This is a genomic window from Leucobacter sp. (assembly GCF_053528595.1).
On record NZ_JAIVPF010000025.1, the window covers coordinates 168,077 to 221,832 of the forward strand.

Annotated in this window: 61 protein-coding genes and 1 pseudogene (2 of these 62 running past the window's edge); 28 read left to right on the top strand and 34 right to left on the bottom strand. The window is 70.6% G+C overall.

Annotation, left to right across the window (positions count from 1 at the left end; translation table 11 throughout):
- From ACWKZU_RS05200 to ACWKZU_RS05220, 5 genes are all read right to left on the bottom strand, one after another.
- Window positions 1-311, bottom strand: partial view of a GTP pyrophosphokinase gene (locus tag ACWKZU_RS05200; RefSeq protein WP_449281426.1) — the start only. The gene continues 337 nt to the left of window position 1, outside the view; the window shows 311 of its 648 coding nt (coding positions 1-311); it begins with the start codon at window positions 309-311; the stop codon falls past the left edge of the window.
- Between the two features lie 318 nt (window positions 312-629).
- Complete coding sequence (locus ACWKZU_RS05205; RefSeq protein WP_449281330.1) at window positions 630-1,271, bottom strand: DUF1345 domain-containing protein; 642 nt, start codon at window positions 1,269-1,271, stop codon at window positions 630-632.
- An 81-nt stretch (window positions 1,272-1,352) separates the two neighbouring features.
- A complete protein-coding gene (locus tag ACWKZU_RS05210) occupies window positions 1,353-1,580 on the bottom strand; it encodes a hypothetical protein (protein ID WP_449281331.1) in 228 nt (75 codons plus the stop codon).
- An 80-nt stretch (window positions 1,581-1,660) separates the two neighbouring features.
- Window positions 1,661-2,164 (bottom strand): GNAT family N-acetyltransferase, encoded by a 504-nt coding sequence (locus tag ACWKZU_RS05215; protein ID WP_449281332.1) that lies wholly within the window; start codon window positions 2,162-2,164, stop codon window positions 1,661-1,663.
- A gap of 212 nt (window positions 2,165-2,376) precedes the next feature.
- A complete protein-coding gene (locus ACWKZU_RS05220; protein ID WP_449281333.1) occupies window positions 2,377-3,666 on the bottom strand; it encodes a condensation domain-containing protein in 1,290 nt (429 codons plus the stop codon).
- A gap of 49 nt (window positions 3,667-3,715) precedes the next feature.
- On the opposite strand from ACWKZU_RS05220, the gene ACWKZU_RS05225 reads away from it, so the two are divergent.
- Window positions 3,716-4,513 (top strand): alpha/beta fold hydrolase, encoded by a 798-nt coding sequence (locus tag ACWKZU_RS05225; protein ID WP_449281334.1) that lies wholly within the window; start codon window positions 3,716-3,718, stop codon window positions 4,511-4,513.
- A gap of 79 nt (window positions 4,514-4,592) precedes the next feature.
- Here the strand turns inward: ACWKZU_RS05225 and ACWKZU_RS05230 are convergent, their stop codons facing one another.
- The 3 genes from ACWKZU_RS05230 to ACWKZU_RS05240 all read right to left on the bottom strand — a co-directional run bounded on the left by ACWKZU_RS05230 (window position 4,593) and on the right by ACWKZU_RS05240 (window position 6,125).
- Entirely contained in the window at window positions 4,593-4,802 is a 210-nt protein-coding gene (locus ACWKZU_RS05230) for a DUF4287 domain-containing protein (protein ID WP_449281335.1), read from the bottom strand.
- An 81-nt stretch (window positions 4,803-4,883) separates the two neighbouring features.
- Complete coding sequence (locus tag ACWKZU_RS05235) at window positions 4,884-5,468, bottom strand: DinB family protein (RefSeq protein WP_449281336.1); 585 nt, start codon at window positions 5,466-5,468, stop codon at window positions 4,884-4,886.
- Window positions 5,469-5,522: 54 nt separating this feature from the next.
- Window positions 5,523-6,125, bottom strand: a complete 603-nt coding sequence (locus ACWKZU_RS05240) for a DinB family protein (RefSeq protein WP_449281337.1) — start codon at window positions 6,123-6,125, stop codon at window positions 5,523-5,525.
- 106 nt (window positions 6,126-6,231) lie between these two features.
- On the opposite strand from ACWKZU_RS05240, the pseudogene ACWKZU_RS05245 reads away from it, so the two are divergent.
- Window positions 6,232-6,705, top strand: a pseudogene (locus ACWKZU_RS05245) (GNAT family N-acetyltransferase); the annotation flags it as partial.
- Between the two features lie 26 nt (window positions 6,706-6,731).
- On the opposite strand, the gene ACWKZU_RS05250 reads toward ACWKZU_RS05245, so the two are convergent.
- From ACWKZU_RS05250 to ACWKZU_RS05295, 10 genes are all read right to left on the bottom strand, one after another.
- On the bottom strand, window positions 6,732-7,601 hold the full coding sequence (locus ACWKZU_RS05250; protein ID WP_449281338.1) for an alpha/beta fold hydrolase: 870 nt from the start codon (window positions 7,599-7,601) through the stop codon (window positions 6,732-6,734).
- A gap of 42 nt (window positions 7,602-7,643) precedes the next feature.
- The gene (locus ACWKZU_RS05255) at window positions 7,644-8,054 is read right to left on the bottom strand and encodes a zinc ribbon domain-containing protein YjdM (protein WP_449281339.1); all 411 of its coding nucleotides are present in this window, start codon (window positions 8,052-8,054) and stop codon (window positions 7,644-7,646) included.
- A 169-nt stretch (window positions 8,055-8,223) separates the two neighbouring features.
- On the bottom strand, window positions 8,224-8,490 hold the full coding sequence (locus tag ACWKZU_RS05260) for a GlsB/YeaQ/YmgE family stress response membrane protein (RefSeq protein ID WP_449281340.1): 267 nt from the start codon (window positions 8,488-8,490) through the stop codon (window positions 8,224-8,226).
- A gap of 51 nt (window positions 8,491-8,541) precedes the next feature.
- Entirely contained in the window at window positions 8,542-8,712 is a 171-nt protein-coding gene (locus tag ACWKZU_RS05265) for a CsbD family protein (RefSeq protein ID WP_449281341.1), read from the bottom strand.
- A 93-nt stretch (window positions 8,713-8,805) separates the two neighbouring features.
- Window positions 8,806-9,000, bottom strand: coding sequence for a hypothetical protein (locus ACWKZU_RS05270; RefSeq protein WP_449281342.1), 195 nt, complete (start codon window positions 8,998-9,000; stop codon window positions 8,806-8,808).
- A 44-nt stretch (window positions 9,001-9,044) separates the two neighbouring features.
- Entirely contained in the window at window positions 9,045-9,659 is a 615-nt protein-coding gene (locus ACWKZU_RS05275) for a hypothetical protein (RefSeq protein WP_449281343.1), read from the bottom strand.
- Window positions 9,656-10,234 (bottom strand): hypothetical protein, encoded by a 579-nt coding sequence (locus ACWKZU_RS05280; RefSeq protein ID WP_449281344.1) that lies wholly within the window; start codon window positions 10,232-10,234, stop codon window positions 9,656-9,658. The genes ACWKZU_RS05275 and ACWKZU_RS05280 overlap by 4 nt, the downstream gene beginning before the upstream one ends.
- Complete coding sequence (locus ACWKZU_RS05285; RefSeq protein ID WP_449281345.1) at window positions 10,231-10,638, bottom strand: hypothetical protein; 408 nt, start codon at window positions 10,636-10,638, stop codon at window positions 10,231-10,233. The genes ACWKZU_RS05280 and ACWKZU_RS05285 overlap by 4 nt, the downstream gene beginning before the upstream one ends.
- Window positions 10,635-10,823, bottom strand: a complete 189-nt coding sequence (locus tag ACWKZU_RS05290; RefSeq protein WP_449281346.1) for a DUF2273 domain-containing protein — start codon at window positions 10,821-10,823, stop codon at window positions 10,635-10,637. Before ACWKZU_RS05290 ends, ACWKZU_RS05285 begins: the two co-directional genes overlap by 4 nt.
- Window positions 10,820-11,293 (bottom strand): Asp23/Gls24 family envelope stress response protein, encoded by a 474-nt coding sequence (locus ACWKZU_RS05295; RefSeq protein WP_449281347.1) that lies wholly within the window; start codon window positions 11,291-11,293, stop codon window positions 10,820-10,822. The genes ACWKZU_RS05290 and ACWKZU_RS05295 overlap by 4 nt, the downstream gene beginning before the upstream one ends.
- A gap of 147 nt (window positions 11,294-11,440) precedes the next feature.
- On the opposite strand from ACWKZU_RS05295, the gene ACWKZU_RS05300 reads away from it, so the two are divergent.
- Genes ACWKZU_RS05300 through ACWKZU_RS05310 form a run of 3 tightly spaced genes read left to right on the top strand, consistent with a single transcriptional unit; the run spans window position 11,441 to window position 12,920 of the window.
- Window positions 11,441-11,995, top strand: a complete 555-nt coding sequence (locus ACWKZU_RS05300; RefSeq protein WP_449281348.1) for an RNA polymerase sigma factor — start codon at window positions 11,441-11,443, stop codon at window positions 11,993-11,995.
- A complete protein-coding gene (locus ACWKZU_RS05305) occupies window positions 11,992-12,609 on the top strand; it encodes a hypothetical protein (protein WP_449281349.1) in 618 nt (205 codons plus the stop codon). The genes ACWKZU_RS05300 and ACWKZU_RS05305 overlap by 4 nt, the downstream gene beginning before the upstream one ends.
- Window positions 12,609-12,920, top strand: coding sequence for a hypothetical protein (locus ACWKZU_RS05310; protein WP_449281350.1), 312 nt, complete (start codon window positions 12,609-12,611; stop codon window positions 12,918-12,920). The genes ACWKZU_RS05305 and ACWKZU_RS05310 overlap by 1 nt, the downstream gene beginning before the upstream one ends.
- Before the next feature lie 150 nt (window positions 12,921-13,070).
- On the opposite strand, the gene ACWKZU_RS05315 is transcribed toward ACWKZU_RS05310, so the two are convergent.
- From ACWKZU_RS05315 to ychF, 7 genes are all read right to left on the bottom strand, one after another.
- Window positions 13,071-13,535, bottom strand: coding sequence for a hypothetical protein (locus ACWKZU_RS05315; RefSeq protein WP_449281351.1), 465 nt, complete (start codon window positions 13,533-13,535; stop codon window positions 13,071-13,073).
- 129 nt (window positions 13,536-13,664) lie between these two features.
- Window positions 13,665-13,967, bottom strand: a complete 303-nt coding sequence (locus ACWKZU_RS05320; RefSeq protein ID WP_449281352.1) for a HigA family addiction module antitoxin — start codon at window positions 13,965-13,967, stop codon at window positions 13,665-13,667.
- The gene (locus ACWKZU_RS05325) at window positions 13,954-14,235 is read right to left on the bottom strand and encodes a type II toxin-antitoxin system RelE/ParE family toxin (RefSeq protein WP_449281353.1); all 282 of its coding nucleotides are present in this window, start codon (window positions 14,233-14,235) and stop codon (window positions 13,954-13,956) included. Before ACWKZU_RS05325 ends, ACWKZU_RS05320 begins: the two co-directional genes overlap by 14 nt.
- Window positions 14,236-14,286: 51 nt before the next feature.
- Complete coding sequence (locus ACWKZU_RS05330; RefSeq protein ID WP_449281354.1) at window positions 14,287-14,796, bottom strand: hypothetical protein; 510 nt, start codon at window positions 14,794-14,796, stop codon at window positions 14,287-14,289.
- A gap of 317 nt (window positions 14,797-15,113) precedes the next feature.
- Window positions 15,114-16,886, bottom strand: coding sequence for a hypothetical protein (locus ACWKZU_RS05335; RefSeq protein ID WP_449281355.1), 1,773 nt, complete (start codon window positions 16,884-16,886; stop codon window positions 15,114-15,116).
- Window positions 16,887-17,180: 294 nt separating this feature from the next.
- On the bottom strand, window positions 17,181-18,119 hold the full coding sequence (locus tag ACWKZU_RS05340) for an AbiTii domain-containing protein (protein WP_449281356.1): 939 nt from the start codon (window positions 18,117-18,119) through the stop codon (window positions 17,181-17,183).
- Between the two features lie 37 nt (window positions 18,120-18,156).
- Window positions 18,157-19,230: a redox-regulated ATPase YchF gene (gene ychF, locus ACWKZU_RS05345; protein ID WP_449281357.1), complete on the bottom strand. Its 1,074-nt coding sequence runs from the start codon at window positions 19,228-19,230 to the stop codon at window positions 18,157-18,159.
- 189 nt (window positions 19,231-19,419) lie between these two features.
- Between ychF and ACWKZU_RS05350 the strand changes: the two genes are divergently transcribed.
- Window positions 19,420-19,884, top strand: coding sequence for an SRPBCC family protein (locus tag ACWKZU_RS05350; RefSeq protein ID WP_449281358.1), 465 nt, complete (start codon window positions 19,420-19,422; stop codon window positions 19,882-19,884).
- Window positions 19,885-19,912: 28 nt separating this feature from the next.
- Here ACWKZU_RS05350 and ACWKZU_RS05355 read toward each other — a convergent pair whose 3' ends face one another.
- A complete protein-coding gene (locus tag ACWKZU_RS05355) occupies window positions 19,913-20,233 on the bottom strand; it encodes an antibiotic biosynthesis monooxygenase family protein (protein ID WP_449281359.1) in 321 nt (106 codons plus the stop codon).
- Between the two features lie 388 nt (window positions 20,234-20,621).
- Here ACWKZU_RS05355 and erm point away from each other — a divergent pair, with 388 nt between their 5' ends.
- From erm to rmuC, 4 genes are all read left to right on the top strand, one after another.
- Window positions 20,622-21,464 carry a 23S ribosomal RNA methyltransferase Erm gene (erm, locus tag ACWKZU_RS05360; RefSeq protein WP_449281360.1) on the top strand — a complete coding sequence of 281 codons (843 nt, stop codon included), beginning with the start codon at window positions 20,622-20,624 and terminating at the stop codon, window positions 21,462-21,464.
- 222 nt (window positions 21,465-21,686) lie between these two features.
- Window positions 21,687-22,271: a 3'-5' exonuclease gene (locus ACWKZU_RS05365; protein ID WP_449281361.1), complete on the top strand. Its 585-nt coding sequence runs from the start codon at window positions 21,687-21,689 to the stop codon at window positions 22,269-22,271.
- Window positions 22,272-22,300: 29 nt separating this feature from the next.
- Window positions 22,301-23,680, top strand: a complete 1,380-nt coding sequence (locus tag ACWKZU_RS05370; protein ID WP_449281362.1) for a hypothetical protein — start codon at window positions 22,301-22,303, stop codon at window positions 23,678-23,680.
- A 93-nt stretch (window positions 23,681-23,773) separates the two neighbouring features.
- A complete protein-coding gene (rmuC, locus tag ACWKZU_RS05375; protein WP_449281363.1) occupies window positions 23,774-25,105 on the top strand; it encodes a DNA recombination protein RmuC in 1,332 nt (443 codons plus the stop codon).
- Window positions 25,106-25,314: 209 nt separating this feature from the next.
- Here rmuC and glpX read toward each other — a convergent pair whose 3' ends face one another.
- The gene (gene glpX / locus ACWKZU_RS05380) at window positions 25,315-26,298 is read right to left on the bottom strand and encodes a class II fructose-bisphosphatase (protein ID WP_449281364.1); all 984 of its coding nucleotides are present in this window, start codon (window positions 26,296-26,298) and stop codon (window positions 25,315-25,317) included.
- 78 nt (window positions 26,299-26,376) lie between these two features.
- On the opposite strand from glpX, the gene fbaA reads away from it, so the two are divergent.
- The 4 genes from fbaA to ACWKZU_RS05400 are packed head-to-tail and all read left to right on the top strand — an operon-like array spanning window position 26,377 to window position 31,065.
- Window positions 26,377-27,405 (top strand): class II fructose-bisphosphate aldolase, encoded by a 1,029-nt coding sequence (gene fbaA / locus ACWKZU_RS05385; RefSeq protein WP_449281365.1) that lies wholly within the window; start codon window positions 26,377-26,379, stop codon window positions 27,403-27,405.
- Complete coding sequence (locus ACWKZU_RS05390) at window positions 27,405-28,118, top strand: DUF6264 family protein (RefSeq protein WP_449281366.1); 714 nt, start codon at window positions 27,405-27,407, stop codon at window positions 28,116-28,118. Before fbaA ends, ACWKZU_RS05390 begins: the two co-directional genes overlap by 1 nt.
- A gap of 2 nt (window positions 28,119-28,120) precedes the next feature.
- Window positions 28,121-29,584, top strand: coding sequence for an MFS transporter (locus ACWKZU_RS05395; RefSeq protein WP_449281367.1), 1,464 nt, complete (start codon window positions 28,121-28,123; stop codon window positions 29,582-29,584).
- Entirely contained in the window at window positions 29,581-31,065 is a 1,485-nt protein-coding gene (locus tag ACWKZU_RS05400) for a pyridoxal phosphate-dependent decarboxylase family protein (protein ID WP_449281368.1), read from the top strand. Before ACWKZU_RS05395 ends, ACWKZU_RS05400 begins: the two co-directional genes overlap by 4 nt.
- 60 nt (window positions 31,066-31,125) lie before the next feature.
- Here ACWKZU_RS05400 and ACWKZU_RS05405 read toward each other — a convergent pair whose 3' ends face one another.
- On the bottom strand, window positions 31,126-32,160 hold the full coding sequence (locus tag ACWKZU_RS05405; protein WP_449281427.1) for a 4-hydroxy-3-methylbut-2-enyl diphosphate reductase: 1,035 nt from the start codon (window positions 32,158-32,160) through the stop codon (window positions 31,126-31,128).
- A gap of 338 nt (window positions 32,161-32,498) precedes the next feature.
- On the opposite strand from ACWKZU_RS05405, the gene xseA reads away from it, so the two are divergent.
- The 5 genes from xseA to ACWKZU_RS05430 all read left to right on the top strand — a co-directional run bounded on the left by xseA (window position 32,499) and on the right by ACWKZU_RS05430 (window position 36,902).
- On the top strand, window positions 32,499-33,722 hold the full coding sequence (gene xseA / locus ACWKZU_RS05410; RefSeq protein ID WP_449281369.1) for an exodeoxyribonuclease VII large subunit: 1,224 nt from the start codon (window positions 32,499-32,501) through the stop codon (window positions 33,720-33,722).
- A 59-nt stretch (window positions 33,723-33,781) separates the two neighbouring features.
- On the top strand, window positions 33,782-34,027 hold the full coding sequence (locus tag ACWKZU_RS05415) for an exodeoxyribonuclease VII small subunit (RefSeq protein WP_449281370.1): 246 nt from the start codon (window positions 33,782-33,784) through the stop codon (window positions 34,025-34,027).
- A 3-nt stretch (window positions 34,028-34,030) separates the two neighbouring features.
- Window positions 34,031-34,711 (top strand): DUF4245 family protein, encoded by a 681-nt coding sequence (locus ACWKZU_RS05420; protein WP_449281371.1) that lies wholly within the window; start codon window positions 34,031-34,033, stop codon window positions 34,709-34,711.
- Entirely contained in the window at window positions 34,712-35,386 is a 675-nt protein-coding gene (locus tag ACWKZU_RS05425; RefSeq protein ID WP_449281372.1) for a carbonic anhydrase, read from the top strand.
- Between the two features lie 109 nt (window positions 35,387-35,495).
- Complete coding sequence (locus tag ACWKZU_RS05430) at window positions 35,496-36,902, top strand: class II fumarate hydratase (RefSeq protein ID WP_449281373.1); 1,407 nt, start codon at window positions 35,496-35,498, stop codon at window positions 36,900-36,902.
- Window positions 36,903-37,320: 418 nt separating this feature from the next.
- Here ACWKZU_RS05430 and ACWKZU_RS05435 read toward each other — a convergent pair whose 3' ends face one another.
- Window positions 37,321-40,089: a fibronectin type III domain-containing protein gene (locus ACWKZU_RS05435; protein WP_449281374.1), complete on the bottom strand. Its 2,769-nt coding sequence runs from the start codon at window positions 40,087-40,089 to the stop codon at window positions 37,321-37,323.
- Window positions 40,090-40,244: 155 nt separating this feature from the next.
- On the opposite strand from ACWKZU_RS05435, the gene ACWKZU_RS05440 reads away from it, so the two are divergent.
- Window positions 40,245-40,823, top strand: a complete 579-nt coding sequence (locus ACWKZU_RS05440) for a tetratricopeptide repeat protein (protein WP_449281375.1) — start codon at window positions 40,245-40,247, stop codon at window positions 40,821-40,823.
- A gap of 317 nt (window positions 40,824-41,140) precedes the next feature.
- Here ACWKZU_RS05440 and ACWKZU_RS05445 read toward each other — a convergent pair whose 3' ends face one another.
- Entirely contained in the window at window positions 41,141-41,341 is a 201-nt protein-coding gene (locus ACWKZU_RS05445) for a hypothetical protein (protein WP_449281376.1), read from the bottom strand.
- Here ACWKZU_RS05445 and ACWKZU_RS05450 point away from each other — a divergent pair.
- Complete coding sequence (locus ACWKZU_RS05450; protein ID WP_449281377.1) at window positions 41,330-42,100, top strand: hypothetical protein; 771 nt, start codon at window positions 41,330-41,332, stop codon at window positions 42,098-42,100. The genes ACWKZU_RS05445 and ACWKZU_RS05450 overlap by 12 nt on opposite strands.
- A 324-nt stretch (window positions 42,101-42,424) precedes the next feature.
- Here the strand turns inward: ACWKZU_RS05450 and ACWKZU_RS05455 are convergent, their stop codons facing one another.
- The gene (locus ACWKZU_RS05455) at window positions 42,425-43,756 is read right to left on the bottom strand and encodes a PhoH family protein (protein WP_449281428.1); all 1,332 of its coding nucleotides are present in this window, start codon (window positions 43,754-43,756) and stop codon (window positions 42,425-42,427) included.
- A 327-nt stretch (window positions 43,757-44,083) separates the two neighbouring features.
- Between ACWKZU_RS05455 and mtnA the strand changes: the two genes are divergently transcribed.
- The 7 genes from mtnA (at window position 44,084) to ACWKZU_RS05490 (ending at window position 51,335) form a co-directional block, all read left to right on the top strand.
- Complete coding sequence (mtnA, locus tag ACWKZU_RS05460; protein ID WP_449281378.1) at window positions 44,084-45,127, top strand: S-methyl-5-thioribose-1-phosphate isomerase; 1,044 nt, start codon at window positions 44,084-44,086, stop codon at window positions 45,125-45,127.
- Between the two features lie 40 nt (window positions 45,128-45,167).
- Window positions 45,168-46,235, top strand: coding sequence for a BMP family ABC transporter substrate-binding protein (locus ACWKZU_RS05465; RefSeq protein WP_449281379.1), 1,068 nt, complete (start codon window positions 45,168-45,170; stop codon window positions 46,233-46,235).
- A 249-nt stretch (window positions 46,236-46,484) separates the two neighbouring features.
- Entirely contained in the window at window positions 46,485-48,101 is a 1,617-nt protein-coding gene (locus tag ACWKZU_RS05470) for an ABC transporter ATP-binding protein (protein WP_449281380.1), read from the top strand.
- On the top strand, window positions 48,098-49,336 hold the full coding sequence (locus ACWKZU_RS05475) for an ABC transporter permease (protein ID WP_449281381.1): 1,239 nt from the start codon (window positions 48,098-48,100) through the stop codon (window positions 49,334-49,336). Before ACWKZU_RS05470 ends, ACWKZU_RS05475 begins: the two co-directional genes overlap by 4 nt.
- Window positions 49,333-50,247: an ABC transporter permease gene (locus tag ACWKZU_RS05480; RefSeq protein ID WP_449281382.1), complete on the top strand. Its 915-nt coding sequence runs from the start codon at window positions 49,333-49,335 to the stop codon at window positions 50,245-50,247. Before ACWKZU_RS05475 ends, ACWKZU_RS05480 begins: the two co-directional genes overlap by 4 nt.
- Window positions 50,244-50,744, top strand: coding sequence for a cupin domain-containing protein (locus tag ACWKZU_RS05485; RefSeq protein ID WP_449281383.1), 501 nt, complete (start codon window positions 50,244-50,246; stop codon window positions 50,742-50,744). The genes ACWKZU_RS05480 and ACWKZU_RS05485 overlap by 4 nt, the downstream gene beginning before the upstream one ends.
- 9 nt (window positions 50,745-50,753) lie before the next feature.
- A complete protein-coding gene (locus ACWKZU_RS05490; RefSeq protein WP_449281384.1) occupies window positions 50,754-51,335 on the top strand; it encodes a TetR/AcrR family transcriptional regulator in 582 nt (193 codons plus the stop codon).
- 54 nt (window positions 51,336-51,389) lie between these two features.
- Here the strand turns inward: ACWKZU_RS05490 and ACWKZU_RS05495 are convergent, their stop codons facing one another.
- The 3 genes in view from ACWKZU_RS05495 to ACWKZU_RS05505 are tightly spaced (each overlapping or abutting the next) and all read right to left on the bottom strand, a layout consistent with a single transcriptional unit that may run on beyond the window.
- Entirely contained in the window at window positions 51,390-52,481 is a 1,092-nt protein-coding gene (locus ACWKZU_RS05495) for a CPBP family intramembrane glutamic endopeptidase (protein ID WP_449281385.1), read from the bottom strand.
- Window positions 52,474-53,589 (bottom strand): DUF1648 domain-containing protein, encoded by a 1,116-nt coding sequence (locus ACWKZU_RS05500; RefSeq protein WP_449281386.1) that lies wholly within the window; start codon window positions 53,587-53,589, stop codon window positions 52,474-52,476. Before ACWKZU_RS05500 ends, ACWKZU_RS05495 begins: the two co-directional genes overlap by 8 nt.
- Window positions 53,586-53,756 carry the 3' portion of a GntR family transcriptional regulator gene (locus tag ACWKZU_RS05505; RefSeq protein ID WP_449281387.1) on the bottom strand. It continues 300 nt past the right edge of the window, so the window shows 171 of its 471 coding nt (coding positions 301-471); its start codon lies off the right edge, out of view; its stop codon occupies window positions 53,586-53,588. The genes ACWKZU_RS05500 and ACWKZU_RS05505 overlap by 4 nt, the downstream gene beginning before the upstream one ends.

The following is a 53,756-nucleotide window of genomic DNA, read 5'->3' on the forward strand; positions in this document are numbered from 1 at the left end:
TCCTCGACCTCGAGCACGGTGATGTCGTCCTGCTGCGTGAGCAGGTCGAAGAGCCGGTAGACGTCGCGGATGAAGGCGCAGGTGACCCGCACGCCGGCGATGTCCTGCACCTCGCGGCGGATCTCGTCGAAGTCGTTGCCGAGACCCAGGCGCTCCAGCTTAGCGACGAGGCTGTCGACCGACTTCACCCGGCTCGAGACGTGCTCGATGGGGTTGTACTCGTGCATGTGGAGGAACTCCTCGCGCAGGATCGAGAGCTTCGTCTCGATCTCCTCCATCGCGAAGCGGTACTCGAGCAGGAAGCGCTGCATCCGGTCGCCGAGCGAGCGGAGGGCGCTGGCCGAGATGGTGATCTCGTCGTCGGCGACGCCTCCCCCACCCTGGCCTCTGCTCGGACCTCCCCCCGTCGAGCCCGAATCGAATGTATCGAGTGCAGCAGTGCTCATGACGACCAGCCTAACCACGCTCCCGATGAACGCGCTGAGACTTTTCGGATTGCGTCGCGGCGGTGCGCGGACGGAGCCGACGGGAGGGATAGAGCGCGGCGCCGCAGGGCTGTCGCGGCCGGACCGGCAGCAGCGCGGGCGCGGATCCGCGAGTGCTGTGCGGATCCGGGAGCGCGGGCCCGGTCAGGTGAGACCGGCGATGAGGTTGATCACGGTCGCGATGATCCCCGCCCCGAAGAGATAGGCGAGCAGCGTCTGCGCGACCACGACGCGCCTGATCGCGTTGCGGGTGACGTCGGTGTCCGAGACCTGGTAGGTCATGCCGAGCCCCACGGAGAAGTAGGCGAAGTCGGTGTACTCGGGATCCTCGCGCTGGTTGAAGTCGATGCCCCGCGCGTCCCCCTCGTAGTACACCCGGGCGTAGTGCAGCAGGTAGTCGGTCTGGATGAGCACCCACGACGAGACGACGCTGAGCACCGCGACCGCGGCGAGTAGCGAGGCCTCGATCCCGCTCGTGTTCCGCGCCTGCACGATCACGACCCCCACCGCGGTGAGGCTCATCACGCTGCCGATGATCGCGATGATGCGGGCGATCCTGCGGCCGGGATCCTCGACCGTCGCGTGCTCGCGCGTCGCCGCCGCGTCCATCGGCCAGATCTGCAGCAGCGTCCAGGCGCTGCTCACGAGCGCCAGCGTCGCCCACCCGGCCAGCAGGCCCGCGGCGACCCCGAGCTGCGGTGCGGTCGCCGTTCCCGCGACCGCACCGCACGCGGCGGAGACCGCCCACCGCCACCGCACGCCGCTGCGCGTCGAAGCCTCGCTCATACCCCAGATGGTACGCGCCGGCCGAGCCGAGCGAGAGCGCGCCGCGGCGATGAGACGGGGATCCCGCGCGGCGATCTCGGGTCAGCGCTCGTTCCCCCGCCGGTAGTTGCCGGTGGCCCGGGCGAGGAGCTGCTGGTCCTGCACCGGATCCCGCCCGAGGCGGGCGGCGAGGCGAGCCGCGGAGGCGCCCCGCACGACCACGATCGCGCGCCCGCCGCGAGTGACGTGCACCTCGCCGGACTTCGTGATCCGATACGCGAACGGATCGTCCGCGAGCCCGGGCGGCAGCGGCGCGGCGCGGTTCTCCATGCGGTTCAGCCTAGCGAGCGGAGCGGCCGCTCCGGCCCGGCGTCAGGCACCAGGGGCCGCGCCGGCGTGGCCGGGGAGCGTCACCCGCCGGGGTTCGTCCAGAGCAGCACGCCGTAGGCCTCGCCCCCGGGCACCGGCACGAACCCCAGATCCATGTAGAGCATCTTCGCGCGCATGTTGCGCCAGTCGACCGAGAGGCTCACGCGGGGCACGCTGCGCGCCCTGGCCGCGGCGAGCAGCTGGCACGCGAGCAGCCGGCCGATGCCGCGTCCCCGCCACGGCTCGCCCACCCAGACGCAGAACTCCGGGGTGATCGGGTCGATCCAGCCGTATCCCGGGGCCTCGGCGGGCAGGTAGAGGGCCCAGGCCACGCCGATCGGGGCGCTGCGGCGCTCGGCGACCACGCCGAAATCGCCGCGATCCGGATCGAATCTCGTGTACCGGGCCAGATCGGGACGCTGCAGCACCTGATCCGCGGTGAACAGGTGCGTCTTCCAGTTGAAGTTGCCGAGCGCGGCTTCGAGCAGCAGCCCGTCCTCGCCCGCCCCGAGCGGGCGGCAGGTCACCGGAAGCGCTGCGCCCATGCGTTCATCATCTCTCCGAAACCGCGTCGCGTGCGCGCACACGCCGAGCACGATGCAGCGATCGGGCGCGGGGCATCCGCGGCCCGTGTGTTCGGAGCAGTGCCACCGGCGCGGGATCTCTCCGGCCGGGTGTCCCGCAGGATCTCCGGAGCAGTGCCAGCGGCGCGGGATCTCCGACGCCGAGGTCGACCGCGGAGGTCGACCTCGGCGGATCAGGCCAGGGCCGTGGACTGCAGCCGGCCCACCAGCAGGTCCAGCCAGGCGCCGACGTGCTCCCGCGCCTCGAGCGTGTCGGGGTAGCGGCAGCGCAGGTGCAGCCCGGACTCGTCGAGGATGAACCAGAGCATCACGCCGTCGGTGCGGATCGTCGCGCCGACGTACTGCGCCTCCAGGCCCACGGCGTCGATCCGCACCGGCAGCCGGCGCAGATCCAGCCACGAGATCGCGAACATGCCCGGCGCCTCGGGCATCCCGCCCCAGGGCTCCAGGATCCTCTCGAGCGGCCAGGACCCCAGCCGCACGGCCTCTTTGATCGCCGCGGCGCAGGCCGCGGGATCGGAGTCGGTCGCCTCGATCACCGAGTTCGTGATGAACCACCCCACGGAGTCGTGCCAGGTGTCGTCGTAGCGGCTGTGCACCGGGAACACCGCCCGCAGCGGCGCGTCGGCCAGCTCGCGGGTCACGGCGGTCATGGCCGACACGGCCAGCGAGAGCGTGGAGACCTCGCGCTCGCGCGCCCGCGCGGCGAAGGCGGCGCTGCGGCCGACGTCGAACACGTCGCGCACCTCGACCCGCTCGGGCTGCGGGCCTCCGGCGCCGAGCGGCAGCGGGAACACCGGCATCACGCCCCCGCTCGCCTCGAGCACCTCCGCCCAGCGGCGGTGGATCTCGGCGGGGGCCTCCGGGAGGGCCTGCAGCGCGCGGGTGTGCTCGGCGAAGGCGGGCGCCGGCGGCAGTTCCGCTTCGACGCCGCCGCGCGCCGCCTCGAGCGCTGCGAGGAAGTCGCGTGCGATCACGAGCATCGACCACATGTCCACGTGCGAGTGGTCGGCGCCGATCACGACGGTGGGGCCCGCGGCGGTCTCGAGCACGCACATGCGGTGCGACGGCCGGTCGAAGGGGGCGCAGTGGCGGTCGAGCACCTCGCGGATGGCGTCGTTCACCGCCTGCCCCGGGGCGATCGTGTGCTCCACCCAGGCCCCGGGGGACACCTCGATCTCGTGCAGCTGCGGCTCGCCGCCGGCGCCGGGCACGAAGACCGAGCGCAGGGTGCCGTGGCGCGAGACGACCCGCAGCCACGCGGCCTCGAGCAGTTCCCTCGGCACGGGCTCGTGCAGCCGGAACGACAGCGCCATCCACGAGCCGGCCCGGTCGCCGCCCGCGACGTGCCGCCGCTGATCGAACGAGATCGGGAGCCCGCGGCCGGGGCGCGACATCGTCACGTCGTATCCCAGCAGCCGCCCGAACGGGAGCCGCAGATGAGCCACGTTGGTCAACCGCATAGCGGTACCCTATCCCCTGCAGATCCGACCCGCGTTGTGAGGAGCCCCGATGCCGACGTTCTCCGTGCCCGGAGCCGAACTCGAGGTCGAGCTCAGCGACGAGGGCGGGCACCCGGTGGTGCAGCTCCACGGGCTCACCTCCAGCCGCTACCGCGACCGCGTGCTCGATCTCGACCTCGGTCGGGGCCTCAGCGGCACGCGGCTGCTGCGCTACGACGCGCGCGGGCACGGCCACTCGTCGGGCCGCGCGGAGCCCGCCGACTACACCTGGCCGAACCTGGCCGACGACCTGCTGCGGCTGCTCGACCGCTGGTTCCCCGGTGAGCGGGTGCACGGCGTCGGGCCGTCGATGGGCTGCGGCACGCTGCTGCACGCCGCAGTGCGGGATCCGGATCGCTTCAGCGGATTCACGCTGCTGCTGCCGCCCACCGCCTGGGACTCCCGGATCGCGAAGGCGCAGGAGTACCGCCGCGCCGCGGAGTTCGTCGAGGCGCGCGGTCTCGAGGCATTCATCGACGCGGATCGCGGATCCGCCCGCCCGCCGGCGACCGTCGGCACGCCGGAGACCCGGCCGGAGGTCGCCGAGCGCATCCTGCCGGCGCTCTTCCGCGGTGCGGCGCTCAGCGATCTGCCGCACCCGGAGCGGATCTCCCGGATCGACGTCCCCACGACGGTGCTGGCCTGGGTCGACGATCCCGCCCACCCCGTGACGACCGCCGAGGCGCTGACGGAACTGCTGCCGCGGGCCACGCTGTCCGTGGCCGCGACCCCCGCGGAGGTCTCGACCTGGCCGGGTGCGCTCCGTGAGGACGTCGCGAGGCACGGCGAGGCCCGCGCCGGATCCTGATTCCGATCCAGGATCAAGGGCGCGCGCCGACGCGGAGCTCGATCGGCCCTCGGGCGCCGAACCCGGGAACCTCGAGCTCTCAGGCCCCGTCGTGCTCGGCGCGGAACACGTGCACGAGCGCGTTCGCGTGGCCGTGCCCCATCCCCTGCTCCTTCAGGTAGGCGACCTGATCCATGTGCTTCTTCCCGGCGAGCGGGCGCAGCTGCGCGATCCACTCGTCGATGGACTTGCCGTACTTCGCCTCGATCGACGGGAAGTACGACTTCGGCCCCTGCACCGTTTCGCCCACGACGCCCTCCTTCTGCTCTCGCTCCGCACCTGCCCGGCACGGGTCTCTCGCTCCCGACGCTAGCAGGGCGGGCCCGCGCCGTCACGCACGATCGGCGTCGTGCACGAACAGGTCCCGCAGCAGGCAGATCTCCGAGAGGTGGTGGATCAGCTCGCGGTTGATGTGCAGCACGAGCGCCGCCATCGACCACTCGGCGTACGGCCCCTCGGCCTCACCGCACGCACGCGCGAGCCCGGCCTCGCCGAGCGATTCGACGCCGGCCAGCCAGCGGGCGAGCTCCTCGTCGAGCTGCGCCTGGGCGCCAGCCGCGGTCTCGGCGTACTCGAACGTGAAGTAGTCGACCGGTTCGCGGCCGAAGTGCGAGGCGTTGCGCATGGCCAGCACGCCGACGATCACGTGGCCGAGGCGCCACGCGATCGTGGTGAACGGCGCGGGGTGCGGCTCCGGGATCTCGAACTCGATCGTCATGGCGCCGGATCCGCCCTGCACGGGCGCCGTGCTCTCACCTCGCGGGCGCAGGCTCCAGCATCCGGGCACCGGCTCCCAGAGGTACTCCTCGTCGCTCAGCCCCTCCAGCCGCCGGCGCACCTGGTGCAGCCAGTGCCACTCGACCTGCTCCCTGAGCAGCGCGTTCCAGGTCTCCTGCTCATCGGCGCGAGCGTTCATGATCCCTCCTCCGGTCGGCCCTCCCATCATGACCCGGATCCAGCGCGAGGGCATTCAGCTTTCGTCGCGCCGCCCGGCCTCGCGCGCGGCGCGCTCGATCTCGGCGACGTGGCGGCGCCACCATCCGGCGTCTCCGCCGGGGAGGTTCGAGGCCTCCGCGCGCATGCCGGCCGCCCCGTCGACGAGCTCGCGCAGGATATCGGCGTGCCCCGCGTGCCGGTTCGTCTCGGCGGTGACGTGCACGAGCAGGCGCCGCACGGTGACCCGCTCATCGCCCCACCACGGCACGACTCCCGTGCCGTGCGGTCCGAGTTCGCGCACGGCCGCGTCGTCGGCGCGCCACGCGGTGCGGTAGAGGCCCACGATGAACTCGCGCGACTCCTCGGCGGTGGCCCACATGTCGGCGTTGTCGGGAGCCGAATCGGCGAGCCACGGCGTCTCGAACGCGGGCACGCGCCCCAGGCACTCGGTGAGGTATCCGTGCTCGACGCTCGCGATGTGCTTCACGAGCCCCAGCAGGTTCGTGCCCGTCGGCGTGAGCGGCCGTCGGATGTCGTACTCGCCGAGCCCGTCCAGCTTCCAGAGCAGCGCCTCGCGCGCGTGCTGCAGGTAGCGGAGCAGCAGTTCGATCTCATCCGATTCATCCGAGGAAGACATGCGCACAGCGTATCGAGCGCCTCCGACACCGGCCGGCTGAGCGCAGCGCTCCTCCCACGCTGTTCGAGCGAGCGGAGCGGGTCGAGATCGGGGCCTCCGACCCGCGCACCCGACCGCTCCGCTCGCGGCGATCCTGCAGGACGCCGAGACGATGGCGGCGTACGAGGGCCCGTTCGACGACGCGGAGGTCGACGCCTGGCTCGCGCGCATGCGGGAGCGCTACACCGAGGACGGCTTCGGGCTGTGGGCGGTCGTGCTGCGGGAGAGCGGTGAGATGATCGGACAGTGCGGCCTGACGTGGCAGTGGATCGACGGCGAGCGGGTGCTGGAGGTCGGCTACCTCTTCCAGCGCGCGCACTGGCACCTCGGATACGCGACCGAGGCGGCTGAGGCGTGCCGCGACCACGCGTTCGACGTGCTCGGCGCCGACCGGCTCTACGCGCAGGTGCGCGACACCAACCTGCCCTCGATGAACGTGGCGATCCGGCTCGGGATGACCGTGCGGTCCCGGTTCGTCAAGCGCTACCGCGGCGTCGACATGCCGCATCTGGCGTTCGCGGTCGACCGCCCGGCCGGCTGATCGAGCGCGGCGATCCCGCCGCCCTCCTACCGGGAACTCTCGGCCAGGAGGAAGGCGCGCAGCGCGGCGATCACCTCGTCGGGTTTCTCCGAGTGCACCCAGTGGCCGGCACCGCGCACCGTCATGCGCCGCGTGCGCGGGAAGAGCTCCCGCATGGCCGGTCCGTCCTCGTCCGAGACGTAGTCGGACCGCTCGCCCCGGATCCACAGCACCGGTCCGTCGAAGACGCTGCCGCGCAGATCCGGGAAGCCCATGACCGTGGTGATCTCGTCGTGCAGCAGACGCAGGTTCGGCTCCCAGACCAACTCCGTGCCGCCCCGCTCCGAGGGATCCCCCGCCTCCGCTCGCCGCAGGTTCTGCAGCAGGAAACCGCGTACGGTGTCGTTCGGGATCGACTCGCGCAGCCGCTCGTGGGCGTCGACGCGGCGCTCGAGCGTCCTGAGGTCCAGGCCGGCGAGCGCGCTCAGCAGGTGCTCGAAGTCGCTGCGCGACGACGCTGACGCCGCCGGTGAGATGTCGATGACGACGAGCCTGCGCACGAGGTCGGGATGGCGCAGGGCGAGCACCATGGCCACCTTGCCGCCCATGGAGTGGCCCACCACGTCGACCGGGCCGCCGCTCGCGAATCCCTCCCGCAGATGCGCCGCCACGAGATCGGCCATCTCGACGTAGTCGACGTGCGCGGTCCAACCAGATCGGCCGTGGTTCGGCAGGTCGACCAGCAGGCTCTGCGCGTCGGGCAGCAGGCCGGAGGCGATCCGGGTGAAGTTCTTGCCGCGCCCGAAGAGGCCGTGCAGGAAGACGACGCGGTGCGGTGCGGCGGCGGGCTGCCCGGCTTCGGGCTGCTCCGGGCCGACGGTCGCGGAGTGCAGCGGGCGCGAGAGCTGGTCGGTCACGCCCTCAATCTACCGCTTCGCGGCGGCCGGGGCGGGTGGGCCTCAGGAGACGCGCTTCACCACACTCGACTTGAGCTGCAGCTTGCCGAAGCCCGGCACCCTCGCGTCGATGTCGTGATCCCCCACGCCGTCGGCGATCAGGCGGATCCCGGTCACCTTCGTGCCCGCCTTGATGGCGCCGCCACCGCCTCCGGAGACCTTGACGCTCTTCACGAGGGTCACGGTGTCTCCGTCGCTGAGCACGTTCCCGACGGCGTCGCGCACCACTCCCGCGGTATCGGCGTCATCCGCGGCGTTCTCGGCCTCGTCGGGTGCCCACTCGTGCCCGCACATCGGGCACATGAGCAGCGCCCCCTGCTCGTACGCGTACTCGCTCGCACACTCGGGGCACGGCGGCAGCTGAGGCTCAGCAGCACCGTCCGGTGCCGCGCCGTTCGCGGAATCCGCATCCATCTCTTCAGCACCGCCCTCTTCTCGACGCAGCCGTGGGGCGCTGCGCGGTCGCCTCACTATACCGCCACCAGGGCGACGGTCCGCTCGGCGCGGACCGGAACAGCGCCGAACGACCTCGAGACCCGGCGCGCACAGGCGACGCTGAACTCGAGGCCGTTCGCGCCGAGCGTCAGCTGCTCTTCCGGCGTCCCGTGATGAGGCCCCAGATCAGGAGGACCAGAATCGATCCCCCGATCGCGAGCGCCCAGGTCTGCAGCGAGAAGAACTCCTCGAGACTCGCGTCGAAGAGCAGGCTCCCGAGCCAGCCGCCGAGCATCGCGCCGACCACTCCGAGCAGGAGGGTCGCGAACCAGCCGCCGCCCTGCTTCCCCGGGAGGATGAGCTTCGCGATGGCGCCCGCGATCAGACCGAGGAGGAGAAAACCGAAGAATCCCATGGTGTTCCTTTGCTTCAGATGTTCATGTCGTGACGGCTTCCGGCCGGCCTGCTACTTGAGGGCGTCCTTGACGTTCTCCCCGGCCTGCTTCAGGTCCGCCTTCGTCTGATCGGCGCGGCCCTCGCGCTGGAGCTCGTCGTCGCCGGTCGCCTTGCCGGCCGTCTCCTTGACCTTTCCGACGATGTCCTGCACGGCGTTCTTGATCTTGTCCTCTGCACTCATGTGCTGCGTTTCCTTTCTGGTGTGCGCGTACCCCGGATGGGGCGTACGCGGGTGATGCGACGCGGCTCCCCGGATCGGGACGCCGCACGCGACCTAGCCGGCGAGCTTCCGGGAAGCCCGCTTGAGCTGCTTCTCGGTGCGCTTCCGCGCCTTCTTGAGAGCGGGGCTGTTCCAGGTCTTCCTGGCCCGATCCCGGATCTCCCGGTATCGGCCTCGTCCGGCCTGCGCCCCGAGCACGTAGCCGAGTACGCCCGTGCCCGTCGCGAGTAGCACCGTGCTGAATTTCATCTGTTCTCCCTCTTTCCTCTGTTTCGCAGTGCGGTTCTTCGGAGCTATCGGGTCCCGCGCGTCACGCCGGCCCGGGTGCGGATACCGCCCGCGATGTCGATCACCACGGGAAGCTCCGCACCGAAGACCTCATCCCACCTGGCGACGATCTCCTGCACCTGGCGGGCGATCCTGGCCGGGGATGCTCCCCTCCTCGCCGCCAGCGAGATCCGCAGGGCCTCCGTGTTCCGCAGCGTGTGACCGGTGACCTGCACCGACAGCACATCCGGGTCCGATCGGATCGCCTCGGAGAGCGATTGCTCGGCCAGGCCCAAGTCGATGAGCACCGCTCCCTCCACCGCGCCGTCCGACCCTCCGCGCCGCATGATCCGAGAGGTCCGTCCGCCGCCCTGGCCCGCCATGACCACGACCGCGATGATGACGAACAGGAGCAGCGCTGCCAGCAGCACCAGCCAGATCCACGAGTGCCCGAGGAGTTCGAGCCGCGTGCTCGCCCCGAGCTCCCGGATCGCCTCGGGCGCCTGCGACACCGCCGTCCCCCATCTCCCGCTCTGCTCATCGCTCCGCCCGAGGAGCAGAGCGGCCGCTCCGGTGGCCGCAAAGAGCGCACCGAGGACCAGGAGGATGCTGCGGTTGAGCCATCTCGGTGTCGTGTTCATGCCCCCACCCGCCCTCTCTCGCCGACGCGGACCCGGCCCCTGAGCGGCGGCCTCAGGTCGTACTCCGCGATCTCGTCGTCCATCGCCGCGGCGGCCCGTGCGCGGTCGACGGGCACCCCCGACACCGGCGTGATCGCCGCCTCCACCGAGCCGCGACCCACGCTGACCCGCACCTGCTCGCGCGGCACCTCGACGGCGTTCGAGAGCCTGCTCGCGATTCCCGATGCGATCACGCGGTCATCGACCAGGATCGCGGTGCGGCCCGCCAGGCGGGAGTGCTTGCCCCGCCGTCCCGGCAGCACCGCGCAGAGCAGCAGCGCGGCGCCGATCAGCAGCAGCAACGCCCCCGCTGCCGCGAGGCCCCCGCCGGGGATCTCCATCGCGCGCAGGGCCCCGAACGCGAGTTCGACCGGCGAGAGCAGGATCGCTCCGGCCTGGAGCAGGTGCAGCACGATCTCGGTCCCGAGCCACACGGCGAGGACGACCAGCGCCGCGAGCACGGTCACGACCGCCACCGAGCGAGCCGAGTGGCTCTCCCGTCGGATGACCCGGCGGTACAGGCGGTTCCGCGTCATGAGACTCTTCCTCTCTCTCGGATCAGCGCCCCGGTCGCCTCGAGGGTGACCGCTCCGACCCGGTGACCGGAGAGCGCGGTCACCTGGTCGGCGATCCGCACCCGCGCACGCTCAGCGCGGAGCACCACCGGCTCCGCGCGCGGCAGGTCGCCGGGACGAAGGTCCGTCCGGGTGAGCGGCCGAACGATCATGGGCGACTGCACGCGGATCCCCAGCTCGCCCGACGCGTCCGAGACCGAGGCCCGCACCTGTCGCAACGGCACCTCCAGAACGGTCGCGGCGATCGCGGCGGTGAGCTGCGTGAGCGCCCTCCCCGTGATCCTCGTGCGGCCGGGCAGCCCGCCGGTAGGCGCGGCATCGGCCGAGGCCGAGGAGCGCGCCGGAGCGCCCGTCTCGCCGGTCATGATGACCGGCGGCCGCGGAGCGCGTCGGCCACTACGCGCACGTCGAGTCTGCCGTCGAGTATTCGCACGATCCCCGCCCCGACGGCCATCGCGACGGCCACGAAGAGGAAGGCCCAGAACCCGAGCACGATCCAGGTCAGCGCGAGGACCGCCCCGACGGCCATTCCGACAGCCGTGCGGCTCATCGGACTCGAACCTCGCCATCGCGTCCGGCCGTCTCATCCGCGTCGCGCCCGTCGTCGTCGGAGGGCACGTGCACGTCGCTGATCGTGACGTTCACCTCCGCGATCTCCATGCCCACCAGTTCCGTGACGGCCTTCGCGACCGCCTCGCGCACGCGATCCCCGAGCTCCTGCAGGGGCACCGGGTACTCGGCGACGAGGGAGATATCCGCCGCGACCTGCGTCTCGCCGACCTCGACGGACACGCCCTGGGAGAGATCCGTGTTGCCGACCGCATCCCGGACCGCACCCACCATCCTGGCGACTCCGCCCCCGAGCGCGTAGACACCGGGGATCTCGCGCACCGCGATTCCCGCGACCTTCGCGACCACGGAGTCGTCGATCACGGTCTTGCCCTGGACGACGGTACCGGGCGCTGCGGCCGGGCGCACTGCTGCGGGAACGGTGTTCTGTGCGTTCTGGTTGGTTGCCATGTTCCTACCTCTTTCGTGTGTTGGTCGCACCCCACAAGTCGTTGCCACTGCGCGAGGCCGTGGCCTAGGGTTGCCAATGAGACGGGGGAAGTCTCTCGAATGTCACAAACTCGTCTCACTTATTTTTGGCGATGGATGGGAGAGCCGGTGCCAGCAGGTGCGCTCGAAGACGCTTCGGACGCGTTCCTCGTCTCACGCTCGACGGACGGAGATGCCCGGGCCTTCGAGGTGCTGCTGCGCCGGTACGCAGGTCTCATGCGCGCCTACGCGATACGACTCACCCGCTCCCCCGCCGACGCGGACGACGCGGTGCAGGAGGCCTTCATCACGGCGTGGGACACTCTCGATGCGCTGGAGGATCCGGCCGCCGTGAAGCCGTGGCTGATGCGGGTGGTCAGCCGCAAGTCGATCGATCGCGTGCGCGCGCGCCGCGGCGATTCCGCGCTCGAGGATTGGGAGGCCCCCGCCCCGGCCGACGCGGGTCCCGAACAGCGGGTCCTCGTCCACTCGCAGCTCGAGGCCGTCGCCGAGATCCTCGACCGCCTCCCGGAGGTGCAGCGCCAATGCTGGGTCCTCCGGGAGACGGGCGGGTACTCTTACCAGGAGATCGCTGAGGAACTCGACGTTCCGTTGCCGACGGTCCGCGGTGCGCTCGCGCGCGCTCGCCGGGCCCTCGTACGAGGATTGGAGGATTGGGCATGAATGCGGAGCCCCCTCCCCACGGTCCTCGAGACGGATCGCCCGAGAATCGGCCCGAGCTGATCGGAGGGTTCACCTTCGACGAGCTCTCCGAGTACGTCGATGGCGGGCGCGATCCACGGCGCCCAGAGATCGAGCAGAACGCCGAGACCAGGCACGCGGTGGCGCAGCTGGAGCGGATCCGGGCGCTCGGGGGCGAACTGCTCGTCGCCGGCACGGAGCCGGAGCTCGACGAGTCCTGGTTCCAGGGTGTGCTCAGCAGGCTCTCGCGAGAGGTGCGCGCCGGCCGAGACGTGCCGATCTCATCCGCCGACGAGTCCACGAGGCTCACCGTGTCGGAGGGGGCGCTCCGGGCGCTGATCCGGGACACCACCGATGCACTGGGCGACGCCGTGGTCGGGCGCACACGATTCGACGGCGATCTGACCGCGCCGGGGGCGCCGATCGTCGTGCACGTCGAGGTCGCCGCCTACGCCGACACGCGCCTCCCCGACCTTGCCGACCGCGTTCGCGGAGCCGTCTGGGATGCGCTCCAGACGCACACCGAGCTGGAGGTCACCGACATCGACATCGCCATCACCGATGTCCTTCTGCGGCGAAGAGACGGAGGCTCGTGATGAGCGGGATCGATACCACCGGCGCAGCCCTCGCGCAGCTCATCGTCGACGATGCCGGGATCAAGGAGATATTCCCCGCACGCGGTCTCGCGGCGGCGTCGGCGCTCCTCTCGGGCGAGCCGGCTCCGCTCGTGCAGGTCGTCGAGGACGACGCGGGAACCGAGATCACGGTCACGCTCTGCACCCGCAGCTCCGTTCCGACCCCGCAGACGCTCCGCCGCATCGCCGACCGGATCGCCGAGCATCTCGCCACGGAGAAGGGCGGCGATCACGCCGTGCGCGTGCGACTGCACGTCAGCAGCATCGACTGAAACGCGCAATCGCGACCACCGTGCACGGCCGCCATCGCGCTCGCGCAGCTCCTCGTCGGCGATCGCAGTTCAGACGGGCCTTTCGGCCGGACACCTGCGCCTGAACCGCGATCCACGACCTGAGCGGCGGGGCGCTCCCTGCGACCGGCGCTAGTCCCGGCCGGCGCGACGCAGCTGCGATCCGGCGGCCGCGAGGAAGATGCCGAGCCCGGCGGCGAGTGCGCTCACGCCGTACGCGAGCACGGAGGTCATGAGCGAGGTGCGCAGCGCCGCGGCCGTCGAGAGCGCCGAGCTCTGGTTGCGCAGCTCGCGGGCCTCGTCGCTGCCCGAGTCGACGCCGCGCAGCGCGTCGCTGATGTCCGCGAAGGTGCGCCCGCCCGCTCCGCGCTCGGCGTTGCCCTTGATGACGAGCGCCTCGACGTACGCCGTGGCCGGCCCCTGCACCGGCTTGCCCGCCAGCACCGGCGCGTTGCCCGGCACCGTGATCTTCTCGTCGCGCAGCTGCTTGGTCACGGCGCACCAGGCGCCCGCCCCGGCGACGGCGAGCAGAGCCCCCGCGGCGACGGCGAGCCCTCCGGCCCGGCGGAGCGAGGAGGCGGAGCGGTCCAGAGTCATCATCGATCCTTTCGTCACCGACGCGCCGAAACGGGCGTCGTCACACGTTGAAGCGCCATTCGCAGAGGTACGTCTGCTGAGAAGCCTCGATCGCTCCCTCAGAAGACGCCTCTACCCGGAGGTATTCTCTCAGGCGGCACGCAGCGGAGCGATACCGGCGATCTCGTCGGCAACGCGATCCTCGGCCAAGTCAAGATCGTAGCGCACCTGCAGGTTCATCCAGAACTGCGCGGACACGCCGAAGTACTTGCTCAGGCGCAATGCCGTATCCGCGGTGATCGCGCGCTTGCCGTGCACGATCTCGTTGATGCGACGCGGCGGCACTCCGATCGACACCGCGAGCTTGTGCTGGGTGATACCGAGCCCCTCGATGAAGTCTTCCATCAGCACTTCTCCGGGGTGAATCGGAGAGAGCCTGTCAATGGTAGTCAACGATCTCCACCTCCTCTGGTCCAGCTTCGGTCCACACGAAGCAGATACGCCACTGGTCATTGATCCTGATGCTGTGCTGCCCGGCTCGGTCGCCCTTCAGAGGCTCGAGCCGGTTTCCCGGCGGAACGCGGAGATCGTCAAGCACCTCCGCGGCTCCCACCTGACGAAGCTTCCGCAGTGCAACCGAATGAATCCGAGGATCGATCGACCGCACGCGTTCGCGTCGCCACAATCGCTCGGTGTCCTTGTCGCCGAACGACCTGATCACGGAACCATGATATAACGTGAAGCGTTAATAACGCCAGGCGTTAAGAACCGACTACCCAATCATGTAGACCATGCCTCGACCGTCTGCAACGAGCCCAGCCACGAATTCGCGTGCCCGCCGCAAGTACTGCATCGCGTACGCTTCATCGCGCCTGTCCACCGCCGCCGAGCCCCGGAGGATCCGCATCGCCTCACCACCGATGAGGTCCGCCGGATCTCGCTCGATCTCAGGAAGGTCCCCAGGGAACAGGGGACCCACGTATGACTCCCATCCCATAGAGTGCATCGTCACTTCTCCCTCGAACATCGCACAGGCGGGTCTCGGAGGCCCGCCGAGCTCTCGCAGACCCGTCAGGAACTGCAGCTCGCGCCAAGCCTTGTCGAGATAGAGCATGTCCCGCTCGGGCACAGCCTGCTCGAAGTTGGTGCAGCTGATGGCTGCGTGCGGCTCGAGGCCCCACGCGTCGGCGAGAGGATCGCTCGAGATCAGGCTGCGTGGGTCTGTCCGAGCCTGGTCGCTCAGCCCGGGGTCGAATGCATATGCGTAGTGTCTGATGCCCATGGATCGAGTCTGCATCCGCGCACGCAGACGCCGAGAGCGAATCAGACCATCTGTGAAGAACTCACGACACCGACGGGCTGTGAGCGAACCTCGGCTCTGCAAACAGATAACAGTCCTGGTGGCAACCGCTCTGGCCCTAGACGTTGAAGCGCCACTCGCAGACGTTACATCACAGAACAGCCTCTACAGGATCTTCTCTACCTTCGTTACCGTTCTCTGAGGCCGACCAAAAGAACTGGCTGCCGAGCTCCAGGACACCATCGGAAGCCAGGTTGCTCGCGATACCGGCCGCAAGTGCCGCCCTTCCTGATCATGTTTCAGTTGGTCAGAGTGTTATCGAGGTGTGAGCCGAGATACCCGACCGTCAGGTATCCGACTGCCGAGTAGGTGTCGTCAAAGTACATGCGAGGTGCGACCCCAGTGAGGTTCGACAGTTTCACGTGCGCAACCATCTGCCGCCTACCAGAAGGATCAACTTCCTCATCGACCGGAAAGAACCTCTGAGCCCCGAGCTTGCCAGTCTTCGTGGTTTCTCCCTCTGACCACGCGACCTTACCTATGCGTACGAGGCCACCATGAGCACTCGACCGGATGTAGTTGCTGAGTGATCCGTCAAAACCACCGGTCCTGCGCATCTTTGAATACGCGTCAAACGTCAGCAAGGTGTCCCAGACCTTTACGACGGCTGCTTCACCGAGCATCGAATGCTCATCCAGACCGCACACTTCTTCTCGATCGCCGGTAAACCGGACACCTTCAAGCTGCCCAGCGTTCTGCAGGTCACCGATTCGATCGATGAGCTCACCGAAACTGCTGGGGTAGTCATCTTCGGATTCATCTCCGACGTCTGCCCAGGCAGCGGCCCCCGCACCTGCTGCCACGAGTTCGCTTTGTAGATACTCCACGCGTTTCGCGAGCTTCTCGATCTCTCGACTGCTGCGCGAGAACTTTAAGTAGGAGTCCTCGGCCTCCATGCGCTCAAGCTCTGCTTCCTCCTGCGCCATATCGCGCTCGGCACTGAAGCGAGCAATGTCGCGCAGAGCCTCGTGGGCCATCTCCTCAGCGTCCGAAAGCCGCATTCGCAGATCGGTGGCCTCGGCCTCGAGTTCGACGAGTCTCGCCTCGGTGGTGAGATCTCGCGACTCAAGTTCCGGACTCTCCTGGTGCAGCACGTCGAACGGCTGCATCCGCCGCTTGCGGAGAAACTCATAGTCGGCGACGCGAAGCGCCTCCGGTAGCTTGATTTCTCTGAGTCGCTTGATCTGCGCGTTCCGAAGAATCCGGCGAATCCTACGCTCATCTGAGCTTTGAAATGTGGCGGGAAGCATCAAGCGGTGGTTGATCGAATCATGCACATCGGAGAGATCAGCACCGGGAACGAATGTACGCATACCCCCAGCAGGCACCGAGTGGCCAGCCTGCGCATAGCGGTTGAATTCCGCCCGGGCCTCGGGCGAGAGAACGAAGCCGACCGCGAGACCCTGCATCGCATAGCTGCGGTCATCGGATATCGTGATCCATTCCTCGACGGTGACGCCTTCTGGCGGGGCCGTCACGAACACCGCTCCAAGTCTGGTGTCGTCCTCAAGAATGCGGATGAGCTGCTCAACATAGGAGGCCGCAGGAACGGCCTGGAAACCAGTCTTCGGCTCCGCGAGACCGTCCCGCATCTCCACTTCCTCAAGCAGAGTCGCAACGAATCCTGGTGTTCCTGAGTACTGCACGTCTTCCCGGGACTCACTGCCCCCATCGCGGACAGTGAGCGTAGGCGGCTCGATGTCCACCCAGAACCAGAGTCGTCCTTCAGCCACTACAAGCGTGATGTGCATCACCGCTGTTCTCGTCGTCGAAACGACGTTGGATCGCTTCGGCGGATCCCACTCTTCGACAAGCTCCCAGCGCAGGCCTGTGGAGGTCTCAGTCGAGAAACTACTCGCAGTGAGTGTCGCTCCTCGGCGATTCTCAACAGTGCCCTCGGTCGGCATCGATGGGAATCTCTTCCCCAAGACCCACTTTTGAAGCACCCCGACGATTCGGTCCAGATTGCCCGTGGTTCCCTCGGTCGTGAGAACCGTTCTGTATCCAAGCAATGCTGTTCCTCCTCAATTTCGGTGCCCTCGACGACGACATCCTGGTTATGCCAGGGTACCGATCGGGACCGACATTCGTTCCGTTCATGAGCCACTGCTCATACGCACGCTGTCCACGATCACGCCTTGCAACACATGCCCAACAGTGTCTAATACAAGCGAGCCCCGATGGCAGAGAACACCACACCCCAGATTAAGTCCGGCTCAGGGGTTATCGAGACCACCGAGGTAGTGGAGCCGAAACGCAACGGCTTCGACCGGCGAGGACCAACTCACTCAGTAGCGGCACCGGGCTTATTTGGCTTCCGTTTCCCCGTAGTCGGTCAACGTCAGAATCTCCCCGAGTGCAACGTAGGTCTGGAGGAAGACGAAGCGAGCTTCATCCACGGTTACGTCGGCGTGCGTCCCGGCCGAGCACCGCCCGTACAAGTCCGCGAGCGTCCGCCTGAACCGATCCCGACGTCCCTTCGCGATGCCCCGCTGGTGGGCGTACGCCTGCAACCTATTCAGCACGTTCTGCGCCCCGACCGCCAGCATCGCCTCTTCACCAATGGCGTACGGCTCCACCTGAGCCGGGAACACATGGTCGGCAACCGAGTCGATCAGTCTCCGACACGTCGTCAACGCTTGGCTAACTGACTCCGGATCGCCGTCACGAAGCCGATCCGACACTCGCTCAATCTTCTCTAGAGCGGAGCCGCTCGCCTCCGCCAACGAGCCGTCAACCTTGCTCTGAGTGTCGGCGAACAGGGTGGCCTGCAACTCGCTGAACAGCAGTTCATGGTAGATCTCGGCCACCATGTCGTAGATGACAGCGACCACTTGTCCGGCAATACCGGCCCACACGCTGGCATTGCGCGCTTGCTGACTGATGCGGGTGTCGTGATCGCGGGACGCCAGCGTAATGTAGTCCCCGGAGTAGTTACCCCCACCCTGCAGGGCCGTGATGGCCTGTTGCGCGGCTTCGAGTCCCGCCTCCACCTTAGCGATGGATTGCGGAAAGAATTTGCCGTCATCGTCCTCCGACGACCGTCCGGAACGCTTGATCCACTGGGCCTCTGACCCCGTGTAGCCGTTGCGCTCGGCGGCAAGAAACTCGCTCAACTCGTCGTGCCCGACTAGCCGAGCGATACGGCTCGCCTTCAGGACAATCTCCGACGCTTTCAGACGCTTCAACTCGATGTCTGCCAGCAACTCCTCGGCGACCCGGAGTGCCTCTTCCTGTCGTCCCATGGGCCAATTAGATCACACGCTGCCGACGGCAAAGACGTTAGAGCGCGAAACGCCACTCGCAGACGTCGCCGTCCTGCATCACGTAGTCCTTGCCCTCCATGCGGGCCTTGCCCTTGGCGCGGGCGTCGGCGACCGATCCCGCCTCAACCAGGTCGTCGAACGAGATGATCTCGCCCTTGATGAAGCCCTTCTCGAAGTCGGTGTGGATCGCGCCGGCGGCCTGCGGCGCGGTCGCCCCCTTCTTGATCGTCCACGCGCGGGCCTCCTTGGGGCCGGCGGTGAGGTAGGTCTGCAGGCCGAGGGTGTCGAAGCCGACACGGGCGAGCTGATCCAGCCCGCTCTCCTCCTGACCGATCGAGGCCAGCAGCTCCTTCGCGTCCTCGGCGTCGAGCTCGATGAGCTCGCTCTCGATCTTGGCGTCGAGGAAGATCGCCTTCGCGGGCGCCACGAGCGCCGCGAGCTCGTCGAGCCTGGCGCGATCCTGCAGCACCGCTTCGTCGACGTTGAAGACGTAGAGGAACGGCTTCGCGGTGAGCAGACCCAGTTCCTTGATCGGCTCGAGGTCGATGCCGGCGTGCGAGAGCACCTTGCCCTCGTCGAGCGCCGCCCGGGCGGCCTTCGCCGTCTCGACGACGGAGGCGTCGATCTTCTTGTTCTTCAGCTCCTTCTCGAAGCGCACGAGCGCCTTGTCGAGGGTCTGCATATCGGCGATGATCAGCTCGGTGTTGATCGTCTCCATGTCGCTCGCGGGGTTGACCGCGCCGTCGACGTGCACCACGTCGGGATCCTCGAAGCCGCGCACCACCTGCGCGATCGCATCGGCCTCGCGGATGTTCGCGAGGAACTGGTTGCCGAGGCCCTCCCCCTCGCTGGCGCCGCGCACGATGCCGGCGATGTCGACGAAGCTGACGGGCGCCGGCAGGATCCGCTCGGAGCCGAAGATCTCCGCGAGCTTGTCGAGCCGCGGGTCGGGCAGGTTCACCACGCCGATGTTCGGCTCGATCGTCGCGAACGGGTAGTTCGCCGCGAGCGCGTCGTTCTGGGTGAGTGCGTTGAAGAGGGTGGACTTGCCCACATTGGGGAGTCCTACGATGCCGATAGTCAGAGCCACGAGGGTCCAGTCTACCCGTCGCACCCGCACTCTGCGCGGCTCCGGGTGCCGCTTCCGCCACCCGCCCGAACCGCGCGAGCGAAATGCGGAGTCCCGATTCGCCGCCTCGCCGTGGACTCGCCTGCGGCGAAGCAGCCGCTCGGGCCTCCGCGTTTCGGAGAAGACGGGCGCGGGGACCAGAATGGATCCGTGGCCACGGTGATTCTGGAGACGCGGATAGCGGCGCCGATCGAGCGCTGCTTCGCTCTGAGCCTGTCGGTCGACGCCCACTCCGCGTCGATGAGCCGGCACGGCGAGCGTGCTGTGGCGGGGGTCACGAGCGGCGAGATCGGGCTCGGCGAGACCGTCACGTGGCGGGCGCGGCACTTCGGGCTGCCGTTCAGGCTCAGCTCGAGAATCACCGCCCACGAGCGGCCGACGCGCTTCGTGGACGAGCAGGTGCGGGGCCCGTTCCGGCGGTGGTGGCACGAGCACCGCTTCGTCGCCGAGCCCGGCGGCACGCTCATGATCGATCGCATCGAGTTCTCAGCGCCCGGCGGGCCGATCGGCCGCCTCGCGGAGCGACTGCTGCTCGAACGCTACCTGGAGCGGCTCATCGAGCGGCGCAACCTCTGGCTCACGGGGGAACTGGAGCGCGCCGCGCGGAGCGGCTGAGCCGGGCTCGGGCCGGGATCCGGCCGGATCAGCTCACGCCGTCGAGATCCACCACCTCGAACTCGAGCAGAGCGGCGCCGGTCGCGACGGGCTTGCGCGGCTGCTCACCCGCACCGTGCGCGTGGGCTTCGGCGTTCTCCCGCGAGTCCCGCCACGCCGCGAAGTGCTCCTCGGTCTCCCACTGGGTGACGACGAAGTACCGGTCCTCCCCCTGCACCGGGCGCAGCAGCTGGAAGCCCTGGAATCCGGGCGAGGAGTCGACCGCGTGCTTGCGGGCGGCGAAGCGGGCCTCGAGCTCCGGGCCCTTTCCCTCGGGAACGGTGATGGCGTTGATCTTCACGACGGGCATGGGGCACCGGCCTCTCGTTCTGCGGTCTTTCCAGGTCATGCGGTTCATTCATGTGATGAACCCCTCCACCGTACCGCGCATCCGGGGGACGCGGGAGTGACGCCGTCGCGGGAGTGACGCCGTCGCGGCAGTGACGCCGTCGCGGGAGGATGTTACGGTGGTCCGTATGGGAACTCTGTGCAGCGCGCTCGGTCAGCGCGCATTCCTCCGGGATCGTCGCGCCTGACGGCGCGATCCTGATCCCTCCGCTCGGAAGCCCCGCTGCGCCCTCGCGCGGCCGGGAGCTCGGGCGAACTCGACGCGCCGACCTCCGAGCCCATCGCGCCCGGAGCACGGTTCTTCCGCCCTGCCCCGGGCGCTCCAGCATCTTCTCGGATGGAGCGCTTCCATGCACCCCGTTTCCCATCACCGCGCTGCCCAGCCCCGATCCCGCTACGGCGGGCGTCACGAGCTCGGCCAGAACTTCCTGCATCACCGTCCCACGATCGACCGCATCGCCGACCTCGCGCGCGGCGGCACCCGTACCGGTAGCGCCGACAGCGTCCGCACCGCAGGCGGCACCGGCGCGATCCTCGAGATCGGCCCCGGTGACGGCGCGCTGACCGCAGCTCTCGCGCGGCTCGGCCGCCCGCTCACGCTCGTGGAGCTCGACGAGCACCGCGTCCGCGAGCTGCGCCGCCGCTTCCCGCGCGCCGAGGTCGTGCACGCCGACGCGCTGCTCGTGCCGTTCGACGCTCCGCTCATCGTCGGCAACCTCCCGTTCCACCTCACCACCCCGCTGCTGCGCAAGCTGCTCCGATCCCCCTGCTGGGAGCGGGCGATCCTCGTCACCCAGTGGGAGGTGGCCCGCAAGCGCGCCGGCGTCGGCGGCGGCACCCTGCTCACCGGCCAGTCGGCGCCCTGGTTCGAGTTCCGCCTGCGATGCCGCGTGCCCGCCCGGGCCTTCCGGCCGGTCCCGGGCGTCGACGGCGGGCTCCTCGACGTCTCGCGCCGCGAGTCGCCGCTGGTCCCGCCCGCCGAGCGGGCCGCCTACGAGCGGTTCGTGCGCCGCGTGTTCACCGCGCGCGGACACGGACTCGGCCGGATCCTGCAGCAGGGTCTCGGGCTCTCCCGGGCCGAGAGCGCGGCGGCGCTGCGGCGCGCGGCCCTCGAGCGCTCCGCGCTGCCCCGGGACATCGCCCCGCAGCAGTGGGCTGATCTCTGGCGGTCCTGCCGGCCGCGGGGTCGCTGATCGCGCCGGGGCCGGGTCGGTCGCGGCGCGGCGCCGGCTCCGTCCCGGCCAGGTCCCGGCCCGGTCCCCCTGGAGAGCCGCGATCTCATGGCCGCCGCTCCGGCGACACCGCTCGGCGCGGCCTGTCAGAGGCGTGTGCCAGGGTAGATGCGTGCCCGTTAGTGCCGAACCCGCAATCACGATCGTTGCTCGCTGGGGCGACGTCTCAGCAATGGATAGGTAATGCCCGTCGACTTCACCGCCATCGATTTCGAGACCGCCAACAGCCACCCCTCCTCGGCCTGCGCGGTCGGTCTGGTGCGGGTGCGTGCCGGCAGGGTGGTGGATCGCGCCGAGTGGCTCATCCGCCCGCCGACGGGCCACGCCGAGTTCCTCCCCTTCAACGTCAAGATCCACGGGATCACCGCCGAGATGGTCGCGTCCGCGCGCGCCTGGGAGGAACAGCTCGAGGAGCTGCGGCAGTTCATCGACGCAGACGTGACCGTGGCGCACAACGCCAGCTTCGACATGGGCGTGATCCGGGCGGCGTGCGCCGAGACCGTCACGCCGACGCCGCGGCTCCGCTACCTCTGCAGCGTGCAGGTCTCGCGCAAGACCTACGAGATCCCGTCTCACCGGCTCCCCCTCGCCGCCGAGGCCGCGGGGTTCGGCGAGTTCGCCCACCACGACGCGCTCGCCGATGCCGAGGCCTGCGCCGCGATCATCTCCGACGCGGCCCGAAGGCACGCGGTCGACGACCTCGTGCAGCTCGCCAAGAAGACGGGCCTGCGCATCCAGCAGCTCAAGGCGATCCCGCTCAAGCTGTAGACGACGGGCGAGTCGGTAGAGTGAGGCGCATGCGAGCAGAACGGTTTCGCAGGCTCTCCGCCGCGGCGGCTGCGACGACGACCGCAGCGCTGCTGCTCTCCGGCTGCTCGCTCCATCTGAGGGAGCGGGGCTGGGCGTCCGATCTTCGCGAGGTGCCCGGGATCGTCGCGTCCGACTGGTCGTACCGCAACAACTGGCCCAGCTCGGGGCCGCACTCCACGGGCGAGCTGATGCTCGAGCCCGGCATCACCGCCGATCAGGCGCGCGAGATCGCGGAGACCAGCTGCGAGTCGGCGTCGCGCCCCCTCGATCGCGTCGAGGCCGGCGCCGTCGCGACCGACGGGTCCTGGCGTCTGAGGGCGTACGATCTCGGGGACTCCTGCTTCCCGGCCGAGCGCCTCGTCGCCCTCTCCGGGATCGCCGCAGCCGCGGGCGGTGAGGAGCCGTTCGCCGGGTCGCTGGATCTCGCCTTCTTCGCAGCCGACGAGCCGTCCGCGCAGGGCGACGGGCCGAATCCCGAACTGCAGCTCACCGCCACGGCAACCGAGATCGGGATGCTGGCCCCGTTCCTGGACCGCCTGCGACCGGCGGTCTCCGGATTCGTCGCCGAGATCGAGCTGGGCGACGATCAGAAGACGGCCGGCGCGGGCTCGCTCGGGCCCACGATATCCCTGCGCCTCGCCCCGGGCGAGTTCCCATCGGCGCTGCCGGAGCTGCTCGGGCTCGCGCTCGGAGAGGACTTCGCCGCGCTGCGCTACGAGGGCGGCACCCTGCAGGTGGCCATCGCCTCGTCCTCCGAGCTTCCGGCGGCGAGGAGCCGGCTCCTCGCCGCTGCGGAGGGCCGCGACGTTGCCGTGGACGTGAGGCTGCCCCGCATGACCGGATCGGACGACCCGGCCCCGGAGGATCGGCTGGTCGAGGCGGTGCTGGCGCTTCCCGGAGTCGAGCGGATCGAGTTCGAGCCCTCGACGTCGTGGGGACCGGGTCCCGTGATCCGGGTCTCCGACACCCGGGGGCTCGACGGGCTCGTGGCCCTGCTCGTCGAGCAGAACCCCGGCGGAGTGCCGTTCCGCATCCTCGGTCCCGGCGACGACCGGCCGCTCGAACTCGACCTCTTCGGCGGCGCGCTCTCCTCAGACGAGGTACTGCACCTGTACCGGGTCGCCGACGAGCTCTCCGCTGAGGTCCCGGGCGTCGGCTTCGTCATGGTGCGGGTGCTCGACGCCGACCGCACGCTGCTGCGGGTCGACATCGCTGAGTCGGCCTCGGCGACCGAGGCGCAGACCGTGCGCGACCGGGTGCGGTCGCTCGTGCCCGATCCGGCGTTCGACCGCATCGTCGTCTCGGACCCCGACAGTGACGAATTCTCGGTCGAGATGAAGGACGGCGGCGAGGAGACGGAGCCGTAGACCGGCCCTCGGAAGGCTCGGATCTCCCGCTCGCCTCGCGCGGCCGCCGTGCCGCACACCGTGAATGTCGGTGGTTGCTGAGACGATGTCCCCATGACTCCCCTCACGACCCTCCTCATCGTCATCGCAGCGCTGGTCTTCGGCGGTGCGGGCCTCGCGGTCGGGCACCGTCTCGCCGCGTCTGCCGGGGACAGGCGCGTCCGCGAGGCGGCCGAGCGCTCCGAGCAGGAGCGCTCGCTGGCCGTGCAGCAGGCGCGGCTCGACGCCGAGGCCGGGGCGCGCCTGCTGCGCGAGGAGCTCGCCGCGGCGGAGACGCGGGCGCAGGGGCTCGAGGATCGGTTGCGCGACGCGCACGCGCACGCGCAGCAGCGCTCGGATCTGGATCGGGAGGAGCAGCGAGTGCTGCAGCAGCTCGCGCCGCTGCGCGACAGTCTCGGCAAACTGGAGCACACCGTCGCGAACATCGAGCAGCAGCGGGCGGCGCAGCACGGCGAGCTGGCCGAGCAGCTGCGGCAGGCCGCGCGCGCCGAGGAGAAGCTGCGGGGCACGGCGGAGAGCCTCGCCGCGGCCCTGCGATCGAACAACACCCGGGGGCTCTGGGGCGAGACGCAGCTGCGACGCATCATCGAGGCCGCCGGCATGCTCGAGCACGTCGACTTCGAGGTGCAGCGGCAGCTCGCCACCGAGAACGGCACCGCGCGCCCCGACCTCGTGGTGCACCTGCCCGGAGGCAAGTCGATCGCGATCGACGCCAAGGTGCCGTTCGACGCATATCTCGAGGCGCAGCAGCTCGGTACCGCCGCGACGGGAGCCGGGGACGCCGATCCCGTCGGCACGCGCGCGGCGGAGGCCCGTCGCGACGCGCTCCTCGCCAAGCACGCGAAGGCGCTGCGCGAGCACATCGTCGCGCTGAGCAACCGCGACTACTGGTCGGCCCTGCCGGACTCGCCCGAGCTCGTCGTGGCCTTCGTACCGAGCGAATCGCTGCTCTCGAGCGCACTCGACACCGACCCGCTGCTGCTCGAGTACGCCTTCGAGCGGCGCGTGGCGCTCGCCTCCCCCGTGAGCCTGTGGGCGATCCTCAAATCGATCGCACACAGCTGGCGGCAGGAGTCGCTCACCGCCGAAGCCCGAACCCTGTTCGACCTCAGCCGCGAGCTGCACACGCGCATGGGGCGCACGGCCACGCACCTCGACAAGCTGGGCCGCACGCTCTCCCGCGGCGTGCAGGACTACAACGCCTACGTGGGCTCGCTCGAGCGCCAGGTGCTGCCCACCGCGCGCAAGATCGGCGCGCTCAACGGCGACCGGATCGGCACCGAGCCGGTGCAGCTCGAAGACGCCGTGCGCCCGCTCGTCGCCCCCGAGCTGCGGCCGCACGCCGACGAGGGCGCGGCCGCGGCGAGCCCGGACGATCCGCGCTGAGCGGCTGAGAAGGAGGCCGGACCGAGGCATCCCCGGCGTTCTCCACCCCTCGCGAGGAGCCACCTCGCAGGGCGGCCTCTCGCGGCGCGCCACCTCGCGGGGCGCACTCGGAGCGAGAGGTCCCGGTCGCTCTCCGGCGCGAAACGGCTCGGAACAACGGTGAAGGGTCGAGCGCGGATCTCCGCACCCGACCCTTCACCCCTCGCGGATCAGGCCCAGCGGTTGGGATCCATGTCGCTGATGACGTGGCGGATGGTGCCCGAGTGGGAGCGCATCACGATGCTCTCCGCGCGCACGAACGGCCCGCGGCGCTGCACGCCCTCGACGAAGTCGGCCGAGGTGATGCCGGTCGCCACGAAGTAGCAGTTGTCGCTCGCCACCAGATCGTTGGCCTCGAGCACCCGGCCGAGGTCGTGCCCGGCGTCGATCGCCTTCTGGCGCTCGTCGTCGTCCTTCGGCCAGAGACGCCCCTGGATCACCCCGCCGAGCGCCTTCACCGCGCACGCGGTGATGATGCCCTCGGGGGTGCCGCCGATGCCGACGCACATGTCGATGCGCGAGTCCCAGCGGGCCGCGTTCACGCCGCCCGCGACGTCGCCGTCCATGAGCAGGCGCGTGCCGGCGCCGGCCTCCCTGATCTCGGCGATCAGCTGCTCGTGCCGCGGCCGGTCGAGCACCGCGACGCGGATGTCGGACACGTCGACCTTCTTCGCCTTCGCGAGGTCCCGGATGTTCGCTCCGATCGGCTTGCGGATGTCGACGACGCCCACCCCGTCGGGCCCGCACACGAGCTTGTCCATGTAGAACACCGCCGACGGATCGTACATGCTGCCGCGGTCGGCCACCGCGATCACCGAGAGCGCGCCCGGCCGCCCCTCGGCGGTGAGGCGGGTGCCGTCGATCGGATCCACCGCGACGTCGCAGTCGGCGCCGTGCCCGTTGCCGACCACCTCGCCGTTGTAGAGCCAGGGGGCGTCGTCCTTCTCGCCCTCGCCGATCACCACGGTGCCGTTCATGTTGACCGTGGCGAGGAAGCGGCGCATGGCGTCGACCGCGGCGCCGTCGGCCGCGTTCTTGTCGCCGCGTCCGATCCACGGCGTCGCGCGCATCGCGGCCGCCTCGGTCGCGCGCACCAACTCCATCGCGAGGTTGCGATCAGGCTGCCATTCACCAAGCGAAACAGGTTCCGTCATAACTCCAACCCTACCCCTAGACTGGACTCGGACAGCGGCCGACGCCGACCCGTTCAGACGCAAGGAGATCCGTAGCCCATGCCCGTCGCCACCCCTGAACAGTACGCAGCCATGCTCGACGCCGCCAAGACCGGAGGCTTCGCGTTCCCGGCCGTCAACGTCTCGAGCTCGCAGACCATCAACGCTGCGATTCAGGGCTTCGCCGAGGCGGGTTCCGACGGCATCATCCAGGTGAGCACCGGCGGCGCCGACTACTTCTCCGGGCACACCGTCAAGGATCGCGCCCGCGGCGCCATCGCCTTCGCCAAGTACGCGGAGGAGGTCGCGCAGTCCTACGACGTGACCGTCGCCCTGCACACCGACCACTGCCCGAAGGAGGCGCTGGAGAGCTTCGTGCTCCCCCTGCTCGCCGCGAGCGAGGAGCGCGTCGCGCAGGGCGGACTGCCCTACTTCCAGTCGCACATGTGGGACGGATCGGCGGTGCCGCTCGATGAGAACCTCGACATCGCGAAGCAACTGCTGCCCCGCCTCGCCGCCATCGGCGTGATCCTCGAGGTGGAGATCGGCGTGGTCGGCGGCGAGGAGGACGGCGTCAGCCACGAGATCAACGACCAGCTCTACACCACCCTCGAAGACGCGGTGGCCACGGTCGAGGCGCTCGGCCTCGGCGAGCAGGGCCGCTACCTCACCGCGCTCACCTTCGGCAACGTGCACGGCGTCTACAAGCCGGGCAACGTGAAGCTGCGTCCCGAGCTCCTGGCCGAGATCCAGGCCGGGCTGCAGGCGAAGTACGGCACCGGCGAGAAGCCCCTCGACCTCGTGTTCCACGGCGGTTCGGGATCCACCCCCGAGGAGATCGCCGAGGCCGTGCGCAACGGGGTCATCAAGATGAACATCGACACCGACACTCAGTACGCGTACACCCGGAGCGTCGCCGACTACCTCTTCAAGAACTACGACGGCGTGCTCAAGATCGACGGCGAGGTCGGCAACAAGAAGCAGTACGATCCCCGCGCCTGGGGCAAGATCGCCGAGAACGGCATGGCCGCGCGCGTGGCACTCGCCGCGGAGCAGCTCGGCTCGGCCGGGAAGTCGGTGAGCGCGTAGTGGCCGAGCACCAGCGTCCCGAGGACGAGCGGCCCGCGCGTCCCGCCCCCGCCTACGGCGAACTGGCCCCGGAGGGCTGGGAGTGGAAGCCCCCGGCCGATCCGGCCGCCGGAGCCTCCCCCGCTGCACCCGCCGGCGGCGGCGCGCAGGGATCGGCGCCCATCGCGGGAGTGCCGCACAATCTCGGCGCCGGCAGCGCCCCCGCCCCCGCCTCGCAGGTGCGCCAGGGCGAGGGCGACTCGTCGCCCTATCGCGCGACCGAGCCCCAGGCCGCCCCCGTTCCGCAGCCCGGCGCCCCCAAGCCCCGCGTGGCCGACCGGGTGATCACGATCATCCTGCTCGTGATCGGCGCGTTCGGCACGCTGAACTCCGCGGCCTCGTTCTTCGCACTGGAGTCGCAGCTGCGGCTCACGGCCAACATGATCGGCATCGACTCCCCGTCCATCGCGCCCTGGGTGGGCACGCTCGGCATGGTGAGCGGCTTCGCGGTGCTGCTGCTGTTCGCGGTCACCCTCATCTTCTCGATCCAGCGCATGCGCGCGCGCAAGCTCGCCTTCTGGGTGCCGCTCGCGGCCGGCGCGGTGGCCGTGCTGCTCGCACTGATCATCCCGATGATCGCGATGGGCGGGGCACCCGAGATCATGCAGCAGATCGAGAACGACCCCTCGGGCTCGCTCGACCGCATGATGCAGTACCTGCAGGGCCTGCAGTAGCCATGAACCGCCTGTCGCGGAGCGTCGTCTCCCGCTACGCGATCGGCTCCCTCGCGACGGGCGGCTTCGCGACCCTTCCGGGTCTCGTCCTGGTCTACTACCTCACCGACTCGCTGGGCGTCACCGCGCTTGCGGCGGGCGCCATCGTCACGCTCGCCAAGGTGTGGGACGTGCTCATCGATCCGGTGATCGGCGGCCTCAGCGACCGCGCGCTCGCCCGGACCGGCTCGCGCCGCGGGCCCATGCTCCTCGGGTCGATCGGGCTGCCCGTGGCGTTCGTGCTCACCTTCGCGGTGCCGGGAGGCCTCGCACCCGCGCCCGCAGCCGTCTGGGTGCTCGTCGCGTTCGTCGCGGCCGCGACCTTCTTCAGCCTCTTCCAGGTGCCCTACATCGCGCTTCCCGCAGAGCTGACCGACGGCTACCGCGAGCGCACCCGCCTCCTCACCTGGCGGGTGGTCGTGCTCACGCTCGCGATCCTGCTCTTCGGCGCCGGCGGGCCCGAGCTGCGCGGGCTGTTCCCCGAGGATCCACTGCTCGGATACCTCGTCATGGCTCTCGGCGCCGCCGTGGTGCTGGCCGCGGGACTCCTCGTGGCGACGACCGTGGTGCCCCGCGGCGCTCCCTCCGTGAGCACCGCCCATGCGGCGGCACCGCCGCCCGGCGCACTCGCCCACTACCGGGCGGGGATCGCGGTGCTGCGCGAGAGCCAGCCGTTCCGCGCACTGCTCGCGACGTTCATGCTGCAGGGGCTCGCGACGGGGCTGATGCTCGCCAGCGCGCAGTTCGTCGCCGCCCGGATCCTGCGCGACGAAGGCGCCGTTACCGTGCTCTTCGTCGCGCTGATCGCACCGGCGCTGCTCGTGGCGCCGCTGTGGCGGCGGGTGGCGGATCGGGTCGGCAAGGAGCGCGCCTTCCGCCTCGCGAGCCTCGTGTTCCTGCTCGCGACGGTGGCGCTCGCCGGCATGATCTGGGCGCCGGGCTGGTGGATCGTGGGCCCGGTCGCGCTCGCGGGGGCGGCCTACGCGGGCATGCAGACGCTGCCCATGGCGATGCTGCCCGACGTGATCGGCTACGACGCCAGGAACCGCGGAGCGAGCGGCGATCCCCGGAGCGAGGATCCGGCGTCCGGTGGTGAGGCGACCGGCGAGATAACCGGCGATCTCGGTGAGAGTCCCGCACCCGGCAGCGCTGCGAGCGACAGCCGGGCGGGCGTCTTCGGGGGCGTCTGGACGGCCGGCGAGACCGCGGGCATGGCGCTCGGCGCCACCGTGCTCACCGTGGTGCTCGCCCTCACCGGCTACGTGGAGACGACGGCCGGCGTCTCGGTGCAGCAGCCGGCGGCGGCCCTCGCAGGAATCGCGGTCTCGTTCAGTCTGCTGCCGGCCGCACTCATGCTGCTGAGCCTCTTCGCCCTGGGCCGCTACCACCTGCGCGAGCAGGATCTCCTGCCGGAGAGCTCGCGATGAGTCCCGATGCGCGCTCGGCCGAGATCCTCGGCCGACTGCGCGAGCTGCGCGCACTCGATGCCCCCACCCACGGCGGCCGCACCCTCGCCTACGTCTACGACGCGGGGCAGCCCGAGCTCGACGAGCTCGCCTCCCGGGCCGCCGAGATCGCGCGCCCGCTCAACGGCCTCGATCCCACCGCCTTCCCCTCGATCGCCGCCATGGAGCGCGACCTGATCGCGTTCGTTCGAAAGGCGCTGCACGGCGACACGCGCCGGGCGCGGGTGTTCGGCAGCGTGACGAGCGGCGGCACCGAGAGCTGCCTGCTCGCGGTGAAGACGGCACGGGACCTCTGGCGCTCGGCGGATCCGCGCCGGAGGCGCTCCCGCCCGCGCCTCGTCGCCCCGGCCACGGCGCACGCCGCCTTCCAGAAGGCCGCCCGCGCCTTCGACCTCGACTGGGACCCGGTGCCGTGCGAGGTCGACGGCTCGGTGCGCGCCGAGGAGCTGACCCGCCGGCTCGCGGCCGACGTGGCCCTCGTGGTGGTCTCGGCTCCCGCCTACCCCACCGGCGCGCTCGACCCCGTGGGACCGGTGGCCGCGGCGGCCGCGGACCGGGGCATCTCCTGCCACGTCGACGCATGTTTCGGCGGGCTCGCGCTGCCCTGGTGGCCGGACCTCCCCGCATGGGATTTCCGGGTGCCGGGGGTCACGAGCATCTCGGCCGACCTGCACAAGTTCGGCTACGCGCCGAAGGGCGTCTCGGTGCTGCTGCACCGCGGGCGCAGGCGCCATCGCGCGCAGTTCTTCGCCACGACCAGCTGGCCGGGCTACCCCGTGGTCAATCCGACGCTGCTCGGCTCCCGCTCGGCGTCGCCGACCGCCGCGGCCTGGGCGATCGCGCAGTACCTCGGCCCGCGGGGATACGCCGAGCTGACGGCGCGCTGCGTGCGCGCGACAGCGGCGATCGTCGCCGCGGCGGAGCGGATCGAGGGGCTCGTCGTGCAGGGCCGCCCGACGGGCCCGGCCGTCGCGCTCGTCGCCGACGAATCGGTCCCGGCCGCCTCGCGCGTGGATCCCCACCACCTCGCCGATGAGGTCGCCCGGCTCGGATTCCGCATTCAGCACCAACCGGGTTTCGCGCAGCCGAACGGCGCGCGCCTGCCCCACAGCGCGCACCTCACCGTCACCCCGGTCACCGAGCGCACGCTCCCCGACCTGCTCGCCGCGCTCTCCCGGGCGGCCGACGCGGTGCGGGGCCGGCCGCGCGCGAACCCGCGGACGGAGCTCGCCGCGCTGCGGATGCTGGGATACGGCTCCGGCGCGCGCGTGCCGGGCCCCCGCGCGGCCTGGCGCATCCTGCGGGCCGCGGGCGTGCGCGTCGATGCGAACGGCGGGCTCCCGGCGCGCCTGGCGCCGCTCATGGCGCTCGCCGAGCAGTTGCCGCCTCCCGTCGCCGAGGCGCTGCTCGTCGAGCTGCTGGCGCGTGTCTCGGAGCCCTGATCCCGCGTCTGTTCCGACCCCGCGCCTGCGCGGAGCTCGCCCGGACGACGACCCCGCGGGCTACCGCCGCACGCGCCCGCCGCGGGCGCGTGCGTCCGTGCGCCCCGCCGCGTCCCGCCGCAGCTCCTTCGGCAGCGAGAAGACCAGGTCCTCCTCGGCCGTGACGGTGGCCTCGACGTCAGAGTAGCCCGCGTCGGCGAGGTCGTCGAGCAGTTCCTGCACGAGCACCTCGGGCACCGACGCCCCGCTCGTCACGCCGATGGTGCGCACGCCGTCGAGCCACTCCTGCCGCACCTCGCTCGCGAAGTCGACGCGGTGCGCGGCCTTCGCGCCGTACTCGAGCGCGACCTCCTTGAGGCGCACCGAGTTCGACGAGTTCGCCGACCCCACCACGAGCACGAGGTCGGCCCGGGGCGCGATCTGCTTGATGGCGACCTGCCGGTTCTGCGTCGCGTAGCAGATGTCGTCGCTCGGAGGATCCTGCAGCCGCGGGAAGCGCTCGCGCAGCCGCCGCACGGTCTCCATCGTCTCGTCGACCGAGAGGGTGGTCTGCGAGAGCCACACCAGGTTCTCGGGGTCGCGCACCTCGAGGGCGTCGACGTCGTCGGGCGAGTTCACGACGGTGACGTGCTCCGGCGCCTCGCCGCTCGTGCCCTCGACCTCCTCGTGGCCGGTGTGCCCGATGAGCAGGATCTCCATGTCCTGCTTCGCGAAGCGCACGGCCTCGCGGTGCACCTTCGTGACGAGCGGGCAGGTGGCGTCGATGGCGTGCAGGCCGCGATCCTCGGCCGCGTGCACCACCGCGGGAGAGACGCCGTGTGCCGAGAACACCACGTTCGCCCCCTCGGGCACCTCGTCGACCTCCTCGACGAAGATCGCACCCAGCTTCTCGAGCGTGCGCACCACGTGCACGTTGTGCACGATCTGCTTGCGCACGTACACCGGGGCGCCATAGCGATCCAGCGCCCGCTCCACGGCGACGACCGCGCGGTCCACCCCGGCGCAGTAGCCGCGGGGCGCCGCCAGCAGCACGCGCTTGGGGCCGTCGACCGGCAGATCCTTGAGCCGGCCCGCCTCGCGTCGCATGCGCGGCATCGCGAGCGTCACGACCGGCGCGCCCACGGTGCGCTGATCCCGGATCCGCTCCGCGGTCGCCTGCGTGTCGCCCATGCCCCGAAGTTTACCCGCTCGGCCTCCCGCGCGCTCCCGCGCCAGGCACCCGCCACCCGCGCCAGGCACCCGCCACCCGCGCCCGCGCCCGCGCCAGCACCCGCCCCGGCCTCTACCCCGCTCGCCATTCTTCTTCGCGCGTCAGTAGTTGTCGGTAAAACCTCGGTTTGACAGCAACTACTGACGCGCGAGTGATTTGCAGCGGTCGGGGATAGCTACTGACGCGCGAGCGACATGCAACGGCCGGGGATAGGGTGGGACGCATGGCAGAGGCAGGATCCACCACCCCCGCGACGCGCGAGGCGCCCTGGCCCGTCGGCCTCATGAGCGAGAAGATCGCCGCGTGGATCGACCGCCTGGGGCAGGTCTGGATCGAGGGCGAGATCACGCAGTGGCAGCTGCGCGGCGGCCACGTCTACGGCAAGCTCAAGGATCTGGGCCAGGACGCGACGGTGAGCTTCACCGTGTGGCGCTCGGTGGCGCAGCGCCTCACGAGCGACTTCGCGCAGGGCGACCGCGTGATCGCGCTGGTCAAGCCGAACTTCTGGGTGAAGGGCGGCTCGCTCACCGTGCAGGTGTTCGAGCTCTCGCACGTCGGTCTCGGCGAGCTGCTGGAGCGGCTGGAGCGGCTGCGGCGCCAGCTGCAGTCGGAGGGGCTCTTCGACGCGAGCCGCAAGCGCGCGCTTCCGTTCCTGCCGGGACTCATCGGGCTCGTGACGGGCCGCGACTCCGACGCCGAGAAGGACGTCATCCGCAACGCGACGCTGCGCTGGCCCGGAGTGCGCTTCAAGATCCACTACGCAGCGGTGCAGGGCGATCGGGCTGCGGCCGAGGTGACGGCCGGCATCGAGGCGCTGGATCGCGACCCCGAGGTCGAGGTGATCGTCGTGGCGCGCGGCGGCGGCGACTTCCAGAACCTGCTGCCGTTCAGCGACGAGCGCGTGGTACGCGCGGCGGCGAGCGCGACGACCCCGCTGGTGAGCGCGATCGGGCACGAGGCGGATCGTCCGCTGCTCGACGAGGTGGCCGACCTGCGCGCCTCGACGCCCACCGACGCCGCCAAGCGCGTGGTGCCCGACGTGGGCGAGGAGCTGGCGGGCATCGATCAGGCCCGCGCACGCATGAGCGGGCGCCTGGGCCAGCTGCTCGCGCACGAGACCGACCGCGTCGCGCAGCTGCGCGGCCGCCCGGTGCTCGCGATCCCAGAGCGCATCGTCGACGAGCGGGCCGAGGAGCTGGTGCGCTGGATCGCGCGCGGCACCGAGCTCGCGGACCGGGCCATCGAGGATCGCGCCCGCGCGCTGGCCGAGACCCGCGCCCGCCTCGCCGCGCTCTCGCCGCGCGCGACGCTCGAGCGCGGGTACGCGATCGCGCAGCTGTCGGACGGCGCGGTGCTGCGCGATCCGTCGGATGCGCCCGAGGGCACCGCGATCCGCGTCGCCCTCGCGGGGGGCCGGATCGCCGCGACCTCGAACGGCCCCGCCTAGGCGAGGCGTTCCCCGCACCCACGGGGAAGTCCGCAGCGCCGCCGGGTAGACTGGGGCGCATGAGTGCCGAGACACCAGCAGACGTCACCGCGCTGAGCTATGAGGAGGCGCGCGACGAGCTCGTGCAGGTGGTGAGCCGGCTCGAGCAGGGCGGCACCACGCTCGAGGAGTCGCTGCAGCTCTGGGAGCGGGGCGAGGCGCTCGCGGCCCGCTGCGAGGAGTGGCTGATCGGCGCGAGGCAGCGCCTGGAGGCGGCGCGTCAGGGTGCGGCCGATCCGTCGGCCGAGGACGGGGCCGACGCGTAGACCATGGCGAAGAAGCAGAAGCCCCCCGTCGTCGTCGCGGAGCTGGGGCGGCCCGAGACCGCGGCGGAGACCGCCGCTCGCAAGGCGCACGACAGCCGGATGTACCGCCAGCGCAAGACCGTCAACAACCTCGTGTTCTCGCTGCTCGTCAGCCTCGGGCTCGTGCTCGTGATCTTCCTCATGGTGCCGCGGGGCACCGGCGGCTTCGCCGAGCACTCCGTCGACGTGCCGAAGCTCGCCGTCGAGGCGGCGCCGAGCGCGGGGCGCGATCTCGCCGCCCCGGCGGTGCCCGAGGACTGGAAGGCCAAGTGGGCCGGGCTGCGCCAGAACGACGGCGTCACCTGGTGGCAGGTCAACTACACGACCGTCGACGCCGCCACCGGTTACGAGGCCTATGCGGCAGTCGCCCAGGCGTTCACCGCCGACGGGTCGCCGGTCGACGAGCGTTGGATCTCGGAGCAGCTCGAGCAGCAGCAGCCCACGGGCGCGGAGCAGCTCGGCGGCATCGACTGGGTGGTCTACGACCACCCGGACCGCGACCCGGAGCGCAGCAACATGCTCTTCGGCCTGCAGGGCGAGTGGGAGGGCGACACGATCCTCGTCTACGGCACCGATACCCCGGCAACCCTCCGCGTGCTGGCGACCTCGGTCGCCGAATCGCTCACCGTATCGAAGGAGCACTGAATGACCGCACCCCGCGTCACTCCGCAGCAGGCATGGGACGCTTTCGCCGCCGGCAACGAGCGATTCGTCTCGGGCACCTCGGCCCACCCGAACCAGGACGTCGAGCGACGATCCGAGCTCGTCAACTCCCAGACCCCGGATGTCGCGCTGTTCGGATGCTCGGATTCGCGCCTCGCCGCCGAGATCATCTTCGACTGCGGACTCGGCGACCTGTTCATCGCCCGCAACATGGGGCACGTGGTCGCCGAGTCGATCACGGCTTCGATGGAGTACGCCGTCACGGCCCTCGGCTCGGCCCTCATCGTGGTGCTCGCGCACGACTCCTGCGGCGCGGTCGCCGCGGCCATCGATCAGTCGAGCCGCACGCCGTCGCAGACCACCGCGTCGGTGCGCCACACGCTGGCCCCGATCCAGCCGGCGGTGCAGCAGCTCTGGCTGCGCGACAACACCGACACCCCCTACGCCGACGCCGCCCGGATCGACGCCAACGCGGTGGGCCGCGTCCACCTCGCGTCCACCGTCAACGAGCTGCTGCGCACCTCGCGGGTGATCAGCGACGCCGTCGACGCCGGCACGCTCGCGGTGGTCGGCTGCCAGTACCGGCTCACGGAGGGGCGCGCCGTGCCCTACACGGTGGTCGGCCCCGTCGACCTCGAACTCGCTCCGCTCGACTGACGCACACCCCAGATCTCGGCCCCTGAGCCTGTCGAAGGGTCCGGCGCCGATCCCAGCCCCCTTCGACAGGCTCAGGGGGCGCCCCACCAGCAAAGGAAGCACAAGCACTGTGACCGAAGAAATCGAGTACCGCATCGAGCACGACACCATGGGCGAGGTGCGCGTTCCCAAGAACGCCCTCTACGCCGCCCAGACCCAGCGCGCCGTCGAGAACTTCCCCATCTCCGGTAAGGGTCTCGAGCCCGCCCAGATCGTCGCGCTCGCGCGCATCAAGCGCGCCGCCGCGATCGCCAACAAGGAGCTCGGCATCCTCGACGGCCCGATCGCCGACGCGATCGTCGCCGCGGCCGACGAGATCATCGCGGGCGGCCACCACGACCAGTTCCCGGTCGACACCTACCAGACCGGCTCCGGCACCTCGTCGAACATGAACATGAACGAGGTGCTCGCCACCCTGGCCACGAAGCACCTGGGCGCCCCCGTTCACCCGAACGACCACGTCAACGCCTCGCAGTCGTCGAACGACGTGTTCCCCACCTCGGTGCACATCGCCGTGACCGGCGCGCTCATCGAGCAGCTGAAGCCGGCGCTCGAGCACCTCGCCGAGGCCTTCGAGGCGAAGGCCGAGCTGTGGAAGACCGCCGTGAAGTCGGGCCGCACCCACCTCATGGACGCCACCCCCGTGACCCTCGGCCAGGAGTTCGGCGGCTTCGCCGCGCAGATCCGCTACGGCATCGAGCGCGTCGAGGCGGCGCTCCCCCGCGTCGCAGAGGTGCCCCAGGGCGGCACCGCCGTCGGCACGGGCATCAATACCCCGCTCGGCTTCCCCGAGAAGGTCATCGCCGAGATCGCGGCCTCGAGCGGCCTGCCCATCACCGAGGCCCGCAACCACTTCGAGGCGCAGGCCAACCGCGACGGCCTGGTCGAGGCGTCGGGCGCGCTCCGCACCATCGCGGTCTCGCTCACCAAGATCAACAACGACATCCGCTGGATGGGCTCGGGCCCCAACACGGGCCTCGCCGAGCTGCACATCCCCGATCTGCAGCCCGGATCCTCGATCATGCCCGGCAAGGTCAACCCCGTCGTGCCGGAGGCCGTGCTCATGGTCTGCGCCCGCGTGATCGGCAACGACGCGACCATCGCCTGGGCCGGCGCTTCCGGCTCCTTCGAGCTCAACGTGCAGATCCCCGTCATGGGCACCGCGCTGCTCGAGTCGATCCGCCTGCTCGCCAACGCGTCGGTCGTACTCGCCGACAAGACCGTCGCGGGCCTCGAGGCCAACCTCGAGCGCGCCGCGGCGCTGGCCGGCATGAGCCCGTCGACCGTCACCCCGCTCAACCGGCTCATCGGCTACGAGGCCGCGGCGAAGATCGCCAAGCACTCGGTGGCGAAGGGCATCACCGTGCGCGAGGCGGTCGTGGATCTCGGCTACGTCGAGCGCGGCGAGGTCTCGGAGGCCGACCTCGACAAGGCCCTCGACCTGCTGTCGATGACCCACCCCGGCGTCGCGAAGTAGCCCCGGCAGCGAAGCTGTCCGGGCTATCCTGCGTGCGTGAAAGGCTGAAAGAAACGCGCCGGCGTTTCGTGCCGGCGTTTCGCGCATTTCACGGCGGGGCCACCGCCCCGTCGGCGAGTCGCAGGATCTCAGGCGGCGTAGCCGCAGTTGTCATCCTGCGCGAGCGTCGGCGAGTCGCAGGATCTCAGGCGCCGCGCACGCGAAAGGGGGTTCGGGATCGCGCGATCCCGAACCCCCTTTCGCGTGCGCCGCGGACTCCGAGCCCGGCCGCCCGACCGGTCGAGCGGCCCCTGCCGGTTGAGGAGCCGCCCCTACCGGTTGAGCGGCCCCGCCGATTGTGCGAGCGGAGCGAGTCGAAACCCGAGCATCAGGTTCCGACTCGCCCCCGGCTCGCTCGACCGGCTGACCGCGCGGCGGTCTACTGCGTCGCCGCGCGGTAGAGGAACGCGGCCATCGCCTCACGGGTCACGCTGCCCTTGGGCGCGTACACCGGCTTGCCCGAAGGCTGCTTGATACCCGTCGACAACTTGCTCTGCGACATCCAGGCGATCTCCTCGTAGAACTTGTCGCCGGGCTTCACGTCCGCGAACGGGGACGCCTTCGGCGCAACCGGCTTCTTCGCGGTGTCGATGCGGTACATGAACGCGGCCATCGCCTCACGCGTGATGCCGGACTTCGGCTGGAACCGGTAGGTGCCGTCCGACTGCTTCACACCCGTCGAGTACTTCTCGGAGGCCATCCAGGCGATCTCCTTGTAGAACTTGTCCCCGGGCTTCACATCCGTGAACGGGGACTTCGCCGGAGCCTTGAAGTTCTTCTCCCCGTACTGGCGGTAGAGGAACGCCGCCATCGCCTCACGGGTGACGTTGTTCTTCGGCTGGTACTGGTAGGTGCCGTCCGACTGCTTCACACCGGTCGAGATGCCCTCGGCGGACATCCACGCGATCTCCTGGGAGAACTTGTCGCCCTTCTTCACATCCGTGAACACCGGGCCGGCCGGCTTCGGATCCACCGGCTTCGGATCCACGGGATCCACCGGGTCGACGGGCTCCTCCGGCCCCGCCGGAATCTCGACGCCGGGCTCGGTCACCCACTTCTTGCCGTCGGAGTACTTCGTGACGATGACCTCGTCGTAGAGATCGCCCACGTTCTTGGCGGGCTGCTCCACATAGGCGCCGTCGACGTAGGCGTAGGTCTTCGCGCCGCTCGCGTTCTCCGCCACGTACGAGCGGTAGACCAGCTGATCCGCGCTGACGTCGATCACCTGGTAGGTGGTGACCTTCTCTCCGCGCAGTACCTGGGTCGCGCCGTTGTTGGTCCAGACGTTCTTCGCGTCGGTCTCGAGAGCGTAGTGCTTGGCGCCCGAGTTCGAGACGGCGTACACCGGGCCCGTGGTCATGCCCTCGGTCTCGGTGCGGGTGCTGTTCTTGTACCCGCGGGCGTAGGTGTGGTCGTGCCCCATGAGCACCAGGTCGATGTCGTTCTCCTCGAACACGGGCACCCAGTACTCGCGCAGCACCGGCTCGTCGCGTCCCGAGGAGGTGGAGTAGACGGGCTGGTGGAAGGTGACGACGTTCCACTTCGAGGCGCTGTTCTTCAGCACGTAGTCGAGCCAGGCGGCCTGGTACTCGGTCCACAGCGCCGCCACCTTCCCCGAGGGGCACTCGGAGCCCGAGCAGGCCGGCAGCACGTCCGGCTTGAGGAAGGTGGTGTCGCGGGTCGCGTTCAGCGTGATGAAGCGCACCCCCTGGTAGTCGGTGTAGTACACGGTCTCGGCCGCGAACTCGGCCCAGTGCGCGAAGTACGCGGCGTACTGCTTCGCCGCGTCGCTGTCGCCCTGCGCGAGCGATGCGAGCTCGCCGATGCTCTCCGTGCTCGGCTGGTTGAGGGGGTACTCGAAGTGGGCCTTCCACGACGCGAGCAGCTTGTCGCCCGAGTACTCGTGGTTGCCCGGAGCCGCCATCACGTTGGTGCGGGTGGCCGACTTCTCCATACCCGTGAACCAGTTGCGCCACTGCGTGTCGTTGCTGCCCGTGTCGATCAGGTCGCCCGCGTGCACGGAGCCGACCGAGCGCGTGGCGCGCTCCTCGGCCTGGCGCACGACCTCGGGCCAGGTGGTGTCGAGGCCGATCTGCGCGTCGCCGTAGTAGACGAACTGGAAATCGGTGGCCGAGGGATCCGCCGTCGTGAACTCGACCCACTCGCTCCAGCTGCCGGGCAGGCCGACCCGGTAGCGGTACGCGGTCCCCGGGGTCAGCCCGTCGACGGTGGCCGAGAAGTGCGGCGTCTGGTTGCCGTTGACGCGGCCGGTCTCGTGCGCGTCGACGACGCGGCTCTCGCCGCCGGCCGCCGGAGCGATCTCGACCTGCCCGATCTCGTGGGACACGTCCCCGGCGAGCCAGGAGAACGACTGCGAGGTCGCGGGGGTCTCCGTGGGCGTGAGGATCACCCGCGTCGGGGCGGCCTCGACCACCTCGCCGGGCGTGGACGCCTCGACCAGGGTGAGCTCGGTCATGTCGAAGTAGGCGTCGGACGAGGTCGCACGGTCCTGGTAGAGCGCCACGGCGACCGTGTTCTCGCCGTCGTGCAGCAGCTCGCCGTCGATCGAGAAGGTGCCGCTGACCGGATTGCCCCCGTTCTCGCCCGCGTACTGCTGGTTCGAGGGGTTCGTGTCGTCGACCCGCCCGTCGCGGAAGTTCGCCACCCGCTCGCCGTTGACGTAGACGCGCACGGCGTCGTCGTAGACGATGGTGCTCGCGGCGGAGGCGAGCTGCTCGGAGACGCCCTCGGGGATCTCGAAGGTGGTGCGGAAGAAGTAGGTCGGGATCGTCGGGTTCGCGACGCCGTCGATGTAGTGCTCGAGCTTGGTCACCGGGGTGTAGGGACCGACCGGCGCCAGAGCGTTGTTCTTCACGCCGAACGCGCTGGGCGCCTGCTTCCAGCCGCTGTCGTCGAAGTCGGCGGCTGCCCACGCCTGGCGGTTCTCGGCATCGCCGGCGGGATCGGTGGCGGCGTCAAGGTACTTCCAGGTGGTGCCGGTCGCGACGAGCGGCGCCGTGGGCACCTCGACGGCTCCGGGATCGGCGAACGCTGCGGTCGGTACGGCGAGGCTGCCTCCGAGCAGTGCCGCGACGACGAGCGCCACGGCGCCCCGTCTCGCGCGCACCGCGGGGAATGACTGGGTCATGACTTTCCTTCGGTTGAAAGCGGTCCGCCCTGCCCGTGCGGCAGAGCCTCGACTACTCCACCAGTCGCGGGTGACCCCGCCACGACCCCGCGATGAGCGCGAGATGAACCCCGGGTGACCGGCGGGCGAACCGCGCGTCGGCGTAGGCTGAAGCGGTGGCCGATCCCGACATCATTCCCGCGCCCAGACTCGATTCAGCACCCGCACCCGTGCCTGCGCCGGCGTCTGCCGACTGGCAGACGCGCGTCGACCTCGTCTGGGCGGACGCCTCGGCATCGCCCGATGCGGTGATCGCCCGCCTCGCGGCGCTCGCAGCCGAGCTCGACGCCGACGATCCCCGCGGCCCGTTCGAGCTCGGCGGAGCCTACGACAGCGCCGGCCACGAGGCGGAGGCCGCCCAGCAGTACGCGCGCGCCGTCGAGCTCGGCCTGGCCGGCCCGGCACGCGCCGAGCTCGACGTCCAGTACGCCTCGACCCTGCGCAATCTCGGTCGCGCCGAGGAGGCGGTCGAGATGCTGCGGGCGAGCGACCGCGATCCCGAGCTGGGCGCGGCACCCGACGCGTTTCTCGCGCTCGCCCTGCACTCGGCAGGGCGGCCGGACGAGGCCCTCTCCGTTGCTCTGGAGGCCCTCATCCCCCACCTGCCGCGCTACCAACGGTCGCTCCTCGGCTACGCCGCCGAGCTCCGCACCCACCCGCCGCCACCCGCCCCGGGGCACGATCCCCGCTCCTGACCCGGCCTCCCACCGGCCCCGCTTCCCCGCGTACCGCCGCTGCGCATCGCATTACTGCGCGCATATCGTCGGAATCCCGGGCGCGAATCGACGATATGCGCACAGTGAGACGCGGACGGGCGGGCAGGGCGAGCGAGCAGGGCGGGCTACGGCCCCACGGCCGCCTCGGGCTCTTCGCCCACAGACCGCGAGAACCGTCCCTCGCTCGACTGTTCCGCGCCGAATCTGTGGATGCGTCGATTCTCGCCCCCTGCAGCGACGAACCTTGAAGGATGGCACGTCGTCCCCTCCCGCTCCCCGGCGCGTTCGCGCATCGTTCATTCACGGCAGCCGAGGCGCGTGAAGCCGAAGTCTCCCCGAGGCAGCTGCGCCGACCCTCGCTGCGCGCGCCCCACCACGGCGTCCGATCCCTCGTCGAAGTGCCCGCGAGCCCAGAAGATCTCAACGTCCGGGCAGCCAGAGCGGCTGCCGAGTACCTGCCGCTGCTCCGCCGAGACCGGGGTGAGGTGTTCAGCCACACCACGGCACTGCTGCTCTGGGGCGCACCGATCCGCTGCGCCGCGACGATGCATCTCGCGATCCCGCACCCGCACGCCCCAGCCCGGGGCAAGCAGGTGGTGGGGCACCGCAGCTGTCGCCCCGGAGCACCCCGCGATGTGACTCTGCAGAACGGGATCCGGCTGCCCTGTGCCGGCCCCGTGGAGGCTCTCCTGCAGTCCGCGTCGCAACTGGGCTTCCTCGAGCTCGTGGTCGCGGCCGATCACCTCATCCGGGTGCGCGGACCCGCGTTGGGTCGATACTCACTGACCACGCTCGACGAACTCGTCGCAGCCGCAGAGGCCACGGCCGCATCCGGGATGCTGCGCTTGCGCGCCGCACTGCAGGTGGCCCGCGTGGGCGCGGAGTCCCGGATGGAGTCGCTGCAGCACTTCGAACTCGCGCGCATGGGCCTCGACGCCCTGGAGTTGCAGGCGAACCTGCACGACGACGATGGGCGCTGGATCGGGCGCTTCGACGCGGTCGACCGGAAGAAGCGGCGCATCCTCGAGTACGACGGCGAGCAGCACCGCACCGATCGAGCGCAGTACCTGCGCGACGAAGAGCGCCTCGAGCGCGCTCGCAAGGCGGGCTACCGGGTGATGCGCACGCACAAGGAGGACTTCCAGCCGCGCAGCATCGCCCGTACGAGGCGCGAGATATGCGTCTTTCTCGATGAACGACCCCGCCCGGTCCCTCGCGTGCTCGCCCGCTACTTCGCCGAGAGCGACGGTCTCTGAGCGGTTTCGCGCCCGACGCTCCCGACCGGCCGCGTCTTACTGTGCGCATATCGTCGATTCGCGCCCGGGATTCCGACGATATGCGCACAGTAAGGCACCGCGAGGCGGCGGGCGGAAGCGGCAGCGGCAGCGGCGGGTGGAGGCCGTCGGTGGAGGCCGCAAGTGGGGTGGGGCGGGAGGAGCGGGAGGAGCGGGCACGGGGCACAGGAGCACGGGGCACAGGAGCACGGGGCACAGGAGCACGGGGCACAGGAGCACGGGGCGCAGGAGCGGCTCGGGGTGGGTGGGTGCTGCGGCACCCACCCACCCCGAGCCCCTCACCGCCTACGGCGTGTCGAGGAGCTCCGTGACGAGCGCCGCGATCTCGCTGCGCTCGGAGCGCGTGAGGGTCACGTGGCCGAACAGGCGGTGCCCCTTCAGCTTCTCGATCACGGCGGCGATGCCGTCGTAGCGCCCCACCCGGAGGTTGTCGCGCTGCGCCACGTCGTGCGTCAGCACCACGCGCGAGTTCTGCCCGATCCGGGACAGCATCGTCAGCAGCACGCCGCGCTCGAGCGACTGTGCCTCGTCCACGATCACGAAGGCGTCGTGCAGCGAGCGCCCGCGGATGTGGGTGAGCGGCAGCACCTCGATGAGATCCCGCGCGATCACCTCGTCGAGCACGTTCTCGGAGACGATCGAGCCGAGGGTGTCGAAGACCGCCTGCGCCCAGGGACCCATCTTCTCCTCGCGGTCGCCCGGCAGGTAGCCGAGCTCCTGCCCGCCCACCGCGTACAGCGGCCGGAACACCATGATCTTGCGGTGCTGGCGCCGCTCGAGCACCGCCTCGAGACCGGCGGCGAGCGCGAGCGCCGATTTGCCGGTGCCCGCGCTGCCGCCGAGGGACACGATCCCGACCTGCGTGTCGAGCAGCAGGTCGATGGCGAGCCGCTGCTCGGCGCTGCGGCCCGTCAGCCCGAAGATCTCCCGGTCGCCGCGCACGAGGTGCAGCGACGTGGGGCCGTCGACCCGCCCGAGCGCGGAGCCGCGCGGCGAGTGGAGCACCAGCCCGGTGCCGTAGGGCAGCTCCTCCAGGTTGTCGAGGCCGTCGAGCCGGTCGTCCTCCCAGAGCAGACGCATCTGCTCCTCGTCGAGGTCGACCGTCGCGGTGCCGGTGTAGGCGTCGTCGTGGGCCAGCTCGGCCCGGTACTCCTCGGACCCCAGGCCGATCGCGGCCGCCTTGAGGCGCATCGGCAGATCCTTCGAGACCACCGTGACGTCGAGGCCCTCCTCGGCCAGGTTCTGCGCGACCGCGAGGATGCGGGTGTCGTTGTCGCCGAGCCGCATGCCGCTGGGCAGCGTGTCGATGCTCGTGTGGTTGAGCTCGACCCGCACGGTGCCGCCGGCATCGCCGACGGGCACCGGGAAGTCGAGGCGCAGGTGCTTCTCCCGGAGTTCGTCGAGGATGCGCAGGGCGCGGCGGGCGAAGTAGCCGAGCTCGGGATCGTGCCGTTTCTTCTCGAGCTCGATGACCACCACGACCGGCAGCACGACGGAGTGCTCCGCGAAGCGGAAGAGCGCCGACGGATCGCTCAGCAGTACTGAGGTGTCGAGCACATAGGTGCGCTGGCGCTGATCGATGCCGTCGATCGACTCGACGGAATCGACGCGCTCGATGCGCGCGCCGGACTCGAGGACCTCGGAGGGTGCTGCGAGAGGGGCGGTTTCGGGGTGCTGGATCTCGGCCACGGCGGCTCCTTCTGGCCCGGGGCGGTCGCCCCGGCTCAGCGATGGAGGCCTGCGGCTGCGAGGCGGCTTCGGCCTCTATCGACCGGGCACCCTGCCCGGTGATTCACACGGTACGCCGCGTTCCCGCAGGATCCCTGATCGACACGCGCGCCGATGTGTGAACGCTTCGTAACGAGGCTGTGAACCGAGGTGTCGAGCGGGGGCCGTGCGCGAGCGGTATCCTTGAACGTCGGGGGAGAACCGGAAGGACGACACTTGCGCACGATCGACTGGGTTGACGGAGCCATCGAACTCATCGACCAGACCCTGCTTCCGCATCGGCTCGAAGTGCGACGCGTCACCGAACTGCCCCAGCTGATCGACGACATCCAGCGTCTCGCGGTGCGGGGCGCCCCCGCACTCGGCGTCGCCGGCGCCATGGGCGTCGCGCTCATCGCGGCCGGCGTCGAAGCGGCGAACGGCGACGAGGAGCTGGATCGCGACGCGGTGCGGGTCCAGGCCGCGCTGCTGCGCGAGGCCCGCCCCACCGCCGTCAACCTCTCGTGGGGCGTCGACCGGGCGCTCACGAAGCTCGATCAGGGCGCCTCGGCCGTCCTCGACGAGGCGCTCGCCATCCGCGACGAGGATATCGCGGCGTGTGTGTCGATGGGCCTGCGCGGCGCGGATCTCACGCGCGAGCTCACGGGCAAGGACCGCGTGCGCGTGATGACGATCTGCAACACCGGCAGCCTCGCTACCGTCGAGCGCGGCACGGCGCTCGGCGTGATCCAGACGCTGCTCGAGCAGGGATCCCTGGAGGAGGCCTTCCCCCTCGAGACCCGCCCCCTGCTGCAGGGAGCCCGCCTCACCGCGTGGGAGCTGCAGCGCATGGAGGCCCCCTTCCGCCTCATCATCGACTCGGCGGGACCGTTCCTGCTCTCGCGCGGAATCGCGGACGCGGTGTTCATCGGCGCCGACCGCATCGCGGCCAACGGCGATTCCGCCAACAAGATCGGCTCGTTCTCGCTGGCGCTCGCGGCCCGTCACGCCGGGGTCCCCTTCATCGTGGTCGCCCCCGAGTCCACCGTCGACATGTCGACGGCGAGCGGCGCGGACATCGAGATCGAGGATCGCGGCTCCGCCGAGGTCACCGGTTTCGGCGGTACCCGCACCGCACCCGAGGGCATCGGCACGGTGAATCCCGCCTTCGACGTGACCCCGCACGAGCTCATCACGGCGATCGTCACCGAGCGCCGGGTGATCCTGCCGGGCACGGGCGAGACGCCCGCGGATGTACCATTCGAGGCGCTTCGCTCCTAAGCTCATTCCCAGCCCCCTTTTCACACCTGAAAGGAACAACATGTTCTTCACCAAGCGTCGCGCTCGCGCGGCACTGATCGCCGGCGCGGCATCCGCCGCCCTCCTGCTGACCTCCTGTGCGGGCGGCAGCGGCAACGGCGGGAACGGCGACAACGGCGGCGCAGGTGCCGACGGCCCGCACTTCATCTACATCACGAGCGACCCGATCGGGCAGAACGAGTTCCTGAAGTCGGGCAAGACCGGCATCGAGAACGTCGCCGAGCAGTTCGAGGGCACGCAGGAGACCTACGAGTCGAAGGACGACGCGCAGCGCCGCCAGAACGTCGAGGCCGCGATCTCGAAGGCCCCCGAGGTCGTCGTGATGCTGGGCTTCCAGTTCGGCGACATGGCCGTGGAGCTCGCCGAGCAGAACCCGCAGCAGAAGTTCCTGCTCATCGACACCTTCGTCGAGGGCGCGCCCGAGAACCTCTACCAGGCCACCTTCCGCGAGCACGAGCCCTCCTACCTGCTCGGCGTCGAGGCCGGCCTGCTCACCGAGGCCGACAAGGTCGGATCGGTGATCTCGCTCGACATCCCGCTGCTGAAGAAGTACTCGGACGGCTTCGCCGAGGGCGCGAAGAGCGTCAACCCCGATGTCGACACCGTGAAGCCACAGGTCATCGGCGGCGACAACCCGTTCGCCGACACGGCCCGCGCCAAGGAGCAGGCGATCGCCTTCGCCGGCACCGGCGTCGACCAGGTGTTCGCCGTGGGCGCCGCAGCGAACGGCGGCATCATGGAGGCCGCGGCCGAGAAGGGCTTCTCCGCCTACGGCGTGGACGCCAACCAGTGCCCCATGGCCCCCGGATCCGTCGTCGACGGCACCATCAAGGCCGTCGACAAGGTGGTCGAGACCGTGGTCGGCGAGATCATGGACGGCAAGAGCTCGCAGGAGGCCACGACCTCCTTCGGCCTCAAGGAGGAGGGCATGACCATCGTCAGCCTCACCGAGGGCGCCGCCGATTCGCAGTGCACCGTCATGGAGCACCCCGAGGTGCTCGAGCAGGTCGAGCAGGCGCGCGACGACATCGTGAGCGGCAAGATCGAGGTCACCGACCCCACCGCGTAGCCGCCTCCTCCGCCGGTCGGGCGGGCGAGTCGAATCGAAACCCGCTGGATCAGGTTTCGACTCGGCCCTGCCCCGCTCGCCCGGCGGGTCGCACCGCCGGGCGAGCGAGGTGCGAAGCGCCGAGTCGAAACCGAACCCCGCAGCGCCGGGTTTCGACTCGTCGCAGGCCCCTCGCTCAGCCGGCGGCAGGCACCCCCTCGCTCGACCAGCGGGGCACCCCGACCACCGAATACCGAGCAAAGGAGCGAGATGGTCGCCGAAGTCTCGATGCGCGGGATCACCAAGCGCTTTCCCGGAGTCCTCGCCGACGACGACGTCGACTTCGAGGTGGAGAGCGGCGAGATCCACGCCCTCATGGGCGAGAACGGCGCGGGCAAGTCGATCCTCATGTCGATGCTCGCGGGCGTCTACCGCCCCGACGCGGGCGAGATCTTCATCCGCGGCGAGCAGCACGAGTTCGCCTCCCCGCTCGACGCGATCGATGCCGGCATCGGCATGGTCTTCCAGTCGTTCAAGCTCTTCCCCTCGCTCACGATCGCCGAGAACGTCGTGTTCCGCAGCGAGCCCACCAAGCGCGGCCTCATCGACCGTCAGGCGGCGAACCGCAGGGTCGCGGAGATCGCCGAGAAGTACGGCCTCGCGCTCGATCCCGCCGCCCGCGTCGACTCCGTGCCCGTCGGCGTGCTGCAGCGCGTCGAGATCGTCAAGGCCCTCTACCGCGAGGCGCGGGTGCTGATCCTCGACGAGCCCACGGCGGTGCTCACCCCGCAGGAGACCGAGCGCCTCTTCGATGTGCTGCGCGCCCTCAAGGCCGACGGCCGCACGATCATCCTCATCACCCACAAGCTGAACGAGGTCATGGCGATCTCGGACCGCGTCACCGTGCTGCGTGACGGCCGCAACGTCGCGAGCCTCGTCACCGCCGCGAGCTCCCCCGCGGAGATCACCCGCCATATGACGGGCCGCGACGTCGATCTCACCACTCCCCCGCCCGCACGCGAACCCGGCGACGTGGTGCTCGACGTGCGCGGCCTCAGCGTGCCCGGCTCGGGCGGCCGCGACGCCGTCTCCGAGGCGAGCCTCTTCGTGCGCACCGGCGAGGTCGTCGGGATCGCCGGCGTAGCCGGCAACGGCCAGGTGGAGCTCGCGGAGGCCGTGATCGGCATGCGGCGCGCGAGCGCGGGCGGCGTCTCGGTGCGCGGCGAGGATCTCAGCCGCGCCTCGATCGCTCAGCGCCGCGACGGCGGCATCGCCTACATCCCCGAGGATCGCCACGCCGTCGGCAGCGCCGGCACCGCCGACGCGATCGACAACCTCGCCCTCGGCCACCACCGCAGCGCACCGCTGCTGCGCCGCGGCCTGCTCTCGCGCGGCGCCATGCTCGACCACGCCAAACGCCTCATCCAGCGATTCGGCGTGAAGATCGCCGGCCCCGCGACGCCGGTCGGCACGCTCTCGGGCGGCAACCTGCAGAAGGTCGTCGTCGCGCGCGAGCTCGACTACCGCTCTCCGCTGCTCATCGCCGAGCAGCCCACGCGCGGTGTCGACATCGGCGCCATCGAGTCGATCCACCGAGAACTCTGCGAGTACCGGGACGGCGGCGGCGCGCTGCTGCTCATCTCCGCGGAGCTGAGCGAGATCATGTCGCTCTCCTCGCGCATCCTGGTGATGTTCGAGGGGCGGATCGTCGCCGAGGTGCCGAAGGCCGAGGCGAGCGACGCGCTGCTCGGCCTCTACATGGCCGGGCACGAACCCGAGGAGCGGCACCGCCCGGGAGCCTTCGCGGCCGCACTCGCCGGATCCAGCGGCTCCAGCAGCTCGACCGGTTCCAGCAGCTCCACCAGCGAGAAGGGGGTCGCGCAGTGAGCACCCTGCAGAGATTCGGCCGCTGGCTGGCCGGGCCGATCCCGGTCTCCATCGTGCTCGCGCTGCTCATCGGCGCGTGCTTCATGCTGATCGCGGGCGTGGACCCGCTGAGCGGCTACGTCGCCATGGTCAACGGCTCGTTCGGCAGCGGCCCCGGCCTCGCGAACACCCTGCAGCGGGCCATCCCGATCATCGGGATCGGGATCGCGATCGCGATCGCCTTCCGCGCGGGCGTGCTCAACCTCGGCACCGAGGGCCAGGCGGGGCTCGGCGCCCTCGCCGGCGGCATGGTGGCGATCTACGTGCCCGGCCCCGCGGCCCTGATCGTGCCGCTCGCCTTCGTCACCGCGGTCGTGGTGGGCGCCGCCTGGGGTCTCATCGCCGCTGTGCTGCAGAACCTGCTCGGGGTGCCGATCCTGCTCTCCACGCTGCTGCTCAACTATCCGGCGCGCTACTTCTCGTCGTGGGTCATCCGCTTCCGGCTCGACGAGCCCACCTCCGATCTCGTCGCCAGCGAGCAGCTGCGGCCCGAGGTGCAGCTCTCCATGCTCGTGCCGCGCGACTCGGCCTTCGCCGACACGCTGCGCAACACCTTCGGGCCGACCAGCCCGATCACCGCGGTGCTGACGGGCGTCAACTGGTCGATCATCGTGCTGATCCTCGTGGTGATCGCCGTGATCTTCATGAACCGGCGCACCCGCTACGGATTCGAATCGGGCCTCAGCGGCCAGAACGCGGAGTTCGTGCGCTACGGCGGGGTGAAGCCCGGTCCGCTGGTGCTGCGCACCATGGCCCTCTCCGGCGGCCTCGCGGGGCTCTTCGGTCTGATGCTGACGATCGGCGCGCCCAACACGCGCCTCATCGAGGGCTACTTCGTGCAGACCAACTACGCGTGGACCGCCCTGCTCGTCACCCTGCTGGCGCTCTACCGGCCCGTCGGCATCGTCATCGCGGGCCTCTTCTTCGCCGCGATCATGGTCGGCAGCGACGCGATGGGGCGCGAGCTCGGGCTGTCGCCCCAGATCGCCGCAGTGATCCAGGCGCTCGTCATCATCCTGCTCGCCTTCCGGGTGACGCTGCCGCGCTTCCGGCGCAGACGCGGAGGTCCGGTGAACGATGAGCCGCCCCTGGACGAGCCGCCGGTCGATCAGTCCCCGCTCACCGCGTCGCACGCCCCCGCCCCCGCGGCGGCCGCTCCGGTCGCGCCCGCCGAGCCGAAGGAGTCGGAGCGATGAACTTCCTCGACCTGTTCGATCAGGACCTCCTCTCCTCGGTGCTGCGCTCGCTGATCCCGATCCTGCTCGCGGCCCTGGGCGGCATGCTGGCGGAGCGCGTCGGCATCTTCAACATCGGCCTCGAGGGCATGATCCTCATCGGCGCCTTCTGCGGCGTCGCGGCGTCGTTCTTCACCCACAACTGGATCGTGGGCGTGCTCGTCGCCATGATCTCGGGGGCCCTGTTCTCGCTGATCCTCGGCTACGGATCCGTCTACCGCAAGGGCGACCCGATCGTGCTGGCCATCGCGATGAACATCCTCGCGGTCGGCATGACGAGCTTCCTGCTGGTGGCGATCTTCGACGTGCAGGGCGTGTTCCAGGATCCCGGGATCGACGGCATCCCGGTCTGGCGCATCCCGTTCCTCGCCGACATCCCGGTGCTGGGCGCGTTCTTCTCGCTCTCCCCGCTCGGCTACCTGGCGCTGCTGCTCGTGCCCGTGCTCTGGGTCGTGCTGTTCCGCACCCCGCTCGGCCTGCGGCTGCGGGGCGTGGGCGAGCGCCCGCTCGCGGCCGCCACCATGGGGGTCGATCCGCAGCGCTACCAGCTGGGCGCCGTGATCGCCTCGGGCGCTCTCGCGGGCCTCGGCGGCGCGCAGCTCGCGCTGGGCAACGTGGTGCAGTTCACCGAGAACATGTCGGCGGGCCGCGGCTGGATCGCGGTGGTCGCCGTGATGCTGGCGCGGGCGCACCCCATCGGAGTGCTCGGCGCGGCGCTGCTCTTCGGCTTCGCCGACGCGATCGGCTTCCGCCTGCAGTCGTTCGGCCTGCCGCAGCAGCTCACCGATGCGGGGCCCTATGTGGTGACCCTGCTCGTGCTCGTGCTCATGAGCAGGCGCTTCCGCAAGACCCGCGAAGCGGCCCTCGCGTGACCGGGATCGGGGGCTCCGCCTCCGCCCTGCCCGCCGAGGCGGCTCGATGGGTGGACCGCCTGGGCCTCGAGCCCCTCGAGCACGAGGGCGGGCTGTTCCGGCGCATGCACCTCGACGAGCACTCGAGCGCCATCTACTACCTCCTCGCGGCTCCCGACTTCTCGGCGCTGCACGCGCTCGACTCGGTCGAGGTCTACCACTGGTACGCCGGCGCGCCGCTGCGCCTGCTCCTGCTGCACCCGGACGGCCGGGCCGAGGAGCGCCTGCTGGGACCCGATCCCGATGCCGGGCAGCTGCCGCAGGTCGTGGTGGAGCCGGGTGTGATGCAGGGGTCCTCTCCGCTCGGCGAGTGGACGCTCATCGGCACCACCATGGCTCCCCCCTTCCGATGGGACGGATTCGAGCTCGGCGAGCGGGCCGCGCTGCAGCGGCGGTACCCGGCCGCGGCCGCGCGCATCGGCGAGCTCACGCGAGTGGCCGAGACCCCGGCAGACTAAGGTAGTCCTATGACCGACGCGCGTATCGTCCGCACCCGAGCCGCTCTGCACCGCGCGATCATCCAGCTGGCGACCGAGAAGCCGGTCCCCAGCATCACGGTGTCCGAGCTCGCCGAGCTCGCCGGCATCAACCGGGTGACCTTCTACAAGCACTTCGCCAGCCCGGCAGAGACCCTCGGCTCGGCGCTGAGCCTCGAACTCGATCCTGCGCGCGAGCACTTCATCGCCGGCTACACCGAGCTCACGGCCGATCCGGTCGAGATCTTCACGGCGAGCATCAACCAGATCCTCGATCACGTCGAGCGCCACCGGGGCCTCTACCTGCTGTCCATCAACACCCCGCAGGACGGCACGGTGCCGAACCTGCTCACCGATCACTTCACCGAGACCATCAAGCTCTACCTCGAGCAGCGCGAGCTGCACGAACCGCAGGTGCCCGAGTTCGAGGTGGACGTCGTGTCGCGATTCTTCGGCATGGGCCTCGTGGGGGCGATCAAGGCGTGGGTGCTGAGCGGGGAGTCGGATCGCGAGGCATTCCTGAACTCGATCACGACGCTGGCCCCCGCCTGGTGGTTCCCCGCCCGCCCCTGAGCCGGCCCGGCGGCATCGACCCGCCTGCCGTCTGACCGGCCCGCCCGACGACGCCTAGCGGGCGCTCCGGGTCCCGCGGGCGAGCTCGGGCTCCCTGCGCAGCTGACCGGTGAGCGCGAGGACCAGGATCAGCGCGCCGAGCACGATCCAGCCCGCGACACCGGCGACCGTCACCAGCTCGGGTCGCACCGTCTCGCCCGCGGCCACGAACCACATGATCATGCCGCCGGTGCCGTTCAGCGCGCCGTGACCGATCGTGGCGGGCCACACGGAGCCCGTGCGCAGTCTCAGCCAGCCGAAGAGCACCCCCATGACGGTGCAGTTGACCGTCATCAGCGCGACGCCGCGCCAGTCCATCAGCCCGTAGTTGTGCCCGAGCAGCGTGAGCGGGGCGTGCCACAGCCCCCAGATCGCCCCGCTCAGCAGCAGCGCGGGCCACAGACCCAGCGGGCGCAGCGCGGGGAGCAGCCAGCCGCGCCATCCCAGTTCCTCGCCGAAGCCGAGGATCGAGTTCGGGATCACGGCCGCGACGGGGAACAGCGCCAGTTGCACGGCGACGAGCACCCACGGCGACGGCAGCACCGAGGGGTCCATGCCCTCCGGAAGCGCGTCGGCGTTGATCTCCGCGAAGCCCGAGAGGTGCACGAGGTCGACGCGCACCCAGCCCAGCGCCGCGGCGAGCAGCGTCGTCGCCAGGCCGATGAGGAGCGGAGCGAACAGCGCCGCGACGGTGAACCAGACGACGCGCTTCGCGGGCCGGAGCGGCCACACGCCGAGGAAGCGCAGGCGCTCGCGCCGAGGCACACGCATCGCGAACGTGACGACGAGCGCCGCGATGGCCGGCGTGAGCATCATCGCCATGGCCAGCAGGCCGAACAGCACCGGGAAGCCCGGCGCCTCGGGTCCCATGAGCCACAGCGGCAGCGCGACGAGCCAGGCCAGACCGAACGCGATCACCGCGAACAGCGCCACGGCACCCCAGGGCACACCTCCCGCGGGGCGATCGGCGCGCGAAGACTCGGCCGCGACACCCCCTCCGGCGGTCCGGCCGCCCGCGGCCGACGCGTTCCCCGGCACCCCGTCCGCGACGCCCGGGCCGTTCGACCCCTGCTCCCTGTCCGCCATGCTCACGTCCTCCTCAGACATCCCGCTCCTCCGTCCGCGCCGATCGTGCGGCCACCGCGCTCAGCAGGGCCGCGCCGGTCTCGGCGTCGTCGACCGTCACCGCGAAGGTCCTCCCGTCCCTGCGGGTGATCACGATCCCCTCGCCCGTCCGCATCACGATCCCGAAACCCGTGCCGGGCACCCATCGCAGGCCCCAGCCGCCCCACTCCGCGAAGGGGCTCACCTCTCGCACCTCGACGCGCTCCACGTCGCCCGCGGGCACCCGGAAGCTCGGCCACCCGACGAGCGACCGCGCCTCGAGGCCCTCCGGATCGATCCGCACGCGGAACCAGGCGCACACCGCCGACATCGCGGCCACCAGCAGGAAGAGCACGGCGGTCGGCCACCAGGCCGGGGCGCCGACCACCGCGAGGAGCACGGCGGTGCTGCCGCACAGCACCAGCGTCGTTCCGAGCACCCATCCGAACGTGCGGGAGGGGCGGATCTCCGCGACCCACATCGCGCGCTCGTCGGGGCCCAGTGCGAGCGTGCGGGCGGATGCCCGCCGAGACGACTCGATGCGCAGCCGGGGCTGCGCGAGAAAGCCGGCCGCGCCCGCCGCGAGAGCGGCTCCGAAGGCGACCGCCATCGCGCCGCCGACGCCCGGGGCGTCGCGGGCATCGGCGAGATCGAGCTGAATCCGCGCGGTGAGCACGGCGGCGACCATGATGAGGGTCGCGATCCCCAGCGACACGGCCGCGAGGAAGCGGTTCATGCCCGACCACACGGGGTTCGTCGCCCTGCCGCCGCCGAGCACCGCGAGGAGGCCGAGCAGCAGGCTCATGCCCGCGCCGAGACTCACGAAGGCGACCGTATTGGCCGACGGGCTCATGAAGCCGTCGGGCGCGCCCGTGCCCGACCAGTGACTCGCCATCGGATCGGGCAGGCGGGGCAGCCAGGCGAGGAGGAGCGCCGCGGCCGCGACGGTCACCGCGAGCGGCAGGACCAGCCCGACCCACAGGGCGGCGCGCTTCGCGCGTCGCAGCTCCCGCCGTTGCCGGGCCGACGGGGCGGCGTCCGGGGCACCCGAGCCGCCGAACGCCTCCTCGCCGGGGCCGCCGACGGCACGCAGGTGGCGCTCGCCGGTCATGCGGCGTGCTCCGCGGCGGGGCGCACCGGCGGAACGGGCGCCGCAGTCGCAGCGGCGGCCGCAGTGCCCATCACGGGATCGGCGCCGGCTCCCCCGCTGCTCCGGCCCGCGGGGCCGGATTCCGCCGCGCTCTCCACGAGCGCCGCGAGCGCAGCCGGATCGACGCC

Excerpts from the sequence above, each read along its gene's own strand:
- ACWKZU_RS05205 (WP_449281330.1), bottom strand. The coding sequence starts at position 1,271 with ATGAGCGAGGCTTCGACGCGCAGCGGCGTGCGGTGGCGGTGGGCGGTC.
- ACWKZU_RS05210 (WP_449281331.1), bottom strand. The coding sequence starts at position 1,580 with ATGGAGAACCGCGCCGCGCCGCTGCCGCCCGGGCTCGCGGACGATCCG.
- ACWKZU_RS05215 (WP_449281332.1), bottom strand. The coding sequence starts at position 2,164 with ATGGGCGCAGCGCTTCCGGTGACCTGCCGCCCGCTCGGGGCGGGCGAG.
- ACWKZU_RS05220 (WP_449281333.1), bottom strand. The coding sequence starts at position 3,666 with ATGCGGTTGACCAACGTGGCTCATCTGCGGCTCCCGTTCGGGCGGCTG.
- ACWKZU_RS05225 (WP_449281334.1), top strand. The coding sequence starts at position 3,716 with ATGCCGACGTTCTCCGTGCCCGGAGCCGAACTCGAGGTCGAGCTCAGC.
- ACWKZU_RS05235 (WP_449281336.1), bottom strand. The coding sequence starts at position 5,468 with ATGAACGCTCGCGCCGATGAGCAGGAGACCTGGAACGCGCTGCTCAGG.
- ACWKZU_RS05240 (WP_449281337.1), bottom strand. The coding sequence starts at position 6,125 with ATGTCTTCCTCGGATGAATCGGATGAGATCGAACTGCTGCTCCGCTAC.
- ACWKZU_RS05255 (WP_449281339.1), bottom strand. The coding sequence starts at position 8,054 with ATGGATGCGGATTCCGCGAACGGCGCGGCACCGGACGGTGCTGCTGAG.
- ACWKZU_RS05260 (WP_449281340.1), bottom strand. The coding sequence starts at position 8,490 with ATGGGATTCTTCGGTTTTCTCCTCCTCGGTCTGATCGCGGGCGCCATC.
- ACWKZU_RS05265 (WP_449281341.1), bottom strand. The coding sequence starts at position 8,712 with ATGAGTGCAGAGGACAAGATCAAGAACGCCGTGCAGGACATCGTCGGA.
- ACWKZU_RS05270 (WP_449281342.1), bottom strand. The coding sequence starts at position 9,000 with ATGAAATTCAGCACGGTGCTACTCGCGACGGGCACGGGCGTACTCGGC.
- ACWKZU_RS05275 (WP_449281343.1), bottom strand. The coding sequence starts at position 9,659 with ATGAACACGACACCGAGATGGCTCAACCGCAGCATCCTCCTGGTCCTC.
- ACWKZU_RS05280 (WP_449281344.1), bottom strand. The coding sequence starts at position 10,234 with ATGACGCGGAACCGCCTGTACCGCCGGGTCATCCGACGGGAGAGCCAC.
- ACWKZU_RS05285 (WP_449281345.1), bottom strand. The coding sequence starts at position 10,638 with ATGACCGGCGAGACGGGCGCTCCGGCGCGCTCCTCGGCCTCGGCCGAT.
- ACWKZU_RS05290 (WP_449281346.1), bottom strand. The coding sequence starts at position 10,823 with ATGAGCCGCACGGCTGTCGGAATGGCCGTCGGGGCGGTCCTCGCGCTG.
- ACWKZU_RS05295 (WP_449281347.1), bottom strand. The coding sequence starts at position 11,293 with ATGGCAACCAACCAGAACGCACAGAACACCGTTCCCGCAGCAGTGCGC.
- ACWKZU_RS05305 (WP_449281349.1), top strand. The coding sequence starts at position 11,992 with ATGAATGCGGAGCCCCCTCCCCACGGTCCTCGAGACGGATCGCCCGAG.
- ACWKZU_RS05310 (WP_449281350.1), top strand. The coding sequence starts at position 12,609 with ATGAGCGGGATCGATACCACCGGCGCAGCCCTCGCGCAGCTCATCGTC.
- ACWKZU_RS05315 (WP_449281351.1), bottom strand. The coding sequence starts at position 13,535 with ATGACTCTGGACCGCTCCGCCTCCTCGCTCCGCCGGGCCGGAGGGCTC.
- ACWKZU_RS05330 (WP_449281354.1), bottom strand. The coding sequence starts at position 14,796 with ATGGGCATCAGACACTACGCATATGCATTCGACCCCGGGCTGAGCGAC.
- ACWKZU_RS05340 (WP_449281356.1), bottom strand. The coding sequence starts at position 18,119 with ATGGGACGACAGGAAGAGGCACTCCGGGTCGCCGAGGAGTTGCTGGCA.
- ACWKZU_RS05355 (WP_449281359.1), bottom strand. The coding sequence starts at position 20,233 with ATGCCCGTCGTGAAGATCAACGCCATCACCGTTCCCGAGGGAAAGGGC.
- erm (WP_449281360.1), top strand. The coding sequence starts at position 20,622 with ATGCACCCCGTTTCCCATCACCGCGCTGCCCAGCCCCGATCCCGCTAC.
- ACWKZU_RS05365 (WP_449281361.1), top strand. The coding sequence starts at position 21,687 with ATGCCCGTCGACTTCACCGCCATCGATTTCGAGACCGCCAACAGCCAC.
- ACWKZU_RS05370 (WP_449281362.1), top strand. The coding sequence starts at position 22,301 with ATGCGAGCAGAACGGTTTCGCAGGCTCTCCGCCGCGGCGGCTGCGACG.
- rmuC (WP_449281363.1), top strand. The coding sequence starts at position 23,774 with ATGACTCCCCTCACGACCCTCCTCATCGTCATCGCAGCGCTGGTCTTC.
- glpX (WP_449281364.1), bottom strand. The coding sequence starts at position 26,298 with ATGACGGAACCTGTTTCGCTTGGTGAATGGCAGCCTGATCGCAACCTC.
- fbaA (WP_449281365.1), top strand. The coding sequence starts at position 26,377 with ATGCCCGTCGCCACCCCTGAACAGTACGCAGCCATGCTCGACGCCGCC.
- ACWKZU_RS05395 (WP_449281367.1), top strand. The coding sequence starts at position 28,121 with ATGAACCGCCTGTCGCGGAGCGTCGTCTCCCGCTACGCGATCGGCTCC.
- ACWKZU_RS05400 (WP_449281368.1), top strand. The coding sequence starts at position 29,581 with ATGAGTCCCGATGCGCGCTCGGCCGAGATCCTCGGCCGACTGCGCGAG.
- ACWKZU_RS05405 (WP_449281427.1), bottom strand. The coding sequence starts at position 32,160 with ATGCCGCGCATGCGACGCGAGGCGGGCCGGCTCAAGGATCTGCCGGTC.
- xseA (WP_449281369.1), top strand. The coding sequence starts at position 32,499 with ATGGCAGAGGCAGGATCCACCACCCCCGCGACGCGCGAGGCGCCCTGG.
- ACWKZU_RS05415 (WP_449281370.1), top strand. The coding sequence starts at position 33,782 with ATGAGTGCCGAGACACCAGCAGACGTCACCGCGCTGAGCTATGAGGAG.
- ACWKZU_RS05420 (WP_449281371.1), top strand. The coding sequence starts at position 34,031 with ATGGCGAAGAAGCAGAAGCCCCCCGTCGTCGTCGCGGAGCTGGGGCGG.
- ACWKZU_RS05425 (WP_449281372.1), top strand. The coding sequence starts at position 34,712 with ATGACCGCACCCCGCGTCACTCCGCAGCAGGCATGGGACGCTTTCGCC.
- ACWKZU_RS05435 (WP_449281374.1), bottom strand. The coding sequence starts at position 40,089 with ATGACCCAGTCATTCCCCGCGGTGCGCGCGAGACGGGGCGCCGTGGCG.
- ACWKZU_RS05465 (WP_449281379.1), top strand. The coding sequence starts at position 45,168 with ATGTTCTTCACCAAGCGTCGCGCTCGCGCGGCACTGATCGCCGGCGCG.
- ACWKZU_RS05470 (WP_449281380.1), top strand. The coding sequence starts at position 46,485 with ATGGTCGCCGAAGTCTCGATGCGCGGGATCACCAAGCGCTTTCCCGGA.
- ACWKZU_RS05480 (WP_449281382.1), top strand. The coding sequence starts at position 49,333 with ATGAACTTCCTCGACCTGTTCGATCAGGACCTCCTCTCCTCGGTGCTG.
- ACWKZU_RS05490 (WP_449281384.1), top strand. The coding sequence starts at position 50,754 with ATGACCGACGCGCGTATCGTCCGCACCCGAGCCGCTCTGCACCGCGCG.
- ACWKZU_RS05495 (WP_449281385.1), bottom strand. The coding sequence starts at position 52,481 with ATGTCTGAGGAGGACGTGAGCATGGCGGACAGGGAGCAGGGGTCGAAC.
- ACWKZU_RS05500 (WP_449281386.1), bottom strand. The coding sequence starts at position 53,589 with ATGACCGGCGAGCGCCACCTGCGTGCCGTCGGCGGCCCCGGCGAGGAG.